The sequence below is a fragment of the Loktanella atrilutea genome, assembly GCF_900128995.1.
GTDB classification, from domain to species: Bacteria; Pseudomonadota; Alphaproteobacteria; order Rhodobacterales; family Rhodobacteraceae; genus Loktanella; species Loktanella atrilutea.
The window spans coordinates 1-57671 of the sequence record NZ_FQUE01000013.1 but is presented as its reverse complement, the minus strand read 5'-3'; the positions used below and the strand labels follow the sequence as shown (position 1 = coordinate 57671).

At 62.3% G+C, this 57671-nt stretch carries 43 protein-coding genes and 2 pseudogenes (1 of these 45 running past the window's edge); 21 read left to right on the top strand and 24 right to left on the bottom strand.

The genetic code is table 11. The annotated features are described in order from the left end of the window. The 8 genes from BUA54_RS18045 to BUA54_RS18010 all read left to right on the top strand — a co-directional run. Positions 1–293: the 3' portion of a LicD family protein gene (locus BUA54_RS18045; protein WP_072858664.1), read on the top strand. 940 nt of this gene lie to the left of the window's left edge; only the last 293 of its 1233 coding nucleotides appear in the window; its start codon lies beyond the left edge, outside the window; it ends in the stop codon at positions 291–293. Between the two features lie 56 nt (positions 294–349). Then, positions 350–2827 (top strand): glycosyltransferase, encoded by a 2478-nt coding sequence (locus tag BUA54_RS18040; protein ID WP_178352786.1) that lies wholly within the window; start codon positions 350–352, stop codon positions 2825–2827. Continuing rightward, on the top strand, positions 2824–3444 hold the full coding sequence (locus tag BUA54_RS18035) for a sulfotransferase family 2 domain-containing protein (RefSeq protein WP_072858662.1): 621 nt from the start codon (positions 2824–2826) through the stop codon (positions 3442–3444). The genes BUA54_RS18040 and BUA54_RS18035 overlap by 4 nt, the downstream gene beginning before the upstream one ends. Positions 3445–3623: 179 nt before the next feature. After that, complete coding sequence (locus BUA54_RS18030) at positions 3624–4457, top strand: ABC transporter permease (protein WP_245810787.1); 834 nt, start codon at positions 3624–3626, stop codon at positions 4455–4457. Positions 4458–4465: 8 nt separating this feature from the next. After that, a complete protein-coding gene (locus BUA54_RS18025; RefSeq protein WP_072858660.1) occupies positions 4466–7480 on the top strand; it encodes a rhamnan synthesis F family protein in 3015 nt (1004 codons plus the stop codon). Beyond that, entirely contained in the window at positions 7470–7763 is a 294-nt protein-coding gene (locus BUA54_RS18020; protein WP_072858659.1) for a hypothetical protein, read from the top strand. The genes BUA54_RS18025 and BUA54_RS18020 overlap by 11 nt, the downstream gene beginning before the upstream one ends. Positions 7764–8033: 270 nt before the next feature. Beyond that, positions 8034–9224: a KpsE/RkpR family capsule polysaccharide export protein gene (locus BUA54_RS18015; RefSeq protein WP_072858658.1), complete on the top strand. Its 1191-nt coding sequence runs from the start codon at positions 8034–8036 to the stop codon at positions 9222–9224. Positions 9225–9227: 3 nt separating this feature from the next. Next, positions 9228–9896: an ABC transporter ATP-binding protein gene (locus BUA54_RS18010; protein ID WP_072858657.1), complete on the top strand. Its 669-nt coding sequence runs from the start codon at positions 9228–9230 to the stop codon at positions 9894–9896. Positions 9897–10035: 139 nt separating this feature from the next. Here the strand turns inward: BUA54_RS18010 and BUA54_RS18005 are convergent, their stop codons facing one another. The 5 genes from BUA54_RS18005 to BUA54_RS17990 form a co-directional block, all read right to left on the bottom strand. Continuing rightward, complete coding sequence (locus tag BUA54_RS18005; protein WP_072858656.1) at positions 10036–10239, bottom strand: helix-turn-helix domain-containing protein; 204 nt, start codon at positions 10237–10239, stop codon at positions 10036–10038. A gap of 106 nt (positions 10240–10345) precedes the next feature. Beyond that, on the bottom strand, positions 10346–11716 hold the full coding sequence (locus tag BUA54_RS20965) for a hypothetical protein (RefSeq protein ID WP_143155501.1): 1371 nt from the start codon (positions 11714–11716) through the stop codon (positions 10346–10348). Positions 11717–11857: 141 nt separating this feature from the next. Next, entirely contained in the window at positions 11858–16159 is a 4302-nt protein-coding gene (locus tag BUA54_RS18000) for a glycosyltransferase (RefSeq protein ID WP_084114564.1), read from the bottom strand. Positions 16160–16600: 441 nt separating this feature from the next. Continuing rightward, the gene (locus tag BUA54_RS17995) at positions 16601–17962 is read right to left on the bottom strand and encodes a phosphomannomutase (protein WP_072858654.1); all 1362 of its coding nucleotides are present in this window, start codon (positions 17960–17962) and stop codon (positions 16601–16603) included. A gap of 330 nt (positions 17963–18292) precedes the next feature. After that, complete coding sequence (locus BUA54_RS17990) at positions 18293–20185, bottom strand: polysaccharide biosynthesis protein (protein ID WP_072858653.1); 1893 nt, start codon at positions 20183–20185, stop codon at positions 18293–18295. 164 nt (positions 20186–20349) lie between these two features. Between BUA54_RS17990 and BUA54_RS20960 the strand changes: the two genes are divergently transcribed. Continuing rightward, on the top strand, positions 20350–20865 hold the full coding sequence (locus BUA54_RS20960; protein WP_143155500.1) for a hypothetical protein: 516 nt from the start codon (positions 20350–20352) through the stop codon (positions 20863–20865). Positions 20866–21099: 234 nt separating this feature from the next. On the opposite strand, the gene BUA54_RS17980 is transcribed toward BUA54_RS20960, so the two are convergent. The 4 genes from BUA54_RS17980 to BUA54_RS17965 all read right to left on the bottom strand — a co-directional run bounded on the left by BUA54_RS17980 (position 21100) and on the right by BUA54_RS17965 (position 25451). Next, complete coding sequence (locus tag BUA54_RS17980) at positions 21100–21714, bottom strand: sugar transferase (RefSeq protein ID WP_072858651.1); 615 nt, start codon at positions 21712–21714, stop codon at positions 21100–21102. Next, complete coding sequence (locus tag BUA54_RS17975) at positions 21711–22502, bottom strand: NAD-dependent epimerase/dehydratase family protein (RefSeq protein ID WP_072858668.1); 792 nt, start codon at positions 22500–22502, stop codon at positions 21711–21713. The genes BUA54_RS17980 and BUA54_RS17975 overlap by 4 nt, the downstream gene beginning before the upstream one ends. Before the next feature lie 43 nt (positions 22503–22545). Next, the gene (locus BUA54_RS17970; protein WP_072858650.1) at positions 22546–24012 is read right to left on the bottom strand and encodes a CAP domain-containing protein; all 1467 of its coding nucleotides are present in this window, start codon (positions 24010–24012) and stop codon (positions 22546–22548) included. Between the two features lie 278 nt (positions 24013–24290). Beyond that, on the bottom strand, positions 24291–25451 hold the full coding sequence (locus tag BUA54_RS17965) for a polysaccharide biosynthesis/export family protein (RefSeq protein ID WP_245810786.1): 1161 nt from the start codon (positions 25449–25451) through the stop codon (positions 24291–24293). 197 nt (positions 25452–25648) lie between these two features. Here BUA54_RS17965 and glf point away from each other — a divergent pair, with 197 nt between their 5' ends. Further along, entirely contained in the window at positions 25649–26797 is a 1149-nt protein-coding gene (glf, locus tag BUA54_RS17960) for a UDP-galactopyranose mutase (protein WP_072858648.1), read from the top strand. Further along, on the top strand, positions 26794–27759 hold the full coding sequence (locus BUA54_RS17955; RefSeq protein ID WP_072858647.1) for a glycosyltransferase: 966 nt from the start codon (positions 26794–26796) through the stop codon (positions 27757–27759). The genes glf and BUA54_RS17955 overlap by 4 nt, the downstream gene beginning before the upstream one ends. Positions 27760–27964: 205 nt before the next feature. On the opposite strand, the gene BUA54_RS17950 is transcribed toward BUA54_RS17955, so the two are convergent. Together BUA54_RS17950 and BUA54_RS17945 are read right to left on the bottom strand one after the other, a co-directional pair. After that, positions 27965–29020, bottom strand: coding sequence for a ParB/RepB/Spo0J family partition protein (locus BUA54_RS17950; protein WP_072858646.1), 1056 nt, complete (start codon positions 29018–29020; stop codon positions 27965–27967). A 147-nt stretch (positions 29021–29167) separates the two neighbouring features. After that, entirely contained in the window at positions 29168–30577 is a 1410-nt protein-coding gene (locus BUA54_RS17945) for an AAA family ATPase (RefSeq protein WP_072858645.1), read from the bottom strand. Positions 30578–31057: 480 nt separating this feature from the next. Here BUA54_RS17945 and BUA54_RS17940 point away from each other — a divergent pair, with 480 nt between their 5' ends. Next, positions 31058–32050 carry a replication initiator protein A gene (locus BUA54_RS17940; RefSeq protein WP_072858644.1) on the top strand — a complete coding sequence of 331 codons (993 nt, stop codon included), beginning with the start codon at positions 31058–31060 and terminating at the stop codon, positions 32048–32050. Positions 32051–32147: 97 nt separating this feature from the next. On the opposite strand, the gene BUA54_RS17935 is transcribed toward BUA54_RS17940, so the two are convergent. Both BUA54_RS17935 and BUA54_RS17930 read right to left on the bottom strand, forming a co-directional pair. Beyond that, positions 32148–33764: a BCCT family transporter gene (locus BUA54_RS17935; RefSeq protein WP_072858643.1), complete on the bottom strand. Its 1617-nt coding sequence runs from the start codon at positions 33762–33764 to the stop codon at positions 32148–32150. A gap of 155 nt (positions 33765–33919) precedes the next feature. Then, complete coding sequence (locus tag BUA54_RS17930; protein WP_072858642.1) at positions 33920–34687, bottom strand: DUF2793 domain-containing protein; 768 nt, start codon at positions 34685–34687, stop codon at positions 33920–33922. Positions 34688–34878: 191 nt separating this feature from the next. Between BUA54_RS17930 and gmd the strand changes: the two genes are divergently transcribed. The 3 genes from gmd to BUA54_RS17915 all read left to right on the top strand — a co-directional run bounded on the left by gmd (position 34879) and on the right by BUA54_RS17915 (position 38525). After that, the gene (gene gmd / locus BUA54_RS17925) at positions 34879–36000 is read left to right on the top strand and encodes a GDP-mannose 4,6-dehydratase (RefSeq protein WP_072858641.1); all 1122 of its coding nucleotides are present in this window, start codon (positions 34879–34881) and stop codon (positions 35998–36000) included. 2 nt (positions 36001–36002) lie between these two features. Further along, a complete protein-coding gene (gene fcl / locus BUA54_RS17920) occupies positions 36003–36986 on the top strand; it encodes a GDP-L-fucose synthase (protein WP_072858640.1) in 984 nt (327 codons plus the stop codon). 126 nt (positions 36987–37112) lie between these two features. Then, positions 37113–38525 (top strand): mannose-1-phosphate guanylyltransferase/mannose-6-phosphate isomerase, encoded by a 1413-nt coding sequence (locus BUA54_RS17915; protein ID WP_072858639.1) that lies wholly within the window; start codon positions 37113–37115, stop codon positions 38523–38525. A gap of 362 nt (positions 38526–38887) precedes the next feature. Here the strand turns inward: BUA54_RS17915 and BUA54_RS17910 are convergent, their stop codons facing one another. The 6 genes from BUA54_RS17910 to BUA54_RS17885 all read right to left on the bottom strand — a co-directional run bounded on the left by BUA54_RS17910 (position 38888) and on the right by BUA54_RS17885 (position 48148). Beyond that, complete coding sequence (locus tag BUA54_RS17910) at positions 38888–39565, bottom strand: YjbF family lipoprotein (protein WP_178352785.1); 678 nt, start codon at positions 39563–39565, stop codon at positions 38888–38890. Further along, complete coding sequence (locus tag BUA54_RS17905) at positions 39562–41778, bottom strand: YjbH domain-containing protein (protein ID WP_072858637.1); 2217 nt, start codon at positions 41776–41778, stop codon at positions 39562–39564. Before BUA54_RS17905 ends, BUA54_RS17910 begins: the two co-directional genes overlap by 4 nt. Positions 41779–41943: 165 nt before the next feature. Next, positions 41944–42957 carry an NAD-dependent epimerase/dehydratase family protein gene (locus BUA54_RS17900; protein WP_072858636.1) on the bottom strand — a complete coding sequence of 338 codons (1014 nt, stop codon included), beginning with the start codon at positions 42955–42957 and terminating at the stop codon, positions 41944–41946. Between the two features lie 80 nt (positions 42958–43037). Then, positions 43038–44993 (bottom strand): glycosyltransferase family 2 protein, encoded by a 1956-nt coding sequence (locus BUA54_RS17895; RefSeq protein WP_143155499.1) that lies wholly within the window; start codon positions 44991–44993, stop codon positions 43038–43040. Between the two features lie 30 nt (positions 44994–45023). Next, positions 45024–47108: a glycosyltransferase family 2 protein gene (locus BUA54_RS17890; protein WP_072858634.1), complete on the bottom strand. Its 2085-nt coding sequence runs from the start codon at positions 47106–47108 to the stop codon at positions 45024–45026. Beyond that, positions 47105–48148, bottom strand: a complete 1044-nt coding sequence (locus tag BUA54_RS17885) for a hypothetical protein (RefSeq protein ID WP_072858633.1) — start codon at positions 48146–48148, stop codon at positions 47105–47107. The genes BUA54_RS17890 and BUA54_RS17885 overlap by 4 nt, the downstream gene beginning before the upstream one ends. 282 nt (positions 48149–48430) lie before the next feature. On the opposite strand from BUA54_RS17885, the gene BUA54_RS17880 reads away from it, so the two are divergent. Further along, positions 48431–49693 (top strand): hypothetical protein, encoded by a 1263-nt coding sequence (locus BUA54_RS17880; RefSeq protein ID WP_143155498.1) that lies wholly within the window; start codon positions 48431–48433, stop codon positions 49691–49693. A gap of 141 nt (positions 49694–49834) precedes the next feature. Then, positions 49835–50431 (top strand): annotated as a pseudogene (locus BUA54_RS17875) (IS30 family transposase); the annotation flags it as partial. Positions 50432–50621: 190 nt separating this feature from the next. On the opposite strand, the gene BUA54_RS17870 reads toward BUA54_RS17875, so the two are convergent. Together BUA54_RS17870 and BUA54_RS21290 are read right to left on the bottom strand one after the other, a co-directional pair. Then, positions 50622–50897: a hypothetical protein gene (locus BUA54_RS17870; protein ID WP_072858631.1), complete on the bottom strand. Its 276-nt coding sequence runs from the start codon at positions 50895–50897 to the stop codon at positions 50622–50624. A 24-nt stretch (positions 50898–50921) separates the two neighbouring features. Next, positions 50922–51077, bottom strand: coding sequence for a type I restriction enzyme subunit R domain-containing protein (locus tag BUA54_RS21290; protein WP_178352784.1), 156 nt, complete (start codon positions 51075–51077; stop codon positions 50922–50924). Between the two features lie 261 nt (positions 51078–51338). Here BUA54_RS21290 and BUA54_RS17865 point away from each other — a divergent pair, with 261 nt between their 5' ends. Further along, positions 51339–52040 (top strand): hypothetical protein, encoded by a 702-nt coding sequence (locus BUA54_RS17865; RefSeq protein WP_143155497.1) that lies wholly within the window; start codon positions 51339–51341, stop codon positions 52038–52040. Continuing rightward, positions 52040–52705, top strand: a complete 666-nt coding sequence (locus BUA54_RS17860) for an RES family NAD+ phosphorylase (protein WP_084114556.1) — start codon at positions 52040–52042, stop codon at positions 52703–52705. The genes BUA54_RS17865 and BUA54_RS17860 overlap by 1 nt, the downstream gene beginning before the upstream one ends. A gap of 216 nt (positions 52706–52921) precedes the next feature. On the opposite strand, the pseudogene BUA54_RS17855 reads toward BUA54_RS17860, so the two are convergent. Next, positions 52922–53459: pseudogene (locus tag BUA54_RS17855) on the bottom strand (integrase core domain-containing protein); the annotation flags it as partial. 82 nt (positions 53460–53541) lie between these two features. Between BUA54_RS17855 and BUA54_RS17850 the strand changes: the two are divergent. Further along, entirely contained in the window at positions 53542–53994 is a 453-nt protein-coding gene (locus tag BUA54_RS17850) for a hypothetical protein (RefSeq protein WP_178352783.1), read from the top strand. Between the two features lie 332 nt (positions 53995–54326). Here the strand turns inward: BUA54_RS17850 and BUA54_RS17845 are convergent, their stop codons facing one another. Then, positions 54327–55739 carry a sensor histidine kinase gene (locus tag BUA54_RS17845; RefSeq protein ID WP_072858630.1) on the bottom strand — a complete coding sequence of 471 codons (1413 nt, stop codon included), beginning with the start codon at positions 55737–55739 and terminating at the stop codon, positions 54327–54329. Positions 55740–56435: 696 nt separating this feature from the next. Then, positions 56436–56732, bottom strand: coding sequence for a PRC-barrel domain-containing protein (locus tag BUA54_RS17840; RefSeq protein ID WP_072858629.1), 297 nt, complete (start codon positions 56730–56732; stop codon positions 56436–56438). A 474-nt stretch (positions 56733–57206) separates the two neighbouring features. On the opposite strand from BUA54_RS17840, the gene BUA54_RS17835 reads away from it, so the two are divergent. After that, on the top strand, positions 57207–57671 hold a 465-nt coding region (locus tag BUA54_RS17835; protein WP_143155496.1), incomplete at its 3' end, for a hypothetical protein.

Sequence of the window (57671 nt, the reverse complement as noted above, 5' to 3'; positions counted from 1 at the left end):
GCTACCTGACCGAGAACTACGGCGACTGGCGCACCCCTGTGACCCGGTTCAACTGTTCCACCGGCACCCCGAACGTGCGGTTCCCGTTCAATCCCGCGGCCCTGGTCGAGCATCTGCGCATCGCCCTGCGCCCCCACCCCGCACGCGAAGCGCAGATCGCCCGGCTGGTCCTGTGGCAGGAAGGTCATCTGCATCACCGTGGCGCGGAGGGCACCAGGCTGGCCGTCGTGCCGCAGGGCGCGGGGCAGACGGCGGATCGGGATTGCCCTGCGCCCACCGACCCCGGTAGGTAGACGCTGATTGACCGGACCGCCTGTCGTGCCCGGTTCCCAGAAAGGTTCGCAACCCCGTGCCACGACCTCCCGCCAGGATCATGCACTCCCTTGTCAGGCTGCACCTGAGGCTGCGCCGGTTCGACCGCTACCGGTCGAGCTACGAAAGGGCCAAATCCCGCGTGATGCAGCTTCTGAACCGCAACACGCGGGCCGAACGGCTGTTCTGCACCCATTACATCGACACACCCCTCGACCCTTCGGTAATCCTCTACGAAAGCTTCCATGCCGCGAGCGTCGCCTGCAGTCCCGCCGCGATCTGCGAGGCGGCGCGACGCGATCCGCGCTGCGCGGGATTCACCCACGTCTGGGTCGTCGATGTCCCCGCGGCGGTGCCCGCGCATCTGCGCGGGCAGGCCGACGTGCGCATCATCCCCCGGGCCAGTGACGATTATCCCCGTCTTCTGGCCAGCGCCAAATATCTGGTCAACAACTCCACCTTTCCACCCTGGTATTTGCGCCGCGACGGCCAGATCTATCTCAACACCTGGCACGGCATCCCGCTGAAGACGATGTTCCGCGACGAGAAGGGCGCGCCCGCGCGCTATGCCAACAGCCAGCGCAACTTCCTGCAGGCCAGCCACATCGTGCTGGCGGGCGACTACGCGACGGACCACCTGCTGGGACCGGCGGGCATCGCGCCACTGGGGCGGCGCAAGACCTACCACATCGGCACGCCGCGCATCGACCGCACACTGGCCCTGCGCGCCGCCTGGACGGCCGACCCGGCGCATCGCCACATCCTCTTCGCCCCCACCTGGAAGGGCGTCGTGGGCGAGCCGGAGACCCAGATTCCCGAGATCGCGGCCGTGATCGCGGCCCTGTCACATGACGGCGAGACGCTGGTGACGCTGCACGTGAAGGCGCACAACTTCAACCGGGACGATTTGTCCGCCCTTCCCACCGGAACCGGGGGGATCACCACCCGCCCGGTGCCGCCCGACGCTGATATCAACGCGGTCATGGCCGACATGGACGTGATCGTCACCGATTACTCCAGCCTGCTGTTCGACGCACTGGCCGCCGACATTCCCACCGTCCTCTTCGTACCGGATCTCGAAACCTACCGCGCCACGCGCGGGCTTTACATCGCGCTGGATACCCTGCCCGCGACCCTGTGCCTAACGCCCGAGGAGCTGCGCCGCGCCTGCGCCGCGCCGCGCGCGCCTTCCGCCTTTCCCGCCGACATCGTCGCCGCGGCCCGCGCGGCCTATGTCGCGCAGGAGGACGGTCGGGCCAGCACACGCGCGCTGGATCTGATCCTGCGGGCCGGCGGGCATGATGCGGACCCGCTTCCCGCACCGGTCAGCGCCAGCGACAAGCCGGTGCTCGCCTTCATGATGGGCGGCTTCCTGCGCAACGGGATCACCACCTCGGCGCTCAACCTGCTGTCGCACATCGACACGGACCGTCACGACGTCATGGTGCTGACCGACGGGGCGGCCCTGCACCCGGACGCCTGGGACCTGATGGATCAGGTGCCTGACCCGATCATGGTCGTCCACCGGACCGGGCGCGAAGGCTACACAGCTGCCGAACGGGCGGCCAAATGGGCTTTCTATGACAAGAACCGGCTGCAGGATCCCACCCAGATCGCGCTGATGGAACGCGCGATGACCCGCGAGGCGCGCCGGATCATCGGCCCTGTCGCGCTGGAGGCCGCCATCGAGTTCTCCGGCTACCGCCGGATGTGGGCCTGGATCATGGCAATGGCCGATGCGCGCCGCCACATCATCTATCAGCACAACGACATGGTCTCGGAACGGGACCTGCGCTTCCCGCTGCTGGAAGGCGTGTTCTTCACCTATCGCTACTTCGACCGCATTGTCGCGGTCTCGGATGAGACCCGGGACCTGAACACCGCAAACCTCTCGGCCTACTACGCTACGGCGACACCGGTCACCGTGCGCAACATGATCAACCTTGCGCGTATCGCAGAAGGCCGCAGCGCCGCGTTGCCGGAACCGATATCGCCCGACACGATCAATTTCATTACCATCGGCCGCTGTTCGGCCGAGAAGAACCACGCGATGCTGCTGGACGCCTTTGCCATCGTTTACGCCCGGCATCCGCATACCCGCCTGACGATTCTGGGCGAAGGCCCGCTGCTGGAGGAGACACGCACCCGGCGCGATGAACTCGGCCTGGCGGCCGTGGTGCAGATGCCGGGTTTCTCGGACCGCGCCCTAGCTTGGCTCGACCGGTCCGACTGCTTTGTGCTGCCCTCGCGCTACGAAGGCCAGCCAATGGTCATCCTCGAGGCGCTGGCGCTTGGCAAGCCGGTCATCGTGACGGACATCCCCGGATCGCGCGGGGCCCTGCGCGGCGGATACGGCTTCATCGCTGGTGGCAAGGATGCATTGGCCTTTTCCGAAGCAATGATGGATTTTGTCGCGGGCCGGATCCGCTTCAAGTCATTCGATCCCGTAGCCTACAACACGGCAGCGCTGGCCGAATTCGATGCGCTGCTTCCCATGGGGGGGGACATCGCGTGACCTTGCTCAGCGCCAATGGAAAACTCTTCTATTTCGCCCATATTCCCAAGACCGGTGGCAGCAGCGTCGAGACGGCGATGCGCAAGGCGGGGGCCCGGCGGGCGCTGCATTTCCACAAGCGGCTGGATTTCGTCCGTTGCAACCTGCAGCATATGCATGCAGAACTCTTCGACACCTTCGTGCCACCAAAGTTCTACGACAAGGGATTTTGCGTGATCCGCCATCCAATCGCGCGTCTGGTGAGCGAGTATCGCTGGCGGCAGACCCTCGAGCAGGCGAGCCTGCCCTTCGATTCCTGGGTGCGCCGCCAGATCGCAGCCTACGCCAAGAACCCCTATGTGCTGGACAATCACATGCGCCCGCAGCACGAATTCGTCGGCAAGAAGATCAAGGTTTTCCGCTTCGAGGACGGCATGGACGTCATCTTCGGCCAGCTGTCGGTCATGACGGGCCTCGCCCTTAACCCCGAGACCCATGTCCGCCAGCCCAGCATCAAGGAACCGCTGACCTGGTCGCCTGAGACCCGCGCGCTGGCGTTGCACTTCTACAACGCCGACTTCGCTCCACTGGGCTATAACTATGATACGGAAATCCCGTCCCTGAGCGTAGACCGTTGATGCGGTGCCGATGGGCCGCATTTGGTCTCGCCGCCAGGACGCCCGCAGAATAGGGTCACAATGCAGGATGGCCTGGCCCTTCCGAGGCCGGCTGAGACACCACAGGAAAGATCGCGGATGCAGCCTACACCGTTTCAGCCAATCCCGGCGGCGCACCCCGCCGCGATGCGCGCGGCGCCATGACCACAGCCGTTAAGATGGACACCGCCCCGACAAGGCCGGCCCCCCTGCAGGGGCCGCCCCTACAGCCGCGCTTCGTCGCGGTCCGATCCATCGTGGCACTCATGCTGCGCGAGATGGCAAGCACCTACGGCAATTCGCCCGGCGGCTATCTCTGGGCGATCCTGCAGCCGGTGGGGATGCTGCTTTTGCTTTCGGTAGCCTTCTCACTACTGGTGCGCGCGCCGGCGCTAGGAACGAGCTTCATCCTGTTCTATGCTACTGGCTTCTTGCCCTTCGATATGTACGGCGACATTGCAGGCAAGATCGCAGGAGCGCTGAACTATTCTCGCGCACTGCTCTCCTATCCGCGGGTCTCGTGGATCGACACGATTCTGGCCCGGCTGCTTTTGAACTTCCTGACGCTTCTGATGGTGTTCTGCATCGTGATCACGGGCATCCTGCTGACTGACGACACGCATACCACGATCCACATGGTACCGGTGATCCAAGGCCTCGTGATGTCAGCACTGCTGGGGCTCGGGGTCGGGTTGTGCAACGGCGTGCTGGGCGGGCTGTTCCCGGTCTGGTCGATGATCTGGTCGATCCTGTCGCGCCCACTTTTCCTCGCCTCGGGGGTCTTCTTCCTCTACGAAAGCCTGCCGCGGTTCGTCCAGGACATCCTGTGGTGGAACCCGCTGATCCATGTCACAGGCCTAGTCCGCCGCGGCTTCTATTCCACCTACGATGGTACCTACATCTCGATGACCTACGGCTACGGTGTAGCGCTGGTCCTGATCCTGCTGGGCCTGATTTTCATGCGAGCCCATTATAAGCGTGTGCTCGAACGGTGACGGATCGCGTGACACCGCTACCTGAAGCGATCGCGCAGGCGGGCCTGTTCGATGCGCGCTGGTATGCGGCCGGGCATCCGGACGTCACGCTGACCGGTCTCGCCCCGGAGGCGCATTTCGCCCGCTTCGGCCTGCCTCTGGGACGCTGGCCCTGCCCCGACCTGCCGACGCGCTTGGCCGGCCTCGATGGCGACCTGCACGCGCGGCTGGCAAAGGCCTACGGCCTCGACACCCCGCCCGCCGCGACCCTGCGGGACGAGTCGAAGCAGGGGTCGCAGCAGGGACCGGCCGGTTTTGACACGGCCTTCTACCTGCAGGCCAACCCGCACATCGACCACCGCAACTGGCGACCCTGCGACCACTTCATGCAGGTCGGCTGGAAGGATGGTCGCCGTCCCAACCCCGATTTCGACGTGGTCTGGTACGAACAGACCCACGGCCACACCTATGACGCCGCGACCGTCAACCCGCTGCTCCACTACCGCAAGACGGGCGCCGCCCTGGGCTTGGCCACGATGCCGCCACGCCCGGTCCGCCTCGATCCCGCGACCGCCCGGCCCCTGCCGCCCACGCCGCGCCGCGCCTGCCTCTTCGCCGGATGGGACCCCGCCGGCCGGATCGACGCCACGGTGCTACGCTATCTGACAGAGCTCGCGCGCCATGCGGATGTCTTCTACCTGGCCGACTGCGACATGATTCCGGCAGAACTGGCCCAACTTGACGGCATCGTGCAGGGAGCCTGGGCACGGCGTCACGGGGCCTACGACATGGGCTCCTACAGCCTGCTTGCGCGCGATCTTATCGGTTGGGACCGGCTCTCCACATATGATGAGGTGCTGCTGGTCAACGACAGCTGCTACTTGGTGCAACCCCTGGACGCGACCCTGGCCATGATGCGGGACCGACCTTGCGCCTGGTGGGGGATGCAAGCGACCAAGGGCATGGCCGGGGCGCGCGCGCTGCAACCCTTTCCTGCGTCCGAACGCCTGTCCATGGCCGAAATCCGCGGCGGGCTGATCGACCACTTCGAGGACGATCCGACCTACGACTTTCACATCGGCAGCTACTTCCTCGCCCTGCGCCGGGACATCATCGCCGATCCGCGCTTCCGCCGGGTGCTGGATGCCGTGCGCCCGGTCCGCAACAAGCGCGTGATCGTGCGCCGCTACGAGGTCGGGCTGACCCGTTTCCTGATCGGGCTGGGCTATGCCTTCGACACCGCCGTGGACCATGTCACGCGGGACCACCCTGTCTACAGTGCTGTGGCCTTCGATCTGCTCGAGAACGGTTTTCCCCTCCTCAAACGCTTCCTGATGGCCGCCAATCCCTTCGGGATCACGGCGACCGCCTATTGGGAGGCGCAGTTGCCGCGGCTGGGCAGTGTCACACCGGTGGCCGAGATCGCGGCGCATCTGATGCGGGTCGTCCCGCCCGAGACGCTGGTCCTGAACCGCCAGATCATGGAGCATGGCGCAGCCCCCCGGCTGCCGCTGTCGGAGGCGGATTTCGTGGCGCTCGATGCCGGAACGCCGACCTACGATCACTACTGGGCCTTCGTCGCCGCCGCGGGCGACGGGCGTCTGACCGACGACGCTGCGCGGGTTCTGGCGGCGGTGGCCGACGATCCGCAGCGCGTCAAGGTGATCCTGACCCGCGGACGGGCGATCCCGCAGGACGGCCATGCCATCGTCAGCCTGCCGCTTCGGTCGCTGGCCGGGCAGCAGATGCTGGCGCGCTGCCGGACCGTCTTCGTGAGGGGGGCCAACGGGGCGGATCTGGGTTGGCCTCTCGATCCGGGCCTTCACGACGTCATCGCGCAGGTGCCACGACCTGGTGCGCCCTCCCGGCCAGCCCCCCGCACGCTGCTGGCAGAGATCGCCGCACGCGCAACGGGGTCCGCCCTGCTGGCGGGATACGTCAGGCCAGACACGAAGACACCCCGGTCGGTGGTCTTCCTTTACGACCCGCGCGCCATGGCACGCAACCGCGCACGACTTTTCGCACGACTGGATGGCCTGCAGCGGCGCGGCTGGACCTGCGTCGCGATGGACATCGACCATGTGGCCCGTGACGTGCTGACCCGCGTCGAGGCGGTCTGCTTCATCGGCCTGTCGGCACCACTGGACCGCCCGCCCGCCGAAGCGGCCGCGGCGACCCTGCACCGGCGCGACCTGATCGAGGCCGTGCGCGGCACCGGTGGCCTCGTGGTCTGCGATATTGATAGCCCGGTGGCCGTCTGGCCGGTTTTCGCCGGCAGCCCGCAGGTGCAGGACGATCCGCTCAGGGCCAATGCACTGGCCTGGCACAGCGCCGAGACGGCGGCGCTGCTGGACCTGACCGATGCGGTAACGGTCGCCACGCCGGAGCTCGCGCGGATCATGGCGGGGCTGCTGCACCCGTCGCAGTCCATCCATGTCCTGCCGGGCAGCCTGCCCGCGGACGCTATGACAGTCCGGCCGCGGCCGGCGCGATCAAGGCTGCACCTGTGCTGCGCAGCGGGCACCGCCCTCGCCGCGCGCGATCTTGCGGTCTGCCTGCCCGGCCTGGGGGCGGCGCTGGCGGATCACCCGGACGCGGTCCTGCATCTTGTGGACGCAAAGGAAACGGCACTGGATCTGCCCGCCGACCGGGTGCGCTGCTACAGACCGATGCCTGATCGTGCACGTCAGACATTTCTGGCTGGCATGGATCTGAACCTCATGCCGCTGGAGGCGACGGCCTACAACGCGGCCTGCCCCGCAACCCCCATCCTCGAGGCGGCCTGCCAAGGTGTCCCGACACTGGGCACCGACCTGTCCGCCCTGCGCGTTATGATCGACGACGGCGTGACAGGGTATCTGGTTCCCGACCCGCAGGACTGGGCCGACCGTCTGCGGGACCTCTTGCGGGATCCGGCGGCACTGCGCCGGATCGGTGCGGCCGCGCAGCAAGCTATCACCGCGGCCCACGACCCGGACCGGACGGCGGCGCAGCTCTCTGACATTTTCGATGCCTTGCTGAAGGAGACCCGCAATGTCGGATGACACCCAGCCAATCCGGACCATCGAGACGGGCCAGACCGCGCAGATCGAACGGTTGCGCGCGGATCTGGCGCGGTGCCACGCGGAACTGGCCACCCTGCAGCGCATGGTCCTCGCACTCGAGGCCGACGTGGGGGCCGCACAGGTCCGCGAACAGAAGGCTACCCGCGACAGGGCCCTGGCGGAGCGCCGGCTGGACGAGATCAGGACCAGCCTGCCCTGGCGTCTTGCCGCCCCCCTGCGCGCACTGCGGCGGCGCCTGCGGCCTCAGCCTTCATCCCGATGATATCGTCCCGGCGGTCAGCCGCGCGGCATCGACCACCACGCTGCCGTGCAGCGCAGTCCCTCGCCCAGTTCGATCGCCGGCCCCGGGCCAACTGCACCGCATCAAGCGTCTCACGCAGGCTCCGCTGGTGCCGGACCCGATTTTGAACACCTTCCCGGCGCCGAGGCACCTAGGGGCGGCGCGGGCCGGATGTCACTCGGTGCGATCCGCATGGCACCATCGCAGGCGACGCGGTAGAGAAGGGCAGCCACGGCACGGAAAGACACTGCGATGACTGACACCACCACCGACGACAGCACGCCCCGGCGCCGCGCCTTGCGCGAGGCCGCCCCCTTTGCCGGTCCTGCCCGCGGCCGGCGGCGTCACAGGGTGCTGGCCCTCAGCTTCGTCGTGATGGTCCTCCTGCCGATCCTGGCCTCGGGGTTCTACCTCTATACCCGCGCAGCCGATCAATATGCCTCTACCTTGGGATTCACCGTCCGCTCCGAGGATGGAACCAGTGCAAGCGACCTTCTCGGTGGCCTGAGCGCGAGCCTGGGCGGCGGCGGCAGTGCCAGCGACGCCAATATCCTCTACGAGTTCATCCGTTCGCAGGAGATCGTGCGCAAGGTCGGTGCGACGCTCGATTTGGAGCAAATGTACACCCGCCATGCCGACACCGATCCGCTGCTGAGCTACAGTACGAATGGCACCATCGAGGATTTGACCGACTACTGGCAGCGCATGGTCCGAATCTCCTACGACAATACCACGGGCCTGACGGAACTGACGGTGCTGGCCTTCGACCCCGCCGACGCGCGGCAGATCGCAGAGGCGATCTACGCTGAAAGCTCGCGCATGATCAACGCACTGTCCGATGTCGTCCGCGACGATGCAACCCGCTACGCCCAGCAGGATCTCGATCTTGCGCTGGAACGGCTCAAGACAGCGCGAGAGGCGCTGACCGCGTTTCGGCTGGCTAACCAGATCGTCGACCCTAATGCCGATATCCAGACCCAGATGGGCCTGCTCAGCACTCTGCAGACCCAGCAGGCCAACGCGCTCATCGAATTCGAGCAGCTGCGTGAGACCGCTAGCAGCACTGATCCGCGCCTCGATCAGGCCCGCCGCAAGCTCGCGGTCATCGAGCAGCTGATCGCCGCTGAGCGGCAGAAGTTCGGCAAGGGCGGCGGCGGCGAGGATGGCGTGGAATACGCCCGGACCATCTCGGATTTCGAACGATTGACGGTGGAACGCGAATATGCGGAAACCACCTATGCGGCGGCGTTGGCCGCATTGGATGGAGCCCGTGCCGCAGCCAGCCGGCAAAGCCTCTATCTGGCGGCCTACATCACCCCCACCCTGGCCGAGAAGTCGGAATACCCTCAACGCGGCCTGATCCTGGGTCTGCTCGTCCTGTTCAGTCTCCTTATCTGGTCCATCGCCTGCCTAATCTACTATGCCCTGCGGGACCGGAGATAGCGGATGATCCGGTTTCGGAACGTCACCAAGACATTCGCAACGCCAGAGGGACGCAAGATCATCCTCGACGATGTCTCGACAACCTTTCCGCCTGGCAAGGCGGTGGGCCTGCTAGGGCGTAACGGTGCGGGCAAGTCCACACTGATGGACATGATCGGCGGTACCGCCAAGCCCGATAGCGGCACGATCGAGACGACGGGAACCGTGTCATGGCCTGTCGGCTTCGCCGGCAGCTTCAACCGGCAGATGACTGGCGCGCAAAACACCAAGTTTGTGGCCCGAATCTACGGCGTCGATACAGGGGAACTGCAGGACTTCGTCAAAGATTTTGCGGAACTCGGAGGCCATTTCCACGCGCCGGTGCGCACCTATTCGTCTGGCATGAAATCCCGGCTGGCCTTCGGGATCTCGATCGGGATCCCGTTCGACACCTATCTCGTGGACGAGGTGACGGCCGTCGGCGACGCGGCCTTCAAGCGCAAGAGCAGGATCGCCTTCATCAATCGAATGAAGGGCGCGGGGGCGGTCTTTGTCACGCATTCCATGACCCAGTTGCGCAAGTTCTGCACTGCGGGCGCGGTGCTCGAGAACGGCAAGCTCACCTACTACGATGATGTCGAGGAGGCGATCGCCCAACATCACGAGAACATGGGTACTGACGAGGACGAGTAATTTTGAACTCGGAGATTCCTCGTGATCAGGCATTGAGCTTCTGCCGGTTTCGTGGACACAGGGTTAGGTTTGCATTGCGCGGTCCTTAAACGTCATGGGCTGAGCTACTCCCCGATCTTTAGACAGATGCCCGGCTGATTTAAGCTACTGCCTGCACCTGCGAATCTGTTTCGATGGTGTTAAACGCACCATCAAGCAGCGCCCTTTTCCACTGATAGATCATCGTCGGATGCACGCCACATTTGGCCGCCAACTCCGGCACCGTGCGCTCACCCTTCAAGGCTTCCAGCGCAACGCCGACCTTGAACCACGCGTCATGGTTCCTGCATTTCTTTATGCTCATCTTCTCGCTCTTGGAGACCAGCAGACGTCAGACCGTAGCTTCAGTCACTGTCCGATCTTCGGGCAGTTGCTCAATGCAAGAGTGTCCGGTCAAAGCAGGAGTCAGTTCAATCGCGCCTACGAGGGTACCTTCGCAAGTACAAAGACGCCCATCGTAAAGGCACAGTGACCTTCCATGAATTTGAATTATATATGTCCTGACGTGCTGCTTTTTCTTTTGCCAAAGCCGACCGGAGTAGAGCGAGATTTCTTTCACTTTCTTCGTATCGCTTTGCTTCACTCCGATAAACAACTAGCTCAGCTCTATTCGAAGTTATCAATTTTTCATTTTTTGACTTTTCTTCAAATAAATCACTTTCTAACTTCTTTACGCGCTCAATCTCCACATTTTGAGCAAGACGTTCAGCTGCCCGTTCTTTACGTATCAAATCCAATTCCAATTTAAGTTCATTGAGACTATTTTCGAAACTAATGCGTAACTTAGAGAGCTCTGATTTCTGAATTTCAATTATCTCAAGTTGCATTTTTATTTCTCGTTCCAATATTTCATCCTTCTGAGAAACTAATACTTCATTACTCTTTTTCATTTTTCGCACCGCACCATGGGTGTTGTACAATACCGATCCGAACACATCAGCCGCTGCGTTAAGCTCTTGCCGGATTTCATCAAGCTTATCTTGGTCCCCTCGTTCACCCTCCCCCTGCACCCATCGCTCCATAATCAACAAGCTATCACACAGCAAAATTGATATATTAGAGTCACTCTTCTCAAATTTTTTATCATCATTATGATGCTTCATGTCTAAGGTAATAAATCTATTTATCTCATCGAACACTGGAGATGAATAATTTGGCCAAGGGATCCCGAATACATCCTGTGCTTGGTTTAGCACTTGAGGCCAATCCTTAAGAAATCGCGAGAAACTTGTAAAGATACGAGGTATCTGTCGGCTACCCAACTCAGCATCTAGGATATGGCGCAGCCATAAAAGATAAGAATATTCAAAAGCAAAGCCGTCCCGGCTTTGAAGAGATGCAGCTACCTCAACAGGATGGCGATGAATATGAAATGCAACCGGCGAAACCTCTGCCAACTTAAAGACATTAATCCAAAACGGCACAAGACGACAGACACGAGGGTCCTTTAGTACAAAATAACTAGAATTGTTAAATTCCTTATCTATCAGCTCAAGAGCTTTATTACTAAACTCCACACCTTGTGAAGATTCTATCCACACTGGATCTACGGCTCGCCAATCATCCCAAGACGAGCCCGCCGATGAGAGCAAATTTTCATGAAATCTCCATATATCTTTAGACTCGAAGAAACCTTTAGAGTTTGTGTCGTGGCTATCCATTGGAGTGGCAGGCCCATCTATACCAACCCGAGTTAAAGCTCCCGTAAGCGCAGATGTTCCTGAACGGTGCATCCCAAGCACTAGAATACACGTTCGTTTTTCTTGTCCATTGTTGCTCATGATAACTTTTACTTTTCAGGGTTAGCAAATGCAGTTTGTGTGATCGAGTCTATAAGATGTCCGTCTTCAATCTGCCACAGCCCAACGGATCAGCTCAAGTCCAGTTTATCAGCAAGAATTAATATGAAAAATGATTGAAAGCTAGCTGCTTAAGGACACGGATACGGTTTGATATTCTTTAGCGAGCCAAGGGCTTCCAGCAGTATAGTGAACTGATTTAAAGCCGTCTTGGCTGTAAAGCGACTGATCGTCGGGCTTAATAAATTCACCCCAAAGTCGGCTAAAAATCAATCGGTTAGGCAGGATGAACCGACCACGCCCAGGGCTTTTTCCTTCAAGGTGTAATAGCAGACATTCAGGAACATATAATGTGTCGCGCTGAAGCACGCGTTTCATCCTCAGGCACAAATCGACGTCTTCACAACCGTTGAGAAAGAGTGGATTGAAGCCGCGCAGTTTGGCCCAGTCGGTAGCCCTGAGTGCCATGCAAGCTCCTGTAACCGCTTGCATGATACGTTGCTTGCAGACATGTGGGGCGTCATGCGGTTCACCAAGATAGGCATGATAGGCCATATTTGTTTGATTTGAAAATACCAAGCCAGCATGTTGTATAGTGCGGTCGCTGAAAAGAAGTCGCCCCCCCGTAATACCAATTTTCGGCTGCTCTCGAAGGGGTTTGATCAAAGCATCCAGCCAATCGGCCTCTATCGCCTCCATATCGTTGTTGACAAATAGAATATACTCGCCTCGCGCAAATGAGGCACCATAGTTGCAGCCTACAGAAAACATAAGCGGTGTATTTGCGCATACTACACGTACACGCGGGTCTATCCCTGCCAGCATCTTGATTTGATCTCGCGCTTCCGAGACAGAACCGTTGTCGACAATGATAATTTCATACTCTGTTGTTTCTTGGGTGATGGACAAGATCGAGCGCAGAAATTTTTCGGTAAGGCCCACGCGATTAAATGTCGGCATAATTAGGGATACCATTCCTGGAATACGTGGCGTTCCAAGCATTGCGTTCCAGTCGATTAATGTAAAGTTCGCGGCGACCAAGGCTTCATTGTGACGGAAGATGCAGGCAGAGCCTCCATCAACCACTTCTGCTTCCAAGCGTTGCGCGAAAATAGCTGAGGCGTCACTGCTGCCTGCTGGCAGCAACGATGCAGGTGCTGGCAGCGCAAGATTTGGCAGGTGCTTCATATTTTCTAATTGAGGTACCATCGACGCAAGATCGATATCGCGCAGCATGTCCGACTTCGCTATCAATTCTGCTGGACCAATGATTAGATCAGCATTTGCAAGTAGCCAAACGAGGGCGGGTCGGACCGTCAAATAGTCCTCTGCCATGGGTAAGGCGATGGCATCGGCGGCCATTTCTAACACTAGCTTCATCCCCGGCGCAGTGGTTTGTGCATCTGCAAGATCCTTGCACGGGTCGGCTAGTTCAGAAGGTTCATCATGATATCGGATGACCAGATGATCCGGCACACCAATCTTGTCCAGCATATGTAACGTCGGCGTTGGCCAGACCATGACATGTATGCCCGCCCCTGTTCCGTCCAGAAGTTCGTTTAAATGCGTCGTAGGCTGAGAAGCACCTAGCTGGCCCCCAAAAGGTAGGACAACCGCTTCAAGCTCGCGGCCAGGCGCACGGCGCAGGGTCTGGCGATACAAGCGCTTGTAACGTTCAGCCATGATAGCGATGCTATAGTCTCTACCATAACCGAGTTGCCACTCCATCACCTCTGTTTGGCGTGTCTCAATCTCATCCGAATTTCCGCTCAGGCCGACAAAAAACGCAAAGACAAGAGCCGGGTCCATATTGGTCAGTGCCCACCCCCCGCCATGTTCAGCAACACGCTCACCTGTTGCCCCGTACGAACTGGTCACTACGGGGACACCGCAAGACCATAGCTCTGTCAAAGTATGGCTGTATGTTTCTGGCCATATGGAAAGAACGGCTCCGACATGGGGTTGAATCGATTTAACAACATCCCCAAAATTCGCTCGTTCATAGGGACCGTGATAAACACCATAGCGGGAAAGATCGACTTTGCAGGTTCCGGCGAAATGGAATTCTATCTTATTATCAATGTCTAGTTCTTTTATTGCATGGATAAGATCGAGGCCCTTGGCAGGAACAATGTTACCAGGCACAAAGACGCGCAATGGTTCATTTGCAGCTAAAGGCGCAGCTTCATGACTGAAGTTATCGAAATCACGGGCATGCGGAATTACATCAAAACGCGTATCCTCTAGGCCATAAATACTACGAATTAGATCTCTGGCATACGGAGAGGTAGTGATAAGCCCATTGCACAAAGGTAAGATTTGGCGAAATATTGTCTGCCAACTATAAACCCATGCACGTTTTAGAGGTGGCGTATAGCGACCATCCCATAATTCGATATTGCAATCGGAACCCCCTTCTGTGCATCGACCAGCGCAATAACGGTTCTCTGCATCTAGTAATTTAACGTTAGGGCAGACAGTATAAAAATCGTGCAGCGAAAATAGAACAGGTATTGATAGGTCACGCGCAATACGAATTAGGCTCAAACCGTGGCGGCCTATATGTCTAATATGAACAAGCTCAAAAGCATATCGTTGCAGAATATCTGCAATAGCCGTACGATAGCTATCGGAATCATGAGCGATCGGCATAACCCGATGGCCTAGGTTAATTTTTTCAACCTCTATCCGTTCCTCTCCAACAATGCGAAAAATGCGCAGTGTTCCTGTAGTGGATAGAATTAAATAAGGCTCATAGTCTGTCTGGATGGACGACATCAGGTCCATGTTGGTTTGAGGGGTACCACCGCTTTCAACGCCAATTACGAAGGCGACCCGTGGACGCGGCAGCCTCGTATGACGCAACTGTCCATGTTGAATCTTAAAACGAATGAGATTGATATCGGGGCTCTGGCTGAAGGCCTGATAGACAGCCTGGCTATATTCTGGATACATCTCCGGAATCAAATTTGACGCCCGATCCATTAAAGCATTTTTACTACCCAAAAAACTGGCAGATCGTTCGTGATAAACGATCACATTATCTGCAATAACATGCTCCCATCCAATATGTCCGGCACGCATGCAGAAATCGTTTTCCTCGCCATAACCACGAGAAAAGTTCTCTGCGTCAAATAGACCAATATCAGCAAAAACTTTCTGCCGAATATACATACAAAAGCCGCTTGTGGTCGGGACGCGTAAGTGTGTCAGCGCACTTACATGTGTCACAAGGCGTGCGTAATCATCTTCATTCATCCAAGCAGGAACAGGATTGGAACTATTTTTTTGTGGCATCGAGAAAGCGCCTGCATTGTCCGAGACGGCTGAAACCGTTCCAATAGACGGACGCTGCATCGCACAGCGTTGCAACAGTTCCAGCCATTGAGGGGTGACGCGCGTATCACTGTTTAGGAGAATGACATCTCCTTCAGGATCAAGAGATTTAGCAACGCTAATCGCATAGTTAATGTTGCCAGTATATCCTTTATTAATACTATTGCGCAGAATAATGAACCCATCGTAGTTTTCGTAGTCATTTAAAACTTGACCGACCTCAGGATCAGGGCTTGCATCATCAGAAAGAATAAGGCGATGTCTGCCAGCACCAAAATTTGTATGAATTAATAGAGAATTAATGCATTCACGTAGCTCTTGCGGTGCGTTGTAAATCGGCACAATAACTGAGACTGATTTTCCGCTGCTTTGAAGCTGCAAGGGCGCAAGGATATGGGCTGAACCTCTTTTAGGTTCATAATAAGGCTCTCGGGAATCTAAAATATATGAACTTTCAGAAATGCGTACGCTGATATTTACCTTATGCCAAGGCAAATCGTCCAAAATCACGTTGAATTCAAACCCGCTAAGGGCGCGGCCAGGAAAAGTTTTATTAACATCGGGCCTTAAAATTATCGTCGAACGGGTTGCGTAGGGAATACCGTCAATCAAAAGTTCAACCTTGGTGTCGCTAGGCGAACGGCCGAAATCGACTGCCCAGCCGTAAATACGTCCATTCTGAATCTTATCGACATGGCCCGCGTAAGGCGCGATACAAGCAACATCGGCATCAAAAAGAACCTTATCATCGTAAACTATGTGAATGCGATCAGAGTGCGGAATGTCATGACTGAAACATGTAAAGCTTCCGAAAAGCATAGGCTCCGAAAGTTTTTTAAGACCATTTACGGCCATCAAAGTCATGGTCTCATGGGCCTTTCCATCACGAACGATGACAACGTTAATCGAATCCGCTTGCCTAGAAATGGCGTAAATTACCAAACTTCCACTTTTAGGAATCAGGCCAATTGCAAAAGTAATAAAACTATCGATTTTTATAATTCTAATTTTTTCCACTCCATCGTGACTGCGAAGTGCATTTCGCAGGCGCTTGTTTGAAGTAGCTAGCATCTCTTTATTTGACGACATATTAAAACTAATTTTCCTTCAGTAAGTTCTTAAATCTATACTAATTCCTAGCTATTATAGCACAGGAAATCTGAGTGATCCAAAAACGTTTCCCCACGCTTTGCATAGCACTGTCTTTTTATTGACTGCTAACGAATACAGAAGTAGCCTTAGTTTTTCGACCATTTTTCTGCCACAATAAGCTCTCACCTTAGCTTCTCGCATTAGTTTCATGTTGGGAGGGAGCTTTCATGTTCGAGTCATGAGTATCATAGGCGTCTGCCGGGGTCAGCAGGCCATGCGATGATTGCGGGCTTTTTTATTGTAGTAGCGTGAGCCACGCGCTGACCCTACGCCTCACCTCTGAACCGGTTGATCTGATCCTCAGAAACTAGACCGTTTGAATACGGAATTTTCCGCTACGATTCCCGACGGCTCATGATTTGCATTCAGTCGAAGCTATCAACTTAAAACGTTTGCCAGCATCGCCAGCACCCTCGCTAGCGTCGCCTGTGCCGTCTCCCGGCTGTCGGCTTCTACGTAGAACCGTAGTTCCGGCGCATTACCCGAAGGGCGCAAGTGCACGATTCGCCCATCACGCAGCGTCATCCGCAGGCCGTCGGTGCGGTCCACCGCCGCCTCCTGCCCGCCTAAGAGCTTTAAGAATTCCGCGCGACGCCCCGCATCGGTATCGAAGGACGACACCAAAGCATGTGATTTCTCCGTTGGCACCTCCTGCAAGCGGTCCGCAGCGGTGAATCGAGCAGGCTGCGCCGCCACCAGCGCGCGCAGCCCTCCCGTGGCCGCCACCAGTGGCGCGACAAAGGGCAACACCGCATCACGTGTTGCAAGTGCGGGCAGCGGTCCTTCTGGGCCTTGCGCATTAAAGCCTAGCAGGAAGCCGCCGTTCGCCTCGTAACCCACGACGCGGCCGCCCGCCTCCGCCATACCAGCGATGACGAAGGGCGAGCCGATCTTCGTGCGGACCACCCGCCCGAACAGACGCTCCGCTCCAGTGTTCGATGACACCGGCGTCACTGCGATTTCGGCCTCCAAGCTCTGCCCAGTGATCTGGCCGAGGATGTCGCCGACAATGATTTCTCCGGTCTCGTCCGCCAGCAGCGGCCGGTCCCCGTCCCCGTCGGTCGAGACGATGGCATCGAGGGCATGTTTCTTCGCCCAGTACTGCAACTGCGCCCGGATGTCTGGATCGACGGCCTCCGTATCGACGGGAATGAAGCTCTCCGACCGCCCTAGTTCCACCACCTCGGCCCCCAGACCTGCGACGATCTCCAACAGCAGGTCGCGGCCTACGGCAGAGTGGCTGTAGACCCCAATCCTGCGCCCGGTCAGCGCCGAGCCATAGGCGCCAACGTTGCGCGCCACGTAATTAGCCCCGGCGGTCATGTTTTCAGTCACCGTTCCGACTTTTCCGGCGGATGCACGCCCCAGCCCCGCCAAGATCACCGTCTCGTCCGCCTTATCGATCTCGCCGTGGGGGACATAGAACTTCAGCCCGTTGCGGTCGGCGGGAACATGGCTACCCGTCACCATGATGGCCGCAGCCGCAGCCCTTATAGAGGCCAGCGCCAGCGCGGGCGTCGGCACCGTGCCACAGTCGGTCACGCGCAATCCTTCGGCACAGGCCGCCTCGATCACCATCTCCGCGATCGCGGGTGAGGACGGCCGCAGGTCCCGCGCTACGAACAGGCCGGTACCCACTGGGCAGGCATGAACAAATGCCCGTACATGATCCGCCACTAGATCGGAGGTTAATTCCGTGACAAGGCCGCGCAGGCCGGATGTGCCGAACTTTGGGGGCATGGGGGTGTCCTTTCAGTAACGTCGGCCCGTCTTAACGGAGCCCCGCGGCCCCGGCAAACCCTGGTGCGATCACCTGCAAAACCCTGTGCGACCCGTTTCCTCAAAGCGTCGCAACGGCAACGCCACTTCTGCTTTTCCCGACTAGTTACAGCGCATCACGGTCGGATTTTCTTGAACGTGGAAATAGGTGGTCATTTTATGAATATTTTTTGCCCCATACCTCTGACCTAGTGCCGCGAGACATGTCGTAAAAGCGGGGTTCCGGCCTGAGTCCGCTCTGACGGATCATTGCAATTGACCTGTAACACGATTTCAGTCGCGGCAAGTTCTTCAGCTTCGCCCCTCGGCGCCGCCCGTGAAATGCGACCCGCCCTCGACCCAGCGGGCGACGACGGTGCGCAGGGCGGCCTCGTCAGCGGCATCTATCGCCTTGCGCAGCGATCTCAGGGCAGAGGCTACCTCGATCTCGGACAGGGCGGCCTCGTTGGCCTGCAGGATCTTAGGGTGCGGCGTGGTCAACTGGCCCTCGCCAATCAGCAGCTCCTCGTGGATCTTCTCGCCGGGGCGCAGGCCGGTGATCTCGATCTCGATGTCACCGTTGGGATTAGCCGCGTCGCGCAAGGTATAGCCCGCGGCCACGATCATCTGCCGCGCCAGATCGTAGATCGGAATGGGATCGCCCATGTCCAGCACGAAGACGTCGCCGCCGTTGGCAAAGGATCCCGCCACCAGTACCAGCTTTGCGGCCTCCGGAATCGTCATAAAAAAGCGCGTGACCTCGCGGTGGGTCAACGTCACCGGGCCGCCTTTGGCGATCTGATCCTGGAACAGTGGAATGACCGACCCCGAGGATCCCATGACATTGCCGAAGCGCACCATGGTGAAGACCGTGCGCCCCTTACTGCGACTGGCTAGGTCCTGCACCACAAGTTCCGCCATGCGCTTGGAGGCGCCCATCATGTTCTGCGGCCGCACCGCTTTGTCCGAAGAGATCAGGATGAAGCGTTCGACCCCCGCCGTGGCCGCGGCCTGCGCCAGCACCTGGGTGCCCAGCACGTTGTTGGACATGCCCACCAGCGGATTGCGCTCGACCAGCGGCACGTGCTTGTAGGCGGCGGCGTGAAGGACGACCTGGATGCGGTGTTCCGCCATCACCCGCGCCATTAGGCCCGCATCGGTGATCGACCCGAGCACAGGCACAATCTCAGTTTTATGGCGGCGCAGCAGGGCGCGCAATTCTATGTCGATGGTGTAGAGCGCCAGCTCGCTGATCTCAAACAGCACCAACTTTGCCGGGCGCCGCCCCAGCAGCTGACGACAGAGCTCCGACCCGATCGACCCGCCGGCGCCGGTGATCAGGATGACGCGGTTCGCATAGGTGGTGCCGCCGTCGGGCAGAGCCGCGTCCAGCGCGGCGCGCCCTAGGAACCGGCCCGGCACCACCGGCTGCAACTGGTCGAGGAGCGGCACCCGCCCCGTCAGCTGCGCGAAGGAGGGCACCGCCTGCACCTCCAAGCCCATGTCCTCAAGCTTGCGCGACAGCTGCGCCTGCTTTGGCCGCGGGGCGGAAGGCATCGCCAGCAGCACTCGGTCGATGGCATGGGTCTTGATCAGGTTCGGGATGGCCATCGGCCCGTGGACCGTCAGCCCTTGGATGATGGTACCCTGCGAATGGATATTGTCGTCGATGAAGGCGATGGGAAACACGGTCTCGTCCGTGCGCAGGGCCGCGGCCAGCTGCCGCCCGGTGGCGCCGGCGCCATAGATCAGCAGGCGGGACTGGTCCTGTCCACGCCGGTAGATGCCCAGCAGGATCTGCAGCATCCCCATCCGTGTGGCGACGGCCAGCAGGAAGTAGACAAGCGCAAAGTTGATGAAATTCGCAACGGGCGTGGCGAAGCCCGCCATGTCGTCCAGCACCGCCGCCGCCAGCCCCAGCAGCACCGCATGGACACCGGTCAGGACGATGGCATGGCTCTCATAGGATTTTAGCTGGATCAGCGGCAAGCCCAGCACGGATGACAGCAGCCCGCCGATCGCCATCAGCAGAGGCAGCGCCAGCCAGTGCGCGACGATACTGCCACCAGGCGCCACCTCATCAAGGCCCGGCGTCCCCTGCAGGGCCGCCGCAGCCAGCAGTGCTACGGGGATCAGGGCCACGTCAACGCTCAGTAGCAGCGCCCGCTTGGCACGGCGCGACATGGCGCTGATCCATCTGTACATCATCGGTTCCGTTATCTTTACTGCCCTGTTCTTCTGGGCGCACGGCCCGCATTTTTCAAGCATCCCCAAGCGCGCAGGCCGTTTTTGGCGAAAGGCCGCGGCACTGCTGCACCGGTCGGGCTGCGCAGCGCGACGTGGGAGAACTGACACGGGTCACCAGAGTCATGTGCGCCCGCGCCACCAATATCTCTCACCTCACCGACCTCGCGCTTCAAAGCGGACAACTCTATGCCACGACCGGCTCACTGACCATCACCGATCACCTGCTCGATACCTGCGACACCCGCTTCCGCGATGTCGCGGCATTCGAGGTGATGAGTTACCGGGGCGACGTCTTCGTCATTGCGGGCAGCGGCGACGATGGCATCACGTTGCTGAAGCTACTGCCGAACGGGCAGCGGCTGACCCGCGCCGACACTTCGGCCATGACCCTCAACAACGTCTCCGCTATCGCGGTGCGAGGTAACAGCAACGGACTCGATATTTTCGTGACCTCAAGCTCCGAGCACGGCATTACCCCGCCTGCGCTACTACGCGGGTCCCAAAGGGCAGGCCCTCGTCGTGGCCCCAAGGGAACAGACCCTGGCCCGCACCCCAGGCACCGAAATCGTCATAGGCGGCGTGGGCGACGACATCCCGTGAGACGGCGGCGGGATCGACGTGAGGACCGGCGGGCCTAGGTCCAGCACCTTCGTCTTCATCACCGGTGCCGACCGGATTACCGATTTCAACAGCGGGCTGGATCGCCTATCACTGGGATCCGACCTGTGGAACGGTAACCTGATGCGGTCCGACGTGCTATTTGCATGCGACCGTGGTTGGCGGTGATACGGTGCTGGACTTCAGCGGGGCAACCGCCTGGCGCTGGACCATATCTCCGATTGGGCCATGCTCGCCGCGCAGATCGACTACATCTAATCTCTGCAAAATGGTTTTAGTGCCGTCCGCCCGATCAGGACTAGATCCCAGCATAGGGACCGGTGCCGTGCATAGATCAGGTCCAAACGCGCTTTGGCGGGCACGCAGCGGCGGCGATAGACCGCATCGGTCTCGGCGGGTGTGGTGCAGGCGGCGAGCAGACGCTCCTCGTAGCTGTGGTAGACGAGGCTCGCCAGACCGGTGATCCCCGGCCGGCTTTGCAGGACGACACAGTAAAGCTTTGGATAGTCCTCCACATAGCGGCGCAGGGGCGGGCGCGGGCCCACGAGGCTCATGTCGCCGCGGATCACGTTCACAAGCTGCGGGATCTCGTCCGCGCGGGTGTGCCGCAGCAGGCGGTGCATCCGGCTCAGCTGGCGTTGCTTGTCGCCCCCCGTCACGCCGCCGGCCTGGTCGGCCCCCGTCGGCATGGTGCGCAGCTTGATCAGGCCGAAGGGCCGCCCTGGTGCGCGCATCCGCTCGGAGACATAGAACAGCGGGCGCCCTTCGCTCACCGCTAGTACGACCAGCAGCACCGCCAGCACCGGCAGCAGCACCACCCCCAGCAGAATCGCGAGAGTCAGGTCTAGCGCACGCTTTCCCGGCGTCATGCCAGCGCCCCTGCCACGGCCGCCGCATCGGCGGGGGGCAGGGGGCAGATGCCTTGTAACAGGGTCACATCCAGTGCCATTTCGGGCAGCGCCTCGGCCGGAGCCGGGGTCCAGTTGAAGGCAACGCCCGCCGCATCCAGCACATCCGCCATCGCAACAATGCCCGGGCGCGCGATATTCACCACCGGTGGCCGGGCCGGCGCAGCCGCCAAACCGATCAGCACTCGCGCCAGGTCGTGTGGCGTGCAATAGGCCCGGCGCGGTCCCTGCCCGTCCGCGAAGCGGTCCAGGACCACCCCCCCCTGCGCGATCCCCGCAGCCAGTGCGTCGCAGCCCGCCACGTTGCCGATCCGCAGGTGGGTAACATGGGGGCCGGTGACGGCGGCCTCCATTGCGGCCTTGGCACGACCATAGGCGCTGGTGGGTTTCAGGGTCTGATCTTCTCGCAGCAGACCCGGCTGTGAGCCATAGACCGCCTGTGACGACGCGACAAGTACCGGTACGCCCAGCCTTTCCCCTAGGTCCGCACCCGTCTGCGCCAACGAGGTGTTCAGCGTCAAAGCTTTGTCCGTGCCTCGGGCAATCCCGGCCAGCACGACGACGCTGTCGATGGGCGGCAGATCCGGCGCGGGGGCGTTCAGGATATCCCAGGCCAGCATGCCCCCTGCCCCATCGCGGCTCTGGCGCAGGGGGGCGGGCGCGCCCGCAGGCCAAGCCCTGGCCAGCGCGCGTCCCACGCGTCCCGAGGCCCCCAAGATCAAGGGGCCCGTCTGTGTGAATTTGGTCATCGGCGCCTCGTACAGATCGCCCGGATACGGGCGGTGCACAGGCCTAGTTGATAATCAGGTCGTTGGCCAGAATATTCAGGTTGTCGACGTGGTCAATTGTCAGCACATCGCCGTGGCCGAAATCTAGGATCGCGCGACCATGAGAGATGGATGCGTCATCTAGAATATCCGCCACACTCCGGCCGCGGGCCAGGTCGGCATCAATTGCGATCGTATCGACGTTGTCGCGGAAGTCTCTGATCCTGTCGCGCCCCTGGTCGAAGACAAAGGTATCGGCCCCTGCATTCCCGCGCAGAACATCGTTGCCGTCGCCACCGTTCAGGACATCGTCGCCCGCGCCGCCTTTCAGGATGTCCCGATGCCGCCCGCCAAGGATCATGTCGTCGCCACCGCCCCCTTTCAACACATCCTTGCCGTTGCCACCGTAGAGGTGGTCATCGCCGGTGCCGCCCCAGAGCCGATCCCGACCGCTATGACCCTTAAGCAGATCTCTGCCCTCTTCGCCATAAAGCCTGTCGTTGCCACGATTTCCAAGAAGCATATCGTTCCCTTCTTCGCCATGGATCCAGTCGCCACTGCCCCCTCCCCTAATATCGTTGTCACCCCCGTTACCGTTCAGACGGTTCCGCGCACCCTGTCCGTTCAGGTCAAGGTCGGCGCTGCCCAGCAAGGTAGCGTGCCGGATTCCGTCCAGCAGCGTGGCTGAGGACGAGACATGCGCAACCTCGCGTCCCTGGACGTCGGTGACTACGTCCATCTTGACGTTTCCATCCGATGCATCAACGACCAAATGCCCTATGATCTTGCTGCCCACTGCGACGGTCATGGTGACATCGTCCTGCGCCGCCATGCTGACGGCGTAACCTCCCGCGCTCGCGGTCGTGTCAGAGGAGCCTCCGCCCGAAATATGCACACCCTGCCGACCTTCGCCAATGGAATAGAAATTGTCACGATCCGCGTCACGATAGGCGACACCGGTGACGAAGACATCGGTCCCTGACACGGCGAATTTCTCAGTTACCATGGAGGACTGGTAGGTTCTGCCCTGATAGGTAAAGTCACCGCCGACTTGGCCGACGCCAATCTCGCGCATGCCCTCGGCGAAGGTGTTTACCCGGTGGGATTCCGACCGGTAAAGGCCCTCGTGATGCTGGGCGATGGATTTCTGAAGGTTGATGTCGCTGGTGCTGCCCAGCCAAGCCAAGTTCTCGCGCCAGCCCCAGCTGCCGGTAAAGGTATATCCGTTGTCCTGCATCCGGTCGCCGGCGTTGGCCCCTCCAGCGCCCGCGTGCGTGAAGCTGTCATTGGCCAGCATCCAGTGGCTATGCTGGGTGGCAGCGGCTTCCATCCGATCGTTGGGGGCTAGGACCTGCTTGGCATTGGTGTTGATGGTGCCCTGCGACAGGCTGGCATTCAGGCTCAGGTTGTAACGTGCCGCTTCTGCGGCGGGATCCAGTCGACCCCTGTTGATCAGTTCGATCAGGTATTGTTCACCTGCGCTCAGCGACATAGGCAGCCTCGTTTTCTACATCAAGACAAGGGCGCAGGCCGGGGCAGATCCGGCAGGCAGTCCTTGGAAATATAGGCCGACAAGAGTTACCAAATGGGTCATGGGCGGGGCAAGGATATGCCTCGGAAGGGGCAGATCTGTCGAATCCAACAACTCTGCGTTGCCGTAACGGAAACAATGTGAAGTTTAGGACACTCGCCTGTGCGAAAACAACTGCGGCCCGCCGGGGTTTTGTGGAACCGGCAGAAGGCTGCCTACATCGCGGACAGCTACGCGGATTACTGCTGCAACCGCTCTCGGGCTCGGGCGACATTGGTAAAGAGGCTGAGAAGATTGGTCGCTGTGCCCAGCGGGCTTTCGGTGACATAGATCAGGTCGCCGGACTGAATCTGAAATTTGCCGGCGCTGAACAGCCCGTCGGCCTTGGTCAGGTCGATGGTAAAGACCACGCGGTCACGAGGCGGGCCCTCGGGGCTGGGGGACGCATTGGGCGACGCCACAGGCCGCACCGTGGACAATGGATAGTCGCGCAGGATCAGGATGCCCTGCGGGTTGGCCCGCAGGGCCGACACGCCACCCATGATCGACAGCGCGTCCAGCGCGCTGACCTGATCCTTGGGGAAGGGATAGAGGGATTCCCGCGTCACCGCCCCCAATGACAGGAAGTAGCGGTCGTCCGCCTCCACCAGGATCCGGTCGCCACCTTGCAGCGTGGTGTCGAGGTTCGGTTCCGCGAAAAGCCGGTCCATCGACACGCCGTAGGCTTTGCCGCCCCGGAACAACTTGACCCGCGGATTCACCAACTGGTCCGGCACGCCGCCGCCCTGGGCGATCACCGATAAGAGGCTTACATTGCGGTCGGCCAGCGGATAGACGCCCGGATTGCGCACGCCCGACGCCAGCGTCACTGTATTAGACCGTCCCGGTGCCACGCTGAGCTGCACCTGTGCCGATGGCACCGTGTTCAGTAGCATGTCCTGGATACGTTCCCGCGCCGTAGCCGGGGACATGCCGGATACCTTCATGTTGCCGACGAAGGGCAAAAAGATCCGCCCATCGAATCCAACCTGCACGTCCTGCAACTGCGCCACGCGCTGGCCGGGGTTGGTCAGTAGGGAATTCTCCTCGGCATCCCAGATGCTGATCTTCAGCATGTCGCCGGGGCCGATGATCATACTGGCGGGCTGGTCGACCTGTCCGATCCACGGCAGCGTGCCGGTGACATTGCCGGGCCATCCCGCCAGCAGCGGCAGGCTGGCGCGTGTGACCGAGAAGACCGCAAAATCATAGGCCGGCTTACCGTTCTCGTCGACGCCCGCCTTGGCCGACAGCACCTCGTTCCGGAACCCCGCGCCGCGAGGCAGGTTGCAGGCCGACAACACGAAACCCAGGCTCAGGCACAGGCCCAGCATGAAGATGCGGCGAAACGTGACCCTCAAGAAGTCCCCCGGAATGTCCGCACCGGGAAACCGGTGCCTTTGACCTTGTAATCTCTGCCTTGCGCATACCCTTTGTGCCCCCTGTCACGCAAGCCACAAGACCCGCCACGCCCGGTTACCGCCCCGCGATGCGCGCCCCTTTGCCGTGGCTCGGGTTTTCCGCTAAGTCGCGCCATGCACCGCGAGAGGGAGACAGAATGACCGAACGGCTGATGATGGTGGGGGCCGGCCTGTCGGGGGCCGTTCTGGCGCGGCAACTGGCCGAGGCCGGTCACGCGATCACCGTGGTCGATGCCCGCTCCCATGTGGCCGGCAACTGCCACACGGCGCGTGATCCGCAGACTGGCGTCATGGTGCATGTCTACGGCCCGCACATCTTTCACACCGACGACGACAGAGTCTGGGACTACGTCCAGCGTTTCGCCCGGTTCAGATCCTATAAGAACCAAGTCAAGACCACCGTCGCCGGTCAGGTTTATTCGCTCCCCGTGAACTTGCACACGATCAACCAGTTCTTCGGGCGGGCCATGCGGCCGGAGGAGGCGCGCGCCTTCGTAGCCGCCCGGACCGCCGACATTCCCGATCCCCAGACCTTCGAGGAGCAGGCTCTGGCCTTCGTGGGTCCAGACCTCTACGCTGCCTTCTTCAAGGGCTATACGGAAAAGCAGTGGGGCACCTCGCCCGCCAACCTGCCTGCCTCGATCCTGAAGCGCCTGCCGCTGCGCTTCACCTATGACGACAACTACTTCTTCCACCGCCACCAGGGTATACCGGAGAATGGCTATACTGCCATGGTCGCGGCGATCCTCGATCATCCCGGCATTTCCGTCCGGTTAGAGACTGTCTTTGATCCGTCCGAGGCCGCCGACTGGAACCACGTCTTCTGGTCCGGCCCCCTTGATGGATTCTTTAATTACCGTCTCGGGCGCCTCGGCTACCGAACACTGGATTTCGAGACCTTCCGCGCGACGGGCGACTGGCAGGGCTGTGCGGTGATGAACCATCCCGGTGCCGATGTACCTTTCACGCGCATCAGCGAACACAAGCACTTCGCCCCTTGGGAAAGCCACGCCGAATCAGTGCTTTACCGCGAATACCCCCGGGCCTGCGGGCCCGACGACATCCCCTACTACCCGATCCGCCTCGCACAGGAGAAATCCCTGCTCGCCGATTACGTGGCTCTCGCAAAGGAGGCTCCCAACGTCACCTTCGTCGGCCGCCTCGGCACCTACCGCTACCTCGACATGGACGTGACGATCCGCGAGGCGCTGGATCTCGCTGCGGCCTTCCTCGCTGCCCGCAGCACCGGCACCCCTGCCCCGCGCTTCTCGGGGGCCCCGCTGTGAGGCTCATCGCGATCGTCGTCACCTTCAACCGGCTGCACCAGCTGCAGATCACCCTGCCCGCCCTGCGCGATGAAGCCGTCGATGCCATCGTCGTTGTCGACAACGCCAGCACCGATGCCACGCCCGACTGGCTGGCGAGCCAAGGTGACGACCGCGTCCACGTCGTGACCCTGCCCACCAACACCGGCGGCGCCGGCGGGTTCGAGGCGGGCATGGCCTATGCCCGCGACCACCTCTCCCCCGACTGGGTCGTGCTGATGGACGACGACGCCCGGCCCCAGCCCGGCGCGCTGGACACGTTTCGCAGCGAGACACCGACGCTCGAGGCGGGCTTCCCCAACCTCGGCATCGTGGTCGCCGCGGTCTTCTACCCCAACGGCACGCTCTGCGAGATGAACCGCCCCTCGCGCAATCCGTTCTGGAACCTTGGCCTCTTCGCAAGGACCCTGCTGCGCGGCACCCGCTCTGGCTTTCACCTGACCGATGCGCAATTCGCCCCGGACGCCCCTGCCCTACCGATCGACGTCGCCTCCTTCGTCGGCTACTTCGTCAAGGCCTCCGCTTGGGAACGGGCGGGTCTGCCAGAGGGCGGACTCTTCATCTACGGCGACGACGTGCTCTATTCCCTGCGCCTGCGCCGGGCGGGCTTCGCCATGGCCTTCGTTCCCAAGGTCCGCTTCACCCACGACTGCGGCACCATGGGCGACGGCTTCGTCTATCGCCCATTGTGGAAGATCTACTATCACTGCCGCAACGGCGTCGACATCGCCCGCCAGGCCGCTGGCCCGCTGATATTCCCCGCCGCTTTGGTTTATTACACTCTGATCTGGTGGCGCCGCGGACGGCACTGTAAAGGCACCGAACGCCGCCTTTACTACAAGATGATGCGCATGGGCCTGCGCGACGGCATCCTAGGACAACGTGGGCGTTGCGCTAAAGTTCATCGAATGGTCAATACGTGAATTAAACGACAACAATCTGCAGATATTGACTAGGGAACTTTAAAAATACATTTCTAAATCCAAATGTTTCGCATGCGATACATATTATGTAAAATAGCGAAGGCCTGCATCGTCGCCGATGCGGGCCTTTTGCATGCTGTCACGCTGCAAAACAGACTCTGGAAAATCTGCGTTTAGAGCCTGAAAACCTTTTAATAGACCCTGATCAGGCCTTGTCGAGGTCACGCAGCGCGGCGATCAGGCGGCTGACGAAGAACCGGTTTTCCAGTGCGGGGCCGGTCAGGCGATAGGCGCCGTCCCTTTCTACCCGCAGCATCAGACCCTCGCACAGGGGTTCAGGCTCTGAATGCTTGCGTGGGCGTTCGCCGGTGATCAGCGGGGCCATCGGCACCGGTCCCGTTGCGGTCAAGGTGTCGGTAATGATCTGGCCTTCTTCCTCGGCATTCCGATCAGGTTGAGCAGCGAGGGCCTTCAGCAGTCTCTGGGCAAGGGTTTCGTCCGCGTCCAGAGCCTGTACAAGGGCGAGGCCGCTGCGTTCAGTGATTTCCGTGGGGTATTTCAGACCCTGATCCAACTGCCGCACGATGGTGATGAACTGGTTGATCTTGGACCGCTTCGACCGGGACACGGCGGCGAAGAGCTGGGCCAGTGCCACGCGATCGCTGCGAAACACGTCGCGGTCGACGGCACGCACTACGATGCGGGCGCGTTCGTAGAACGAGAGCCCGACGCGGATCTCGTTTTCCTCGACCATGGCGACGTAAGATTCCGCCGCATCCGCAGGTGTGCGGACCAGCGCCAGAACCGTCTCGAACGCAGGTGCTTTTGTCTCGACCAGCAGATCGCGCAGCGCGCCCAGACGCCGCCAGCCGGAGATCAGGCCGTAACGACCATCCTCCAGCGCCACGACCTCGATCGCGGTCTGCTGACCGCGATGGCGGATGCTCTCCTTGAGAACGTTCATCTCCTCGGGGTCGGACACCAGACGGTCGCGCACCAGATGCTCTGCATCTATCAGGTGCAACGGCAGGCGCTGAATCAGCCGCCCCTCGGCACGGGCGGCGGTCAGGGTCTGGGCGACCTCGGCTAGCGCATTGGCAGAGGCGGCGTCGTGGGCGACCTCTGCGATCGGAGGACGGACAGAGCCCAATCCCCGGGCCAGTGTCGTTGCGGACTTGGTTTCGGGAGCGGCCTGCGGGGCAGGGCGGGGGGCGCCGGAGGTGGCGCTCGGCAGGGGGGTGAGGCGTTTACGTTTGGCCATGGGGGACACCTTTCGCGAAAAGGGCAGGGTGGTCAGGCGTGGTAAACGCCCCGTGACCGGGCCGTGCGGTGGGGTGACTTCGGACCCCGAAAATACATTGCAAAAAGCAAATGTTTCGCATGCGATACATATTATGTAAAATAGCCATCACTCCGCCGCCGTCCCGGTGGCCGCCTTTTCGGCGTCCCGCAGCGCGATCTCGTCCTTGCGCCAAGCCCCCAGTAGCAGGGTCTTGAAGGCGGCGTAGGTGGCGTCGAAGGTCTCGCGCCCGCGGGCATAGGTCTCGCGGTTGAAGTCGCGGTAGTCGGCCTCGTAAATGCCCTGCACCTGCTCGCCGGCCTGGCCGATCAGCGCGGTGAAGTCCTGCCGGTGCGGCGAGAGCGTCTTGCCCAGATAGGCCTGCATCAGCCCCGCCAGTTCCGCCTGCTGGTTGCCGTCGTAGCGGGTGACGACGGCGCGCACCGCGTCCCATTGAAACGCCATCTCGGGGCGCCCCAGCGCGCGGGCGGCGAGGTTCTCGCCCTCCTCGATCGACTGGAAGGTGGTGTGCAGCATGTCGAAGAAGCGGCCCGTGGAGTCGAACTCCAGAAAGCTTGCTCCGACCGGCACTAGCAGGATGTCGGCGGCCGCCAGTCCGTTGATCGTGAGGTAGCCGAGGGCAGGAGGCGTATCGATGAAGACGACGTCATAGGCGTCGAGGATCCCGTCCGCCTCCAGCGTGTCGGTCAACGCATCCCAGAGCTTCCAGCCGCGGCCTTGCATCCGCCAAACGGGCACCTGGAATTCCGCCCAGTAGAGGTTCAGCTGCGCGCCGATCAGGTCGATGTTGGGCCAGTGCGTATTCTGCACGAGGCTCTGCGCGGTCATCCCCAGCGCCTCGGTCAGGGTGTCGTCGAGCGGGATCGGGTTGTCGCCCCGGTCCATCCGGCGCTGGTTGTCGCTTTGCAGATGTTTCGCATAGTGACGCGCCAACAGCGGGAAGACCGTCTGCCATTCGTCCGCCACGGTGCCGCCGAAGACGGAGGTCATCGAGGCCTGGCTGTCGAGGTCGATCACCAGCACCCGGTAGCCGTCGAGCGCCGCCGACATGGCCAGATGCGCCGCGGTGGAGGTCTTGCCGACGCCGCCCTTGAAGTTGGCGACGGCGACCATCTTGGCGGGCAGGTCCTTGGGCCGGTAGGGCTGGTATTCCTTGGCCTTCGACCCCTCCTTGCCGAAGTGGGCGCGCAAGGTGAGCACCTCGTCCAAGGTAAACCACTTGGCGCCGGCCTCCGTCTCGCTGCGGCCCTGCGGCCAGTCCGGATGCTGCTTCAGCACGCGGCGGAAATGGGCCTGGGCGACGGGGATCAGATAACGGGTGATCTCCCAGGTCGAGAAGAGGCGCAGGTGCCGCTTGCCGTCCTCTGCCAGACCGCGCCCCGCCAGATCGTCGCGCCCGTCGCGGGCGGAGGAGGCGATGGCGGCGAAGCCCGCGGTCGTCACCGGATCGTCGAGGTCCGCCATGGCCGCATCGGGGTTGATGCGGAAATAGGGGGGGAGGGGGGTGCTGCTGCTCATGGTCGGAAACCCTTGTCCTGATAGTGCCTGTGGTCTGCGGGGGCCTTATGTGCGGCCTTTTGGGCAAGATACCACAAAACATCGCACATGAAAGAAAAGGTTGCACATGACCTTCTTTTTCTTCGCAAATCAGGGGGTTTTCATCGCAGGGCGACCGGCCGTCACCGGGGCGCAAAAAAAAAAGCGGTGTTAAAATTCGTTAGTTCATTGTTACGATGTCCTGCCTTTTCTGCAAACCCCTGTTGTCGCTGGGCTTCGGGCGACTCCGAAACACCGTTGCGATTCCGATCCCCCGAAGCGGCGACTCTGATACCCCAAAGCGGCGACTCCGATCCGCCGATCACATGCGGTTTACAGACGGCTGTGGATAACTCTAGAGTGTCACTGAAACCACGAAGAGACTTCGGGTGATTCCGGCAACGACCGGCAGAGCAGCAGGACCCCACAACAACCGGGGCCACAGACGGACAGGTGCGGGCAATGACAGCACTGGCAACGGGGCAGGGGGGACCTGCGGATTTCTTCGTCTGCGACATCTTCGATGCCGCGCCCAAGACCGACATGGGCGGGATGGAACATCCGATGTTCTCGCTCTCGACCCGGCCCGACCGCACGATCCGCCACTACGCCCGCGGCGATACGACGATCACGGTGACGCCGTCGGTCCGGGGCCGCGCCACGATCCACGACAAGGACATCCTGATCTACTGCATCAGCCAGCTGATGGCGGCCGTGAACGCCGGACGCCAGATCGCGCGCAAGCTGACGCTGACCGCCCACGACCTGCTGATCGCCACGCGCCGCGACACGGGCGGCGACAGCTACGCCCGCCTCTGCGAGGCCTTCGAGCGGCTGGCGGGCACCCGGATCACCACCAACATCACCACGGGCGAGGAGGAGACGACGTCGGGCTTCGGCCTGATCGAGGCCTGGGAGATCGTGCGCAAGTCCCGCGGCGGCCGCATGGTCAGCGTGACCGTGACGCTGTCCGAATGGCTGTTCCGGGCGGTGCAGGCGAAATCGGTGCTGACGCTGTCCCGCGACTACTTCGGCCTGCGCAAGCCGCTGGAGCGGCGGATCTACGAGATCGCCCGCAAGCACTGCGGCCAGCAGCGGCTCTGGCGCGCCTCCGTCGCCACCCTGCACGAGAAGGCGGGATCGGATGCGCCGCTGCGCGTCTTCCGCGCCGCCCTCCGCCGGATGATCGCGGCCGACGGCCTGCCCGACTATGCCTTGGCCGAGGAGAGCGGCGACATCATCTGCGTCACCCGCCGCGGCCTCTCGGCCGATCAGGCCGGCCTGCGCCCCTTAGGGGCGGAGACCCTCGACGCCACCCGCCGCATGGCCCCGGGCTTCGACGTGCATGCGCTGGAATCCGAATGGCGCGGCTTCTGGGCCGCCACTGGCCGCCCCGCCCTGCGCAGCCCCGATGCCGCCTTCCTTGGCTGGCTCAAGGGCCGCGTGACGCGCTGACCGGTTCTTCTTCTCGTCGAAAATACCTCGGGAGGCGTAGCCGGGGGCAGAGCCCCCTCTGACGCCCGCCCCCGGCGCTGCCCCGACATCTGCCTCGTCAGCTGCTGAAGTCGTCTACGGTCGGCCGGCTGCCCAGCGTGATGTGGTCGATCTCCTCCTGCTTCAGGCCGAGGATGATCGAGGGGATCATCAGGCAGACCAGCGCGAAGATCGGCAGGCCGACGACGGTGATGACCTGCTGCAGCGCGGTGATGCCCGTGTCGCCCGCCAGCACGATCAGCATGGCGGCGACCAGCCCTTCGGACACGCCCCAGAACACGCGCTGCGGCACGGGGCCGGCCTCGGGCTCTCCGGTGCAGAGCATGTCGACCACGAGGGAGGCGGAATCCGAGGAGGTGGCGAAGAAGATCGCGACGATCACCACCGCCAGCCCCTGCACCAGATGCACGAAGGGGAAGTGTTCGAAGAAGGCGAACATCGCGAGCGGGATGGACTCTGCCACCGCATCGCTGATCTGCCCCGCACCCTCGCCCATGGCGGCGCGGGCGGCGGCACCGATGCCGTCGATCTCCATCGCCTGCCAGCCGAAGATGGCGAACCAGATCAGGGTGAAGAGCGAGGGGGCCAGCAGCACACCCAGCACGAATTCCCGGATCGTCCGCCCCTTGGAGATGCGGGCGACGAAAAGCCCGATGAAGGGCGACCAGGTCACCGTCCAGGCCCAGTAGAAGACGGTCCACGACCCTTGCCAGCCCCAGTCGTCGGTCGCGGGGTTCACGTCCGCCAGCATGTCGTTCCAGAACGCGAGCCGCGGCAGGTTCGAGAGGTAAAGCCCGAAGGTTTCCACGATGCCGCGCAGCAGGAAGAGCGTCGAGCCCGCCAGCAGCACGAAGATCATCAGCGCCACCGCGAGGCCGATGTTGATGTTCGACAGAAGCTTCACCCCGCTGTCGAGGCCCGCCACGATGGAGGCCACGGCGACGGCCGTGAGGGCCGCGAGGATGAAGACCTTCAGCGTGACGCCGTCCTGCCAGCCAAAGAGCTCCGACAGGCCGGCGGCGATCTGCGCCGACCCCAGCCCCAGCGAGACGGCGACGCCGAAGAGCGTGCCCAGCACCGCGAAGATGTCGATGGTCTTGCCGATGGGGCCGTGGATGCCCTCGTGCAGCAGCGGATAGAAGACCGAGCTCACGCGGATCGGCAGGTCGTAGCGGTAGATGAAATAGGCGAAGGCCAGCCCCGGCAGGGTGAAGATCGTCCAGGTGTGCAGGCCGAGGTGGTAGATCGCGATCGACATGGCGTCGCGGGCGGCTTCGGCACTATAGGCCTCCACCCCCGGCAGGGGCGGTTCCGAGAAATGCGAGATCGGTTCCGCCACGCCCCAGAACATCAGCACCGTGCCGATGCCGCCGGCAAAGAGCATCGTGAACCACGACAGGTTGGAATATTCGGGGCGCGAGTCCCGCGGCCCCAGCCGGATGTGCCCGAAGCGCGAGGCCGCGACCCAGATCAGGAACCCCAGCCAGAGGTTCACGCCGAGGATGAAGAACCAGCCGAGGTTGGTCACGATCCATTCCCGCCCCGCGGCGAAGAGGTCGCCGATCGGTCCCGGCGCGACGACGAGGGCCAGGACGAAGGCCACCATGATCCCCGCCGAGACGAAGAAGATCACCGGGTCCGTCCGCAGCCCCAGGCGTTTCGCAAGTCCGTGCATGTCGTGTCCTTCCCTCTCGTCCCGTGCCGTTGACCGGCACTGGTCCGCCCGTCCGGGCGGCTGTTCCTGAGGGGCAACGCAACATCACGGAAGCGTGTTCCGAGATTTCCCCCCTGCCGTCCGGCGAGAGGGCCCGTGGCGGGGGCGATCCGGGGTCAGAACAGGTCGCGCCAGCCGGTCCCGTCCCAGCAGCGCAGCACATCGCCCGCGTCGTCGTAATAGATTGTGCCGCGGGCGGGGGCGGCGGGGGCGCTGCCCGGCGCCAGCGTGGCGAAGCGGTGCAGGGTGACGCCCCCGGTCGCCGCCTCCGCCGTCAGCGCCGCGGTCCAGGTGCCGCCGTCGGCGCGGACCTTGAGGCTGAAGTCGTCGCTGCCCGCCAGCCCCATCTCGGCCCGGCCGCCATAGCCGGTCTGGTAGAGCAGGCTGGCGGTGTCGGTGGCGGTGGCCTTGTTGACCTTGATCCGGTGGTCAGTGCCTTCATGGGTGAAGAGCGTCGCCTCTGCCGCCACGGTTAGCCGGTTGGTGGCGTCCGAGCTGGCGTTGACGCCGACGCCGGGCAGGTTCTGCAGGTCCGCCGGGGCGAGCCCCACGCCGGTCCAGCCGGTGCCCACGCGCACCCGCAGCGCGCCCTCGGCCAGCCCCCAGGCGCGCCAGCCGGTCCCCGGCACGACGAAGAGCCAGCCGCCGCCGGCGAAGACGGCGATCCGGTCGTCCTGCCCGGCCCAGGCGCCGGTGGGCGCGGTCCCCAGCGCCCAGCACTGCCCCTTGAGGGGGCTCGCGGGCGGCGTCACCGCACCGAAGCGCTGCACGCAAAGCTGCACGATGGCGTCGAGCCGTTCGAGGGCGGCATTGTGGGTGACATGCTTCTGGGCCTGCGCCGCCTCGATGAAGGGCAGGTCGAGACGGGGGGAAAAGGTGGTCATGGCGCGTGCTCCTGCAAACCGGTGGGATGCGCAGGGTTGTGAGCCTGACAGGGTGAACGGGGTCCGACAGGACCGCACGCCGGGGGGCGTGGCGGCGCAACGCAATTCGTCACCGCCCGCGTGTCAGGAGGTTGTGAGAATCACATCCTTGTCACAGACATGGCGCTGAACCGGACGGGATTGGATTTCAGATGACGAAGCGTGCACTCATCACCGGTGTCACCGGGCAGGACGGGTCCTATCTGGCAGAGCTCCTGCTGGACAAGGGCTACGAGGTGCATGGCATCAAGCGCCGGGCGTCGCTGTTCAACACCGCCCGGATCGACCACATCTACGAAGACCCCCACACCCACGGCCAGCGCTTCCAGCTGCACTACGGCGACCTGACCGACAGCTCGAACCTCACGCGCATCATCTCGGAAGTGCAGCCCGACGAGGTCTACAACCTCGGCGCCCAGTCCCATGTCGCCGTCAGCTTCGAGGCGCCGGAATACACTGCCGACGTGGACGCCATGGGCACCCTGCGCCTGCTGGAGGCGATCCGCTTTCTGGGGCTGGAGAAGAAGACTCGGTTCTATCAGGCCTCGACTTCGGAGCTTTACGGTCTGGTGCAGGAGACGCCGCAGACCGAGACCACGCCGTTCCACCCGCGCAGCCCCTATGCGGTGGCCAAGATGTATGCCTACTGGATCTGCGTGAACTACCGCGAGGCCTATGACATCCATGCCAGCAACGGCATCCTCTTCAACCACGAGAGCCCGCGGCGGGGCGAGACCTTCGTCACCCGCAAGATCACCCGCGGCCTCGCCAATATCGCGATGGGGCTGGAGGATTGCCTCTACATGGGCAACATCGATTCCCTGCGCGACTGGGGCCATGCCAGGGACTACGTCCGGATGCAGTGGATGATGCTGCAGCAGGACAGCCCCGAGGACTACGTCATCGCCACCGGCGTGCAGTATTCCGTGCGCGAGTTCATCACATGGGCGGCGGCGGAGTTGGGGGTCACGCTGGCCTTCACCGGCACCGGTGTCGCGGAGATCGCGACGGTGACGGGCGTGAACGGCAACCTCGCGCCGCACATCGCCGTGGGCGACGTCATCATGCGCATCGATCCGCGCTACTTCCGCCCGGCGGAGGTCGAGACGCTGCTCGGCAATCCGGCCAAGGCCAAGGAGAAGCTTGGCTGGGTGCCCGAGATCACCGCGCAGGAGATGTGCGCCGAGATGGTGGCGAACGACCTGAAGGCCGCGCAGCGCCACGCCCTGCTGAAGGCACACGGGCTGGAGATGCCCGTGAGCCTGGAAGGCTGATCATGACGAAGATCTACATCGCGGGCCACCGGGGCATGGTGGGGCGCGCGATTCTGCGGCAGCTCATGGCGCGGTGCGCCGCGGGCGCAGATCTGGCGCTGGTCACCCGCAGCAGTGCGGAGCTCGACCTGACCGATCAGGTGGCGGTGCGCGACTTCATGGCTGCCGAAAAACCCGACGTCGTGATCCTGGCGGCGGCGAAGGTGGGCGGGATCGTCGCCAACAACACCTATCCGGCGCAGTTCATCTACGAGAACCTGATGATGGCCTGCAATGTCATCCACCAAGCCCATGCGGCGGGCGTCCAGCGCCTGCTGCAGCTGGGGTCCTCCTGCATCTACCCCCGCGAAGCGCCGCAGCCGATGGCCGAGGACGCACTGCTAACCGGCCCGCTGGAGCCGACCAACGAGCCCTATGCCGTGGCCAAGATCGCCGGCATCAAGCTCTGCGAGAGCTACAACCGGCAGTATGGCCGTGACTACCGCTCGGTCATGCCGACGAATTTGTATGGCCCCGGCGACAACTTCCACCCCGAGAACTCCCACGTCATGCCCGCGATGATCCAGCGGTTCCACACCGCGGCGCGGGACGGGGCAGAGGAGGTCGTGATCTGGGGTTCGGGCAAGCCGATGCGGGAGTTCCTGCATGTCGACGACATGGCAGCGGCCTCGCTCTTCGTCATGGACCTCGACCGCGCGACCTATGACGCGGAAACCGAACCGATGCTGTCCCATATCAACGTGGGCACCGGGCAGGACGTGACGATCCTGGAGCTGGCGCAGCTGGTGGCCCGCGTCACCGGCTTCGCGGGCCGGATCGTGACCGACCCCGGCAAGCCCGACGGCGCGCCGCGCAAGCTGATGGACGTGAGTCGGCTGGCCCGGATGGGCTGGACGGCGGGCATTGAGCTGGAGGAGGGGGTGGCGCAGACCTATGCGTGGTATCTGGACCAGTTGGATAAGGGCGCGGCAGTGCGCACGAAATAGACCCAGGACGCTCCGCGGGAAGCTTATCTGGCCAAATGAAGCCCCCGCGGGATCGGATTTTTAGATATCATGGCATCCTGATTGACGACAGGGCGGATGCCAAGGAAACATGAAGGCATATTTGACATGATCACTCCGGTTCTTCTGTGCGGCGGATCCGGCACGCGGCTCTGGCCGCTGTCGCGCAAGAGCTATCCCAAGCAGTTCTCAGCCCTCATGGGCGACACCAGCCTGTTCCAGGCCAGTGCCACGCGTCTGGCGGGCGAGGGCTATTCTGCCCCCATTGTCGTCACAGCGGATGCCTTCCGCTTCATCGTGACCGAGCAATTGGCGAGCGCCGGCATCGTCCCCGGGGCGGTGCTGATCGAACCCGCCGGGCGCGATACCGCCCCCGCGGTACTGGCGGCGGCGCTTTACCTGCATGCGCGGGATCCGGACGCGCTGATGCTGGTGGCGCCCTCGGACCACGTGATCCCCGATGCCGAGGCCTTCAACGCCACCGTCGCCGCCGCCGTGCCCGCGGCGCAGGCGGGACAGCTGGTGACCTTCGGCATCAGCCCCGACCGGCCCGAGACTGGTTACGGCTACCTTGAGATGGCGGCGGCGCCCACGGGCGAGGTGACACCGCAGACGCTGCGCGCTTTCGTGGAGAAACCCGACGCGGCGACGGCGGCGGCCATGGTCGAGGACGGTCGATATCTGTGGAACGCGGGGATCTTCCTGTTTTCCGTGACAACGATCAAGGCGGCATACGAATTATTTACGCCCGAAATGGTGACGGCGGTACAGGCCGCGCTCGATCATGCGAAATCGGACCTTGGCTTTACCCGTCTGTCGGCGACGCAGTGGGAGCGGGCGCAGGCGATCTCCATCGACTACGCGGTGATGGAGAAGGCGGACAACCTCAGCGTCGTGCCCTTCACCGGGCGCTGGTCGGATCTGGGCGACTGGGCCGCGGTCTGGCGCGAGACGGAAAAGGGCGGCGTGTCCCTGTCCGGCCCCGCCACCGCCATCGACTGCACCAATACCCTCCTGCGGTCGGAAGTGCCGGGGCAGGCGATCGTGGGCATCGGTCTGGATGACATCGTGGCCATCGCCATGCCTGACGCGGTGCTGGTGTCCCACAAGGGCCGCACGCAGGAGGTCAAGCAGGCGGTCGCCGCGCTGAAGGGCCAGAAGGCCCCGCAGGCGGAGAGCTTTCCCAAGGACCACCGCCCCTGGGGCTGGTTCGAGAGCCTCGTCGTGGGCGACCGGTTCCAGGTGAAGCGGATCGTGGTGCATCCGGGGGCCGCGCTGAGCCTGCAAAGTCACCACCACCGGTCCGAGCACTGGATCGTGGTGCAGGGCACCGCCAAGGTGACGGTCGATGACAGCGTGAAGCTGATCTCGGAAAACCAGTCGGTCTACATCCCGCTGGGCGCCGTGCACCGGATGGAAAACCCCGGCAAGGTGCCGATGGTCCTGATCGAGGTGCAGACCGGCAGCTATCTGGGAGAGGATGACATCATCCGTTACGAAGACGTCTACGCCCGGGAGTAAGAACGCGGGGCTGCGGCGTCGGGACTTCGATGCCGCGGCATGGGCGCTGGTTCTAGGGAATGGGGCGCTGCATAAACGAAAACAGCCACCCCGTAGGACAGCCTTTCAGCGATCCGTGGATCGCGGTAACGCAGATGTCTTAGTTCGTGCCGGAGGTACCAGAAGCGCCGTCGTCGTTGTTGTCGCTGGCGACCAGCGCAATCAGGCCGACAGCGGCGGCACCGCGGATTTCATGCCGCCGTGCATCATTTTGGAGCAGCTCTGTCGGTATTTCGGGTCCGTCTGGCACTCCGCGGGCAGATTTTGAGCCCGTAATCAGGGGCTGATACACCCTCACCCACCGACCCCAGTCGGTATGGTCCTCAGGGCCGGTCGAGCTGGATGTAGCCCGATTCCGGCGCGATGGCCTGCAGGCTGCGCACCATGGTGCCGGAATCGTCGATCCAGTACTGGTTGGTGAAGGCCAGCCGGTCAGAGGCGCAGGCCTCCTCGAACCGCTCGGTGCCGATCTGGCGGCCGAGGATGCCGATCGTCTCGCGCCCTTTGGACGTCACGTTGCAGGCGTAGGTCACCGTCTCGATCTGGTCGGTGTCCGACAGCACCTCCTGCCTGCGGGTGGCGCCGCCGCCGCTGGCCACGAGGGCGCGCATCACGCCGCTGACATCCGCCGCCATCAGGTCGCGGGGAAAGCCGCGGGTGGCCACCATCAGGCCGTTCTGCGTCGTCACCGACAGCCCCTCGGCCGAGATCCAAGTGATCCGGCTGCCGTTCGATCCGCCCGCCGCCAGGGCCGCCACGAGGCTGCCGCCGTAGGCGTTCATCACAAGGAAACCGCCCGGATTGGCGTCGACCTGCGCGCGGGTCAGCACCGGGGCGGTGGGGGCTGGCGTGGCCGGCGTGCCGTCGAAGCGGGCGCGGACCGCGGTCAGGGCGGTGCCCGCCAGGTTGCCCTCGTTCATGGGGCCGCAACCCACCAAGGCCGCAAGGGCCGCCATTGTCCAGACTGCCGCCGCGCGCTTCGTCATCCTACGCATGCTCATCGCCAGAACCGTCCCCATGTTGTGGTCAGATCGCCCAGCTGGCCGCTGCGGATCGTCTCGTACAGGCGACCGTCGACCTGCACGCGCGCGCCGCCGTCGCGGGCGAGCGACTGCAGCACCGTGCTGGTCGTCTTCTGTGTCGGCGTGCCGAGGAAGTAGTCGTAGGGGATCGTGATGCGGATGCCCTTGTCGAAGGAGCCTTCGCCGAACTGGTCGAACGGCATGTCGGTCAGCGAGAAGTAGCCCCCGACCTTCCAGCCGTTGGCGTATTCGCGGTCCAGCGCGAAGGTGGCACCGTAGTCGCCCGCGAGGTAGCGGCCCACGTCGACCTGCGCCTGATAGCCACGGCCGATGTCGTAATAGGCCGAGACATGGGCGGTGACGGCGTCGAAGGTGCCGGTCTTGACGCGCGTGCGTTCGCGGGTCACCGGATCCACGACGGTCTTGTATTCGGCGAAGTCGAAATTGACGTCCTGGTCGCGCATGCTGACGTAGTTCACCTCGGCCCCCAGGGCCAGGCGGCTGGCGACCGGCGCCCAAAGCACTTCTGTCGAGATGCCGCCGTACATCTTTTCCAGATAACCCACGGTGACGCGGCCATAGATGTCCGGTGTCAGGCGCGTGTAGTAGGCCGCCGTCAGCTTGCTGAGGATCGGATCGCCCGAACGTCCGAAATAGGCTTGGTCGCTGCGCACGTTGGCGTAGTCGTTGGGATTGTCGAAAAAGCCCAGCGGGTCACGCTTGCCGCGGAACGACTGCTGGACCCTGCCTGAAAGAATCAGGTTGCGGCTGACTTGGTATTCCGCTGTGGCCTCTAAACCGACATCGGCGTTTATCGGACCTGACCCGTCGAAAACGGTCACTGCCAGATAGGGGGCGATGCCCCAGCGGAACCGCGGATCGGGGTCCGGCAGCGTCTCCAGCCCCGTGGCAGCACCGGCCTGGCCGAAGGTGGCCGCATCGTAGATCGCACTGGTGCCGCCGACCATGTTCTCCTGCGCCTCGATCTGGGCGCGGGGCAGGGTGACCTGTGACAGCGGAATCCCGGCCTGCACCGGTTCCATGACGAAGGTCTGCACCGAGGGCGGGATGATCTGCGTCATCATCCGTGCGGCACGGCCCATGGCCTGCGCCTCGCTCCGGTAGCGGGTGTTCTGGTAGCGCAGGCGGGCAGTGCGGTCGGTCAGTTCCAGCCCGACGAGCTCGATCCCCTCGACCGCCAGCAGCTTGGCGAGGCCCGCGCGCACGGCGGGTTCGGGCTGCTTCGCCCGGTCCCATGTGGCGGCGGCGCGCTGGTCGGCGGTGCGCACCCGCACCGGGGCGGGTGCGGGATCGAGGCCGCTGGCGGTGCCGCGTTCCGTCGGGTTCAGGATGAAGGTGCCGCGCAGACCGAATTCGCTGCCGTACATGTAGGAGGCGCCGAGCTCGATCCCGGGCTTGTAGCGGTAGGACAGGCCCACGTTGATCGGCGACTTGTAGTCGACCGCCGGGTTGTACACGTCCTCGGGGTAGCTGATCGAGGAATATTCCGCCTTGATCCCCAGCTTGTCCGTCAGCTGGTATTCGGCGCCGAAGAACAGCGCCGCGTCGCCGCGGAACCACTGCTTGACCGACAGCTGGCCGCCGAGGCCCACGGAGGGATCGTCGCTGAACTCGCGGTCCTGATAGACGGGGCGGTCGTCGAAATAGTCGCTGACCACGCCCAGCGGGTTGCCGAAGCCGTTCTTCTGCCCCATCCGGCCCCAGCCGAGGCCGGCGGTCATGACGAGCTTCGATCCCACCGACTTCGAGGCCACGACGTATTCGGAACTGTAGCGCCCGGTGCCCAGGAAATCCCTCAGGCCCACGGCGATGGCGGGCAGGTAGCCGCTTTCGTTGGTCAGGCGGTACTGGATGTCGAAGCTGCGGTCGAAGGTCTCGAAGGTGCCGGGATCGGGGTTGGTCGCGGTCGGTCGTCCGTACTGATCGAAGACGCCGTAGCGGAAGCTGCCCGACAGCCGGTCGGTCAGCTGGTAAGTGAAGGAGGTGCGGTAGCCGGCAGACGGCGAATAGGCCAGCGTCACCGCGATGTCGTTGGGATCGGCGCTTTCGGCGGTCGGCATCTCCAGCAGACCGGGGGTGCCAAAGCTGGTGTAGGACGGCCCGTTGTCCTGTGCTGCGGCACCGCCGGCCAGCATCGCCAGCATCGCCGCATAACCCACACGTCTGTACATCACGATCCCCGCATCATCCCCGGTCTGCTTACCAACTCCGCCCGTCGATTGGAAACGTCTTATTGTCCTGTGCGGCACGGTTTCGCCGCAGATGCGGCCCGGCCAGCAGCCGAATCGGAAGGTTCGCCGCGACCTGCACCCACCCGTTGCGGTATCACCCAGACCCTAGACCCGGTAATAGTCCCTGTACCAGGCCACGAACTGCCTGACGCCGTCGCGCATGTCGGTTTGCGGGCGGTAGCCGGTGAGACGCTCCAGCAGGCCCCCGTCGGCCCAGGTGGCGGGGACGTCGCCGGGCTGCATCGGCATGTCGTGGCGCAGGGCGGTCATGTCCAGCGCGGCCTCGATCGCGGCGATGAAATCGGGCAGGCGCTCGGGGTGGCCGTTACCGATGTTCACCACCCGGAAGGGCGCGACCGGCGACAGGCTGTCGCCTTCGGGGACGATGCCGTCCGCGGGGCGCCGGGGGATGGCGTCGAACACCAGCAGGCGGATTCCACGCACCAGATCGGTGACATAGGTGAAGTCGCGGGACATGCTGCCGTGGTTGTAGACGTCGATCGGATCCCCCGCGAGGATCGCCCGCACGAACTTGATCGGCGCCATGTCGGGCCGCCCCCAGGGCCCGTAGACCGTGAAGAAGCGGAACAGCGTCGTCGGCAGGTCGTGCAGGTGGGCATAGGCATGGCCCATCGCCTCGGTCGCCTGCTTGGAGGCGGCGTAGATCGTGAGCGGCGTCACGGTCCTCTGCGTCTCTGCGAAGGGCATCTCGGTATTGGCGCCGTAGACCGAGGAGGTCGAGGCCATCATCAGGTGGTCGACCCGGTGCCGCCGCGCGGCCTCCATCACGTTGAAGCTGCCGATGACGTTGGCGTCGAGGTAGGCGCGCGGTGCCTCGAGGCTGTAGCGCACCCCGGCCTGGCCCGCGAGGTGGACAATGACCTGCGGCGCGCAGGCGTCGACGGCGGCATCGAGGGTCGCGGCATCCTCCAGCATCCCTTCCGCCGCGGTGAAGGCGGGGGACTGCGCCAGCATCGCGTGGCGTCGCCGCTTGAGCGTGACGTCGTAGTAGTCCGTCATCCCGTCGTAGCCGTGCACGGTATGCCCCTCGTCCAGCAGCAGCCGGGCGAGGTGGTAGCCGATGAACCCGGCGGTCCCGGTAACGAAGATGCGGGCCATGGGGCAGGGGACTTTCAAGGATTGCTGTGCGACGGGATACAGGCAAAAGGGGGCAAAGGCGATGCCTTGCGGGCTGCGGGCTACAGCCGCTTGCGGATCGACCGGGCCAGACCGGGGCGGTCCAGCGTCACCAGATGGTCGGCCAGCTGCGCCGCCAGCCGCCGGTGGCCGCGCGCCAGCAGGTGATCGGCCAGCCCCATGTAGTACCACACCAGATCGCGGCGCGACCGGAACAGGGCATAGTAGCGCGCGGGCGTCAGGGTGCCGGCCACGGCCTCTTGCATCACGGTCTTGAGGATGTCGGCCCGACGCATGAACTGGGCCGACTTGTGCGAGGCATACCAGCTTTTCAGATGGTGGATGTTGGGCCCCCGATAGAGCTGCGCATGCAGGCGGTCGGGTTCGAAATAGGGGTCGTGGACGACGAAGACGTCAGCCGCCGTCCGGCAGTGATCGGGGGCAAAGGCATAGCGGCCCGACCAGTCGCGCTTGCGCCCCGCGCCGAAACGCGACTCCCACGGGACGCGGGCCGTATCCAGCGTGGCCTGCGGCGAAAAGGCGAGCACGGTGCAGCCCGGGGCCAGATCGGCGAAGGCCGTCGCCGCATAGGCCCCCATCGAGGTGCCGGTCATCACCACGGTGCGGTACTGCGCGAAGAGGTGGCGCAGCTTCTCCATCATGTCGAAGAGGGCCGTGTCGCGGAACCAGTTCTTCTCGAAGGCCATGACGCCCATGTGGGACCAGCCCTCGGCAGCATAGAAGCCGTAGCCCCAGGTATCGCGGGCGAGGGACGGGTCGTTGACGCTGGAGAGATTGTCGAAGGAGACCACCAGCACCTCGGGGCTGCGGGCGGTGAACTGCACCGCGAAGTCCCGGTGCGACTGGTACCAGCCGCGGCGGTGATCGGACCGGTGCAGGTCAGAGAGCCAGCGGGGGGCGGCATCCTCCGGGGCCGTGGCCCCGGGGTCCGGCTCGGCGATCGCGGGCGTGTCAGGGCCGGGGGGCGTGTCAGGGGCGGCAGCCGGGTCGCGCAGCTGCCGCTGCGCCGTAGCCGGATCGCAGAGGCGCGTCACCGGGTGGTCCGGGTCGGCGGCATGCGCCTCTTGCATTACGGCGATCTGGGCCGTCGTGATCTGCACGCAGGCGGCATGGGCGCGGGCCACGTCGGGCAGGGCGCGCAGGCGGGCGATCTCTGCCGTGACCGCATCCGCGTGGCGCTGGATGCTGCGGTCGGTGGTCTGGTTGGCGTTCAGATTGTCGAAATCGGCAGGGGTGAGGGGCACAGGCTCTGACCCCAGGGCAGGGGTGCGCAGGTTGTGCAGGGCAAAGACCTCGGTGCTGCGCACGACGTAGTGGTTGATCTGGGCATGGTCGTAGGCGGCCGTGTCGGCGCCGGCGCGCCAGCCGCCGTGCAGCAGGTCGGCGGTGACGTCGTCACCGGCCCCGTTCAGCCACAGGGTATTGTCCACCCTGCGCCCGGCGCGCACCACGGGGCGGTGGGGTGCGATGGCGCGGGCGAGGTCCGGGCGGAACAGGGTCTTGAGGCCGAACTGCCGGTTGCCGATGACCCGGTCGGGCGGTGCGGCCCGGGTGAAGCGGGCCAGCACCGGGGCATCGGTGAACCGGGTTTGACCGGCATGACCGAACAGCCGCCAAGTCAGGCTGATCGCATCCGCATCCGGCATCCGGTCCAGCAGGTCGGACAGATGACCGTCGCCTGCGTGGATGTTCAGGAACTCGTCCGCATCTAGCGCCATGACCCAGCTTGCCTTACGGACCTGCGGCAGGGCGATGGCCGCGGCATAGGCGCGGTTGCGGTGGCCGGGGATGGCGGGATCGGCCTCCACCGGGTTCGGCACGTGGATCACCGCGCCGCCCGCATCCAGGGCCGCCAGCAGCGCCCCGGTGCCGTCGAGGGTCTGGTCCGCATAGACGACGATCGTATCGAAGCCGATCACCCGGTGATAGGCGATCCATTCCAGCAGGAAGGGCCCCTCGTTGCGCACGGCGGCGACCAGGGTCGCGGTTTCGGTCATGGTGATCCCCTGTCCGTCGCCCGCGGACACCTATTGCGCCGCATCCCGTGCAATCTTGTTGCGGATCGACCGGCCGAGGTTCGTCCGCCCGTCGCGTTCCACCGCATCCGATACCCGGCCCGCAAGGGTGTAATGACCCCCGGCACAGGCCCGTTCCACCAGCGCGTTCACGTACCACGGCAGGGCCCGCCGCGCCCGGTAGAGGCGGTAGAAGGCGGCGCTGTCGAGCGCGCCGGCCACCGCCAGCCGCACCAGCGCCTTGAGGATGTCGGCTCGGCGCAGGAACAGCGCCGACTTGTGGTGCGCGAACCAGGTCCTGAGGTGCACGACGTTGTCGCCCTGATAGCGCATCGCGTGCTGTAGGTCCGGCGCGCACCCCGGATCGTAGAGGATGAAGACCAGACCCGCCGCGTCCAGATCCGTGGTGGCGTCGCGGTAGCGCCCCGACCAGTCCTGCCTGCGTCCCGAGGGAAACCGCTCCTCCCAAGGCACGATGTCCGTGTCCAGTGTCGACTGCGGAGAGAAGGCGAGCACCGTGCAGCCGGGGATCAGGCGGGCGAAGGCGGTGGCCGCATAGGCCCCCATCGAGGTCCCCGTCAGGGTGACATGGCCGAAGCGGTCGAAGAAGCCTGACCGCGCCAGCCCCTCGAGGTAGTCGAAGAGGGCGTCGTCGCGATACCAGTTCGCCGCGACGCTGAGCACGCCCAGATGTGACCAGCCCTCGGCCTTGTAGAAGTCGTAGCCCCAGCTGTCGCGGGCCAGCGACGGGTCGCGCACGTTCGACAGGTTGTCGAAGGAGATCACCAGCTGATCCAGCCCGCGTTCCGCGAAATGGGCCCCGAAATGCACGTCGGAGCGGTAGAATCCGATCCGGTGATCCGACCGGCGCAGGTCCGCCAGCCACTGCGGCGCCGCATCCTCCGGCGCGATCCGCGGCGTCTCTGGCGCGGCGGGGGCATCGGCGGCGGGCCCCGGGGTCTTCGGGGCCGGTTCAGGGTCTGTTGTCCGGTCTGTTGTCGGGGCGGCAACCGCGGCGGCGCGGGCGGCCCGGGTGGCGGCTGCGGCGCGCGCGGTGACCAGCCAGGCCTCGTCCGCGGCGATCTGGGCCGCGACCGCGGCGGGGTTCAGCAGGCGGTCCGTGACCTCCGGATCGGCGTCGCGCAGATCGGCCATCAGGCTTGCGATCTTGCCATGAAAGAAGGCCGTGCAGGCGTCATGGGCTGCGGCCACGGCGGGGTGCGAGTCACGCATGCGCGCGAGCTCGGCCCGGATCCGGTCCGACCAGCGCGTCAGGCTGTCGTCGGTGGTGTGGTTGGAATTGAAGCTGTCGTAGTAGTCGAAGTTGATCCGGTCCTGATCGCCGCTGTTGGCGGTGCCGCGATAGCGCTTCATCAGGAACAGGGCGTTCGACTTGATCATGTAGTGGTTGATCTGGCACAGGTCGTAGCCCTTGTTGGCCATGGAGGCGGACCAGCCCTTTTCGCGAAAGAAGGGGGTCACGTCCGCGCCGGACCCGTTCAGCCAGACCAGCGGGTTCTCCGGGCGCTTGAACTCGCCCTTCAGGAAGGGGCGGTGGATGCCCAGCCGGTGCACCGGGCCGGGGCGGAACATGGTCTTCATCCCGAAGTGGCGGAACGACACCTGCACGTCCTTGGGCGCGCAGCGGGTGAACCGTTCGGTCACGAGGCCGGCGTCGTAGTCGATCAGGCCGGAGTTGCCGTAGATGCACCAGGTGCCGGAGATCACGTCGGCCGGGCCGGTGGCGGCGAAGAGCGCATCCAGCGTGCCGTCGCCCGCGTGGATGTTGAGAAACTCGTCCGCATCCAGCACCATGACCCAGTCGGACCCGGTGACGTGATCCATCGCGAAGGCGCGGCGATAGGCGCGGTTCTGCGGATCGGCGGGCAGCCCCTCGGTCACGGCGGAGTTGTCGTGGAAGCGGATCAGGCCCGCCGCATCAAGTGCCGTCAGCAGGGTGTCGCTGCCGTCCTCGCAGTCGTTGGCGAAGACCACGATGTTGTCGAAGCCGATCAGCCGGTGATAGGCGACCCATTCCAGCAGGAAGGGCCCTTCGTTCTTGGTCGTGACGATGAGCGTGCGATGGCCTGCGGTCATGGGGTCGGGTCCTGCGGGGCAGCCGTCCGGTCCGGCGCCCGTGTTTCGGGGGTGGCTTTCGACACAGCCTTGTGTTGCTGGCGTTCGGCACGCAAGGCCTGTCGCGCCTCACGTTCGGCCTTCAGGCGGGCCATATGCGCCCGGCTCTCGGCCTGGCGACGGCGCAGGTCAAGGTTGCGCTCGATCGAGATGCGGATGCCTTCGCATTCCTTCGGTGTCCCGCCAAGGGCCTTGAGCTTGGCAAAGCTGTACCAGGCGAAGTCGGCCCGTTCCATCCGGGCTGCATGGACGCTGATGACCCGCCAGTAGGCCCGGGACTGGCGGCGGACGCCGTGCAGGCGGGCGCGCCAGGCGGCGGAATCCATCCGGTCGTGACAGATATCCAGGATCAGTTCGGTCAGCACGCCGCTTTGCTGCAGCACCATCAGCGGCGTATGACCGCTGTAGGGCAGGCGCAGTTGGGTCCAGTGCGGGTGCGGGGCGAACATGTTGATCTGCCGCTCGTCGTAATTGCGCGGATCGTGCAGGGTATAGATCCGTGCATCGCTAGAGATGTGGTCCTCGATCTGGTGGATGAAGGGACCGATCCGCGCCGCATGATCCTTCCACCGGACCTCGTCCGGAACAGCGGCCCGGTCGATCGAGAACTGCGGTGCGGCCGCGAGGACCGCCGCGGCCCCGAGCGGGCCCGACCCGAGCAATGCGCCGTAACCGCCCATGCTGGACCCGTATGTCACGATCCGACGCCCCGGCGGCAGATCGGCCCGGATCGCCGCAAGGGCGCGCATGATATCGGGCGACTGGAACCAGTCGACCTTGGCATTGATGACGTGATAGGCGTCGATCCCCTTGCGGCGCAGGAACACCTCTCCGAACGCCAGATCGGCGTTCATCGTGGGCGGGCCCGCATGGGGGAAGGTCACGACGACCGGACCGCCCTCCGCCGCGCCGGCCGGTGGTGCGATGTCCTTGGCCTGACGGTCCGCCTGGGTCAGAAAGACCTTGCGGACGGCATAGTCCGCACCCTCGTAAATCAGCATCCCGTCCGTCCGCCTGCTCGATGTCGACGATGGGATCATCCATCGGATACGGGCCCATGATATGGCGCAGGCGCGGCAATAACCAGTCGCGGGGCGGATTGGCCATGTTTCAAAGGCGATGTTCTTCTGTGTTCTGGCCACGGGTGGACATCGTGTTGCTGGACGAACAGCCGGTGGCTGAACAAGGGCTGGTCTGCGCGCGTATCTCGACAGCATCATGACCTAATATAGCCACAACCTCATGGGATTTCTGAGTGACCTGAAGAAAAGACAGAGATCCAAATGCTCGACGCTGCTCCAAGTGTAAGAAACCCGCTGTTGCTGCTGAGTTATGGCCAATCGAATGCGGAAGCGCATGTCGCCGGACCGCGCCCGTCCTCGCCGTTACTCGAAGACAGGCGCGTCGTCGCGTTGGCGTCCGGCATGGGGTTGCGCGGCCATCTCTATGGGGCGGACGGTGCACGCAGAAGCAGGAGGGGCGACTTCTATCGCGATGGCAGGCGGCTCGAGGAGCATCAGGTCGGAAGCGTCCATCCCCTGAGCGACCACAACATCGAGAACAGCTCCATCCTGCATGCCGCGGGAAGCGTCCTCGTCGGCGGCAACCTTTTCGAAAAGGTCTATGTCCGGGCCGCCGCGCGGGGCGGCATGCGCCTTGTCGGCCGGCCCTCGCCGAAAAACAGGATCTCGGGCATATTCCGTTTGAGCGACGGAGAGATTTCGCCCCTGTTCGAGGATCTTCTGAACTCTGCAGAGGATCTGGTGCAGATCGGGGCGCAGTCCGGCGAAGGGATGACCAGATGTTACATCCTGTTCATCCACGGCGAGGCCGACCGGTCGACGAAATTCGAGGACTACTGGGCTGACTTCCTCGACATGAAGCGCCGCGTTGATGCCCATCTGGCGGGGCTGGGCCTCGATGTCCACTGGCTGGTCACGCAGTCGGCGGGCACGGATCACAACTTCGGCGGGAACGACTGGGAGGTCCGGAAGGGCGCGATCCATCCGGATGTCCGGAGCGTCCCGAACCTCACGTTCCTGGGGCCGCTCTATCCCTATGCGCTCGACGATTTCATCCATCACGACGCAGAGGCGAAGGCCCTGATCGGAGAGCTTGCCGCGACGGCGATCCGCGAGATCGACCGGGGCCGGCCGTGGAACGGCCCGATGCCGCAGGACTGGGGCCTGCTGGATGCCAGAAGCGCCTGCATCACCGTCAGCTCCGACACGCCGCTGGTGATCGACACGCGGCATCCCTACGATCACTTCGGGTTTTCCCTGGCGCCGCGCATCCGCAACAGGATCGTGGCGGTCGATCTGGCGGGCCCCCGCCAGATCCGCATCCGGTTCGAGGCAGACATCGCGAAGCCGATCGAGATCGACTACGCCTTCCGGCACCGGTTTCCCGACACGCAGGTCACAGCGCGCCCCATGGCCTTCGGCGGCGGCCAGATCAGAGAGGCCTGGGGGGAAGATTCCGTCCTTTTGCCCGGAAAGACGCTGCACAAATGGCTACCGGGTTTCCGCATCACGGTGGGCCCGTAGGGCCGGTGTCGGGGAGATGCAGATATTGTTTTCGGAAATTTTACATAATCCGCATTAGGCGTTTTTGGCGTGTTGCAAGGCACATTCTAAACTGGGTTGCGACAAATCCCCTATCTTGCTGCAAAGCAAGGAGAACGGAAGATGTCCCACGTTGAACTAAATTTACGTGATCGGCGTACTATCGAAGACATGTTGAGCGCGAGGATCCCGATCTGCAAGATCGCAGCTGAGATCGGTCGGCATCGCGCGACAGTCTACCGCGAGATCAAACGGAACCGGTTCGTCGACAACGAGCTGCCCAAGCTGAATGGCTACTACGACATGTCTGCGCAGCGGACGGCCGTGAACTGGCGCAGACGACGTTGCAAACTGGTGCGGTTCGTGGATTTGCGACAGCACGTCATCAAGCAGCTTGTGGAAGGATGGTCACCCGAGCAGATTGCGGGCCGTTTGCGGCATGATGGCCAATCTCTTTGCGTCAGTCACGAGACCATCTATGCCTACGTCTATGGCCCCGATGGCCAGTCAGACGAACTTGCGCGCTACCTGCCGCACCGTCGCCGGAAACGGCAGCCGCGTTGCAGACGGACACCGCGTGGCCTTACATTTCCGCCAGATCGGTCGATCCACGCACGGCCTGATTACGTCAAAACGCGCGAGACATTCGGTGAGTGGGAAGGCGATCTGATGATCTTCGAACGAGCGCAGGGCAAGGCGAACGTGGCTTCTCTGATCGAGCTCACAGGCGCGGTGTCGTCCTTGCCCAAGCTGGCGTTTTGCGGGTCGCCGTCCTTCTGCAAACGATAGGCCGCCATGTCGAGCATGTCGTCCGTCACGTCCTCGCCTTGCGGCGCCTGGCGCGATGGCAGGATGCGTTTCAGCCAGGAGCCATAGATATGCAGCTTCTCGAGGCTGGTGTAGTTGAGGTTCACGACTTGGGCGATGAACGAGTAGAAGCGCAGAAGGACGCCAGGACCTGCCGGAACTCTTCCTGGTCGGCCTCGCTCAGGGTCTCGCTGAAGTGTGTCACCACCTGGCGGACGATGCCTTCCAGCACCAGGCGCTCGTCGGCACGCTGGGCGGCCGTCATGAAGCGATCGACGAACCGGTCGATCTCCGCCGCGTCCAGCACGCCGGAGGCCTTCAGGCGGGCCTCGAGGTTGTAGACCTGGTTTGGGTCGGAGATGTCTTCCAGCTGCGTCACGTTGTAGTAGGGCTTGAAGGCTGTCTAGATGTCCTCGATCGTGTTGCGGAAATCGAGAATGTAGGTGCGCTCCTTGCTCGGATAGATCCGGTTCAGGCGCGCCAGCGTCTGCACAGCCTGCAAGCCGCTCAGGCGCCGGTCGATATACATCGCCACCAGCTTGGGCTGGTCGAACCCCATCTAATATCTGTCGGCGACGACGAGGACGTTGTAGCGCCCGCTGTCGAACTGCTTGGGCAGATCGGTCTCAGAAAAGCCATTGATCCTGGGTTCGGTCCAGCTGTGCCCGTCCACAGTGAGATCATGCGCACGGAGAAGGCCCGATCAGAACAGAAGCGGCAGGAGGGGGGCGGCGTCGCGCTTACGCATAATCCTTGCAAATGGGGCAAGCTGTGTTATATGTATTACCAGAAATACCGCTCATATCAGATGTAGCAACTTATGCACTTCTTCCTGCAGACTTATAAAGACTTTACTGCTATTGTCGCCGGGCCCGCGGAAGATGCTTGTGGCGCTCGCCATGTTATGAGCTACGAGCAGCTTGAGGCCCATGCCACGAAAAGCGGTATGCTGATGGTTTTCGTAGGTGATCTCAAGGGTCCGGAGCACGTGCCCGAGCGCCGAAAGGCGAGCCATTTTGCAGAGGCGGCGGAAGCGGCACTCTCCCTCGAGCTGAAGGTGCTCGCCGACGGCTATCGTAGGTTGATCCGGGAGAGCCTTCCTTCTGGCCAGAACCTTGCCGTCAAGACGGCACTGAACCGGGTCCGGTTGCAGGAGCGGTTCCTGGCCGAGCTGGATATGGCCGATCAGGTCGACGCCTGCGAGTTGCTGCGGCTGTCGAAATCGAACCCATCAGCGACACTGCGGCGCGTGGAAGATCGCGGCGAGATCATCCGCATTGACCGGGACGGACGCCCCTCTTATCCGCTCTTCCAGTTCGATGTGGAGAACGGACGCCTTTATCCGGTGATCCGCGAGATCAATAGCCTTCGCCCGGAGGCATGGAGCAATTTCCGCCTCTGCTACTGGATGAGCCGCAAGCATGCCGATTTCGGGTGCGCGCCCGCGGATCTGCTGGGGAAGGCGGATGCAGAGATCATTGACGCTTTCCGGCGGGCTATCGAGCCGGTTGTGCATGGCTGATGCCGGCGACGATCGTTATTAAGCTTGCAGAGCCGGCTCCGGAGAACTTCCGAGCTCCGCTTCCCAAGTGGCTGCCCGCCGGCACCGAGCTGCACCGGATCCATCATGGCGATTACGGGTCCTGTCAGTTCAACGGGACGGATCGCGGCAACGCGCGCTTTTCCCCGATCCGCGATCTGTGGGGCGATATCATCCCGACCATCTATGCCGGCCAGTCCTTCCGTTGTGCGAGTTGCGAGATCATCCTGCGCGCGCCGGATGCTGCCCCGGATCCCGGCGCGCTGACGGTAGTGTCCCCGCAGGACTTCGCGGCCTACCAGCACTCCGCAATCCGGACCAAGCGGGACCTGCAGCTGGTAGACCTGACCGCAATGGGGCAGCGCGCGGTGGGGTTGACGGGCAATGCGCTGCTCAGCGGTGGCACGCTTCACTATCCGGCGACACGCGCCTGGGCGGAGGCCATCCACACTCATGTGAGCTGGGCAGAAGGGATATTCTACACCTCGTATCAGTGCGGTCCGGAATTCGCGTTGGTGCTCTTCGGAGATCGCTGCCCGGACGTTCTGGATGGGATTGCGCCAGCACGCCCGGTGCGCGCGGCATCGGTCGAGGACGAGATCCGCACGATCGGGGAAATGATCGGGATCGAATACGTCGACATCTGACCGCACACATCGCGACCAGCTCCTTTCAAGCGAATGTGCAGACTTGGCCTTCGAAGTCGCCAACAGAATCTTCGTCTGCTCGACTGAAAGGCTCGGTAATCCTCCCCAAAACTAAGGGGATGCGGCCGCTGAATTTTCTCAGCAAGATACCTGAGGAGAATCTGATGAAGATGACGAGATTTAACGAACCACAGATCCTGACCTGCCACTGAATTTTCATCCAGCCGCGACCGGAGCCCGGTTGGTGTTTACGCCGGTTGGCGCAGGTTGAGCAATCGCCCGACTTGCGGAGCTTTCATCCCGCGCAGCGGGTCGGGTGATTGCGGTGGTCAGGGTCCGCGCGTAGTTGGCCGGGGTCTGGTAATCCAAAGCCGAGTGCGGGCGTTCGGTGTTGTCGTCGGCGGCCCAGGCGGCAATCACGACCCTCGCATGTGCAAGGTTGCGGAACATGGTCTCGTTGAGCAATGCGTCGCGCATCCGGCCGTTGAAACTCTCCACGAAGCCGTTCTGCATGGGCCTGCCCGGCGCGACATAGTGCCAATCGATCCGGTGCTCGGAACACCACCGCAGGATCGCGTTTACTGGGAAGTTCCGTCCCATTGTCGCTGACAATCATTCCCGGCTTCCCACGCCGTTCGATCAGCATTGCCAATTCCCGTGCGACGCGCCGCCCGGAGATCGAAGTGTCCGGGATCGCCGCGAGGCATTCCCGGGTGACATCGTCAACCACGTTCAGGATGCGGAACCGCCGGCCACAGGATGCCGATGATCTGTTCGTCTGCGAATCTCGTTCGTTTCATTGTCCGTCCTCAGGTTGGGCCGGACTCTAATCGACGGTGAACATCGCACCGGGCCGGTTGCACGATGTCTTTTGCTTGCGCGATGAACGCTACGTCGGCAGGCAGCTGGCGTTCTCCTTCGAGCGGCAACGGATCATCCTGGCGGAGAACGAGATCACGCGCGGCCTCGTGGGCAAGTACGTCGACAGCTATGCCTTTCCGGACGACCGCCTGGAGTTCCGCCGGCAGGGTGTCTCACTGCCCTACTCCATCTTTGACAAAGATCAGCGTGTCACGCATGCGGCGATCACGGAGAACAAACATCTCAGCGCGGTGCTGGAGCATATCAAGGCCGAACAGGACAAGGCGCCCCCCAAGCCGCGTCGTGCGGGCAAGCAGGCGACGCTCTACGTCCCGAACGGCCGACGCAATACCGGAGGCTGGAACTCGAAGCTCGCCCGCCGGGCAAAGGCGAAAGCTGAAGCTGCCCCATCACATCCCGCCGAATGACCGAAACAGCATGGCTGTTCAGGGCTGCGATATTTGAGGTCTCCGCCCTGCCCAGCCATGCCGCGACACCGAAGCTGAGACATTTCTACTTTGCACACCGAGGGACATTTCAACTTGGTTGCAACATGACGTGTTTCAACGGCACATTCTAAACTGGGTTGCGACAAATCCTCTATCTTGTAGGAAAGCAAGGAGAACGGAAGATGGCCCACACTGAGCTAAGTTTACGTGAAAGACGCAGGATCAAGGACATGTTGAGCGTGAGGATCCTATTCTGCAAAATTGCATCTGAAGTCGGCCGGTATCGCGCGACAGTCGACCGCGAGATCGTCCTATTGCGCTGGGATGGCACGTTGCCAATCTGAGCTACTGATCTGATCGGCCTGATCAACCTCATGACAGGGCACCTCAATGAAGAACGTTGTCCCCACGCTGAGTGTACTTTCGTAGTCGATCGTACCGCCAAGGACCTCGATAATTTCTCGAGAGATGTTCAAGCCCAGTCCTGTTCCGCCAAATTTGCGTTGTTCTGATGAGTCGATTTGCGTGAATCGGCCAAAAACCTGATCCTTTACGCCGTCAGGAATGCCAATTCCGTGGTCGCGGACTGAAATGCGAGCCCGTCCCCTGTCAGCGACAAGCCAGATATCGACATCACCGTCGGCTCGCGAAAACTTGGCTGCGTTGGAAATCAAATTCCCGACCACCTGCATGAGTCTGGATCGGTCGGTATCAGCATACACACGCCTCCCGATCACCTTATCAGCCACCAGTCGCACATTATACCCTTTTGCAAGACCCTGATGAGACTCGATGGCATCCGTGATAAACGCACCTAATTCGACCGTCTCTTTTTCGAACTTCATCTGCCCTTCTTCGAGCTTTTGCATATCCAGAAGATCATTGACGAGCGCAGCAAGACGCTGCGTGTTCCGGCCGGCTACTTCCAGCAATTTTTCCACCTTGGGTGGCACATCGCCAAATTTTCTAGAATTGACCAAGTCCAACGACCCCTTGATTGATGTCAAAGGAGTGCGGAGTTCGTGACTGACGACGGCAACAAACTGAGACTTCACAACAAGGGCAGCTTTTGTACGCGCATGCTCTACCTGAAGGTCTTCAAGTCGTTTTAAATCTCGTCGGTACAAGCGTAGAAAGCACAGCGAACAGTCGGTCACGAAATACATCGCAAAGATGACCGTAAAGAACTGGAGCCATGGCTCCGGTGTAAATGGGGGATGGTCGACCAAAAGGTCCGTAACGGTGATCACAATGAATGATGTACCATAAACAACCAGCCTGATCGCGAGTGCAATTACGATCTGATGGTTGTTTATAGCGGCATAAAGCGCCGCTGAGAACAGACAAAACAAGGCCGTAAACAAACCTACGCCATCTTCAGTCTGTCCAACCCAAATTGCGTAGATGCTAATGGCAGACGCACTTACGATCGTATTGCCAATGAAGCCGGCAAAAGCATACCTCATCGCCTGTCTGTTGTCCGAGGCGATCCGATCGACTTTTCTGGCCAAAGTCAGATCAACGTACTCACAGATCATGCCGACCGCAAAGAACAGTTCGGCTCGCCAAGGGGAGAAAAACCACCCTGTCAGTAGGGCCACCGATGCGATGATGCCCTGCCGCTGCCATGTCAGCAGCTTCACCGCGCGGGCGTAGTCCTGCAGGTTTTTAAGGATGTGTTCTGTGTCTGCCTGACGCGAGGCCACGTATCTTTGCGTGGTCATGATAGCTCATCTTTCATACAGCAAACGAAATCAACTGTGGTCATGAACCACATGAAATTGTTTTAAATGAGATCGTACTGATGACCCATTTACACTGACTTAGCGACCTTGACTATTATGGTTGATGACGAGGGCATCTTTGCCGTCGTAAGCCTTGGGAGATTTCCCGGCCTCAACGGATTGCGCATGACCTTTCAAATCATGATGGATAAAGCGATAACCGTCCGCACGGATAAGCTGGGTGCCATATTTGGTCTAGTTGACGATACTGCAATGCAAGCAACCGCATGTTAGGCGTCCACTATGACGTGTGCTCATCGTTCCACGAGCGCCTTCCAAACCATCTGTCTAAAATTAGACGTTGGGGATTGACCCCCTAATTTCGACACATTTTTCCAGCATAGTGCGCAATATTCAGAGTCGCATTGTCTACGATGCCGCATGAATATGGCGCATCATGCAACGACTGTCCTGTCCCGGATTCCCCAAGTGGTTGCGTGATGTGCCAACCTTAACGTCACACCGTGGGCGCCAGTTTCTGGCCCATCGCTTTAGAAGCTGTCGGGTATCCATTCGTGCGTAGATGCCCGATTTCAGCAAGCAGAACCTGAGTTGTTTTGGTGGAGTGCGTACATTGTAGAGGGGGGTGTGTGTCTGCCGCGAGGAGCGGCAGACACCATGGTTTCCAGAAAACTGTCAGTCGTGGTGCTCCGGCAGATCCTTGAGCTGGTCTTTGGTCATCGATGTCGTTGCGTGCACTTTGCCGTCTTCGTCCCGCATAAAGTTTAGTTTAGAGACCGGCAGCGAAACACGCTTGGCTCCGATGCCCAGAAAGCCGCCTACATCGACGATGACGTGCGTCGATGCCCCTGCGCCGTGGGTATGACTCACATCACCGATGTGGCTGTCGTCGGGGCCGTAGATATTGGCCCCCTCGAGGTTCATGGTCGAAATTTCACCCGGCTGCAGTGGCGTATGCTTGGAATGGTCCATGGCCGTTCCTCCTAAGGTTTTAGCGTTCTGAGGCTCAACGGAATGAGTTGCTTCGCTGTTCCCAATCCGATGGAGCGCAAGCTGCAATCGGCGAGGTCTGGTTGGTGGATCAAAACGTCGTTTGGTCGCCCTTGTCGAACATTGATGAGCCACGTCGCTGACGTGCCTGTCCATAGAGGTAGCGCTCGTTAAGCTGGTGTAACTCAAGCAGGGTACTGAATCTGCGAGGTGGCATTTTGCGTTATCACATTCGGGGTATTTGACGCCAAAACAATTATAATGATCTTAATTAATTTTGATTGTTTCCTTAGTCCGAACAAAAGCCGGTATTTCGATAAAGATTCCGCCCAAATCCATTATTTATTTCGCGGTAATGTGATTGTGTCGTAATTGTGGCGACATGCTGACTTGAAGATTTTCCAACGGCGCGGCCTGTTCAAGTTGAGTGATTAAAACTTTATAAGGATTTCTAGAATGCGTATCGAAATTCTCCAAACGGTTCGAATGGCGGGTCTTTCCTTGGTCACGGGTCTCGGTTTTGCCGGGGCCGCGTCTGCAGCGACCGTCGATTTTGTGGTCGATCGCAGCGGCTCTTCAGTGACCCTGACGGATACGGGTGGCATTTGCATCTTTAGCCGGTGTGGCGTCAGCGCAAGCCTGGCGTCGGGTCTACACACCGGCGATACCTATTCGTTCAGCGACGCGGGATCTGCAGCGTTCGACTTCCTGACGTTTACCGGTCGCGGGACTGGTACCGATACGTTCGGCATCCAGGCACTCCTGAAATTCTCCTCTCCCGATATTTCGGTGGGTGGTACCGGGGCTGGCGGGGCGGTTCTGGCAATCGGCAATATCGTGGCTGGCGTGCTGAACTGGACATCTGTCGGTCTGAGCAGTGGCACCTTGCCTGAGGGGGTCGATGCGTCCTTTGCCTTCCAG

What these genes read in the sequence shown, in the direction of transcription:
- BUA54_RS18030 (WP_245810787.1), top strand. Translation starts at nt 3,624, where the DNA reads ATGACCACAGCCGTTAAGATGGACACCGCCCCGACAAGGCCGGCCCCC.
- BUA54_RS18020 (WP_072858659.1), top strand. Translation starts at nt 7,470, where the DNA reads ATGTCGGATGACACCCAGCCAATCCGGACCATCGAGACGGGCCAGACC.
- BUA54_RS18015 (WP_072858658.1), top strand. Translation starts at nt 8,034, where the DNA reads ATGACTGACACCACCACCGACGACAGCACGCCCCGGCGCCGCGCCTTG.
- BUA54_RS18010 (WP_072858657.1), top strand. Translation starts at nt 9,228, where the DNA reads ATGATCCGGTTTCGGAACGTCACCAAGACATTCGCAACGCCAGAGGGA.
- BUA54_RS18005 (WP_072858656.1), bottom strand. Translation starts at nt 10,239, where the DNA reads ATGAGCATAAAGAAATGCAGGAACCATGACGCGTGGTTCAAGGTCGGC.
- BUA54_RS20965 (WP_143155501.1), bottom strand. Translation starts at nt 11,716, where the DNA reads ATGAGCAACAATGGACAAGAAAAACGAACGTGTATTCTAGTGCTTGGG.
- BUA54_RS18000 (WP_084114564.1), bottom strand. Translation starts at nt 16,159, where the DNA reads ATGTCGTCAAATAAAGAGATGCTAGCTACTTCAAACAAGCGCCTGCGA.
- BUA54_RS17995 (WP_072858654.1), bottom strand. Translation starts at nt 17,962, where the DNA reads ATGCCCCCAAAGTTCGGCACATCCGGCCTGCGCGGCCTTGTCACGGAA.
- BUA54_RS17990 (WP_072858653.1), bottom strand. Translation starts at nt 20,185, where the DNA reads ATGTACAGATGGATCAGCGCCATGTCGCGCCGTGCCAAGCGGGCGCTG.
- BUA54_RS20960 (WP_143155500.1), top strand. Translation starts at nt 20,350, where the DNA reads ATGTGCGCCCGCGCCACCAATATCTCTCACCTCACCGACCTCGCGCTT.
- BUA54_RS17980 (WP_072858651.1), bottom strand. Translation starts at nt 21,714, where the DNA reads ATGACGCCGGGAAAGCGTGCGCTAGACCTGACTCTCGCGATTCTGCTG.
- BUA54_RS17975 (WP_072858668.1), bottom strand. Translation starts at nt 22,502, where the DNA reads ATGACCAAATTCACACAGACGGGCCCCTTGATCTTGGGGGCCTCGGGA.
- BUA54_RS17970 (WP_072858650.1), bottom strand. Translation starts at nt 24,012, where the DNA reads ATGTCGCTGAGCGCAGGTGAACAATACCTGATCGAACTGATCAACAGG.
- glf (WP_072858648.1), top strand. Translation starts at nt 25,649, where the DNA reads ATGACCGAACGGCTGATGATGGTGGGGGCCGGCCTGTCGGGGGCCGTT.
- BUA54_RS17950 (WP_072858646.1), bottom strand. Translation starts at nt 29,020, where the DNA reads ATGGCCAAACGTAAACGCCTCACCCCCCTGCCGAGCGCCACCTCCGGC.
- BUA54_RS17945 (WP_072858645.1), bottom strand. Translation starts at nt 30,577, where the DNA reads ATGAGCAGCAGCACCCCCCTCCCCCCCTATTTCCGCATCAACCCCGAT.
- BUA54_RS17940 (WP_072858644.1), top strand. Translation starts at nt 31,058, where the DNA reads ATGACAGCACTGGCAACGGGGCAGGGGGGACCTGCGGATTTCTTCGTC.
- BUA54_RS17935 (WP_072858643.1), bottom strand. Translation starts at nt 33,764, where the DNA reads ATGCACGGACTTGCGAAACGCCTGGGGCTGCGGACGGACCCGGTGATC.
- BUA54_RS17930 (WP_072858642.1), bottom strand. Translation starts at nt 34,687, where the DNA reads ATGACCACCTTTTCCCCCCGTCTCGACCTGCCCTTCATCGAGGCGGCG.
- gmd (WP_072858641.1), top strand. Translation starts at nt 34,879, where the DNA reads ATGACGAAGCGTGCACTCATCACCGGTGTCACCGGGCAGGACGGGTCC.
- fcl (WP_072858640.1), top strand. Translation starts at nt 36,003, where the DNA reads ATGACGAAGATCTACATCGCGGGCCACCGGGGCATGGTGGGGCGCGCG.
- BUA54_RS17915 (WP_072858639.1), top strand. Translation starts at nt 37,113, where the DNA reads ATGATCACTCCGGTTCTTCTGTGCGGCGGATCCGGCACGCGGCTCTGG.
- BUA54_RS17910 (WP_178352785.1), bottom strand. Translation starts at nt 39,565, where the DNA reads ATGAGCATGCGTAGGATGACGAAGCGCGCGGCGGCAGTCTGGACAATG.
- BUA54_RS17905 (WP_072858637.1), bottom strand. Translation starts at nt 41,778, where the DNA reads ATGTACAGACGTGTGGGTTATGCGGCGATGCTGGCGATGCTGGCCGGC.
- BUA54_RS17900 (WP_072858636.1), bottom strand. Translation starts at nt 42,957, where the DNA reads ATGGCCCGCATCTTCGTTACCGGGACCGCCGGGTTCATCGGCTACCAC.
- BUA54_RS17895 (WP_143155499.1), bottom strand. Translation starts at nt 44,993, where the DNA reads ATGACCGAAACCGCGACCCTGGTCGCCGCCGTGCGCAACGAGGGGCCC.
- BUA54_RS17890 (WP_072858634.1), bottom strand. Translation starts at nt 47,108, where the DNA reads ATGACCGCAGGCCATCGCACGCTCATCGTCACGACCAAGAACGAAGGG.
- BUA54_RS17885 (WP_072858633.1), bottom strand. Translation starts at nt 48,148, where the DNA reads ATGCTGATTTACGAGGGTGCGGACTATGCCGTCCGCAAGGTCTTTCTG.
- BUA54_RS17880 (WP_143155498.1), top strand. Translation starts at nt 48,431, where the DNA reads ATGCTCGACGCTGCTCCAAGTGTAAGAAACCCGCTGTTGCTGCTGAGT.
- BUA54_RS21290 (WP_178352784.1), bottom strand. Translation starts at nt 51,077, where the DNA reads ATGGGGTTCGACCAGCCCAAGCTGGTGGCGATGTATATCGACCGGCGC.
- BUA54_RS17865 (WP_143155497.1), top strand. Translation starts at nt 51,339, where the DNA reads ATGCACTTCTTCCTGCAGACTTATAAAGACTTTACTGCTATTGTCGCC.
- BUA54_RS17860 (WP_084114556.1), top strand. Translation starts at nt 52,040, where the DNA reads ATGCCGGCGACGATCGTTATTAAGCTTGCAGAGCCGGCTCCGGAGAAC.
- BUA54_RS17845 (WP_072858630.1), bottom strand. Translation starts at nt 55,739, where the DNA reads ATGACCACGCAAAGATACGTGGCCTCGCGTCAGGCAGACACAGAACAC.
- BUA54_RS17840 (WP_072858629.1), bottom strand. Translation starts at nt 56,732, where the DNA reads ATGGACCATTCCAAGCATACGCCACTGCAGCCGGGTGAAATTTCGACC.